This is a genomic window from Candidatus Hydrogenedentota bacterium (assembly GCA_012523015.1).
Classification (GTDB): Bacteria; Hydrogenedentota; Hydrogenedentia; order Hydrogenedentales; family CAITNO01; genus JAAYBJ01.
This window is the reverse complement of sequence record JAAYJI010000317.1, coordinates 1-49,003: the sequence shown is the minus strand read 5'-3', so window position 1 is coordinate 49,003 and position 49,003 is coordinate 1. Positions and strand designations below refer to the sequence as shown.

Here is a 49,003-nt window from a genome sequence, read left to right as displayed (position 1 = left end):
CCTGTGTAGGGGGGCGTTCCAAGGTCGCTAATTTGTATCTGCGCGAAGTGGACGGGCAAGTGCGCAGACTCACGAATGATCAAGATCATAACTGGTGCCCCACGGTGCTCAATAATGGGCGTATCCTCTATTTGCGTTGGGAATACGCCGATATCGCCCATGCCTTCTATCGGCTCTTGTTTCATTGCGGCCCCGATGGCAGCGCACAAATGGAATATTATGGGAGCAACTCCTTTTGGCCTGCCTCCTTATTTTATGCGCGGCCCATCCCCAATCATCCGACCAAAGTTGTTGCCGTCGCCGGCGGACATCATGACGCGCCGCGCCAAGGGGAATTGCTTATATTGGATCCTGCCTTGGGCCGCCATGAAGCGGAAGGTGTCGTCCGACGTATTCCTGATGATGGTAAAGAAGTGAAACCCGTTATTTTGGACGGGCTGGTTTCAGCGATTTGGCCGCGCTTTCTCCACCCATGGCCCCTGAATGAACACTATTTTCTTGTCTCTTGTAAGCCAAGCATAGACGCTCTTTGGGGGATTTATTTGGTAGATGTTTTCAATAATTTTGTTCTGATTCATGAAGAAGCGGATTGGGCGTTTTTAGAACCTGTGCCGTGGCGGGAAATACCGCGACAACCGGTGGTTCCCGACAAAGTGGATTTCAACGGGACAGAAGCAAGGGTCATGCTCACCGACGTTTATCAGGGGCCGGGACTTGCAGGAGTTCCCCGAGGAACGGTCAAAGCCTTGCGGCTCATAGGCTATACCTATACCTTCCATGAATTGGGCTGTGAACCGGATCGGGTGGGATTGGACGGACCTTGGGATGTGAAACGAATCATCGGAACCGTTCCGGTCGATGAAGACGGCTCTGCCCATTTCACGGTGCCCGCCCACACGCCTATCGCCCTGCAGCCGCTGGATGAAGACGGCAAGGCTGTGGCGTTGATGCGCAGTTGGCTTACTGCCATGCCCGGCGAAACGCTTTCCTGCACAGGATGCCATGAAGCCCAAAATACACTGGGCGATTACGACGGGATCCGTCAGGCTTTTCAACGAGAACCCTCCACCATACGGCCTTGGTACGGCGCGGCGCGGGGCTTTTCTTTTGACCGGGAGGTACAGCCCGTGCTGGATGCCTATTGCATTCGTTGTCACGACGGCAAGGATTTTGAGGATGGCACAGTGAACTTTGATCTCACGGCACGGTCTACTAAAAAGATTCCTTCCGCCTTTCAAATGTATTTTTCGCCTTCTTATATGGCGCTGCGCCCTTGGGTAAATGCGCCCACCCTCGAAAGTGACGCACACATGTTGACCCCTCGTGATTTTCATGCCGATACGAGCACGCTGGTGCAGCTGCTCCGAGATGATCATTATGGTGTTCAATTGAGTGATGAGGCGTGGGATCGGATTATTACGTGGATAGACCTGAACGCGCCCTTCCACGGCACATGGCAGGAAGTTGCGGAAGCCGGTCAAAATGCAACGAAAATAGCAGCTGCAAAACACGGCGCACAGCGGCGTCGTGAACTCCATCACCGTTATGCGGGCATGGATGTGGATGAAGAGGAGATCCCGCCCACGGCCGAGATAGCGGCTCCCGAAGATCTCGCCGATCGGCTGCACTGTGTGCCCCGTGATTTCGCGGAAGATACGGAGCGTGCGCTAAAAGACACGGCAAAAGAAACACTGATAGAACGGGTGAATCTGGCGGAAGGGGTCGATTTGGAACTGGTCTTTGTAGACGCCGGTGAATTTCAAATGGGCGCTGATCGCGGCTATACCAATGAAGGTCCCGCGCTAAGCGTGTCTATCGAAGAACCTTTCCTGATGGGAAAATTCGAGATTACCAATGAACAATACCGTTGCTTTGACCCGGGGCACGACAGCGGCTTGGAGACAGGGGAGGCTTATCAGTTCGGCGACGACGAAAGAGGGCACACACTCAACCGTCCGGAACAGCCGGTGGTCCGTGTATCTTGGGAACAGGCTATGCGCTTTTGCGAATGGCTCACGGCACATACGGGCAGATCGTTCCGTCTACCCACTGAAGAAGAATGGGAATATACCTGTCGTGCCGGCACGACAACGCCCCTCTGGTACGGAACCTTGGACTCCGAATTTTCGACGTCAGCGAACTTCTCCGACGCCACCCACCACACCGTCTATTATCCCCATGTACCCACCGCCATACCGCCTTGGCGCCCCGCAGACACGCGCTTTGATGATACGTGGCGTGTTTCCGCTGCAGTCGGAAGTTTCCGGCCCAACCCCTGGGGCTTCCATGACATGCATGGTAACGTAGCGGAATGGACCGCTTCTTCGTACGGATCAGATCAGGCTAAGGTGGTGCGCGGCGGTTCTTGGCGGGACTGTCCGAAGCGGGGCCGTTCAGCTTTCCGCAATCACTTCGACGCTAGCCAATGCGTCCATGATGTAGGGTTCCGCGTTGTGTGTGCGCCATGATTGCTGATGGAGCGATTTTTAAAGGTTCCTATTCATGTAAAGAATTTAAGAAATTGCGAAGACGCGAAAAGCGGGAGCCATGCTGCCCCTTTCTCTTTCGCGGTTCTCCACCGTCGTAGATGGTCGTTCGCTAGGACAGGTCGTATTTCGACCTTGAATCCGTCCAGTGCTAAAATAGGGCATATCGCAACAAGATTATTCGTATTGAAATATTTTTACTTTGGGAATCGCAGACATGAGTATATGGCATCATCGGTATGGGACCTTTATTTTTCTTTCCCTCTTTCTTTTTGCTTTTCTTTGCATGAGCGTTGACGCCGCTGAAAAGGGAATCCATCTTGCAGACCTTGAATCGGAATTGACGGTTCAGCAGGGCTGGGGAAACTTAGGTAAGGACAGAGCAGCCTATCCGACCGATGGACAAGGCATGACGTTATGTATTGGTGAAAAAGAATACGGCCACGGACTCGGTCACCACGCGCCCGGAGAAATCGTGCTGCCTATAGACGGACGCTTTCTTTCTTTCACAGCGGAAGTGGGCGTTCAATGGCAGGGCGGAGGTAAAGGAAGTGTTTCTTTTGAGGTGTGGGTCGATGACAAAAAATGTTTTGAATCGGGATGCATGAGCGACAGTGACGCGGCAAAGCCCGTTGAAGTGGATCTCGTCGATGCGAAGATCTTGCGGCTCGTTGCTTCAGACTGTGGGGATGGTATTGCCAATGATATGGCGAACTGGGCGCATGCGCTGTTGATGGAGGATAGGTTTTTTGTTGAAATTGGCGCAGCGCGTTTTTCTCCAGCAACATCCCAACAACGGATGGAAGGGAGTTATGCCCTTTTGGGGAAGAGCGAGGGCGCGCAACTTGCCTTTTCAAGACCCCTTCATTGCTGCACACTTATGGCCGCTGCTCATGAAGAGGCACGCATTGATGTGCCCTTAGGTAAAAGCGAAGAGCCTATGACTGCCGTTGCCGTCGTGTCCCATGCGGGCGGTGCACCCGCTTCCCTTTCCTTAAGCTTTGCCGGCGGGCTCAGCGAAGAGATCGCTTTAAAAGGAGGCGAAAGTGTCCTGTGTGTTTCCTCGGAAAGTTGGGATAGCGATCGTCTGCTGTCTTTTGTGGTGGACGGAGGGGGTGCAGATGCTGCAGTTCGCCTGACCCAACTCTATCTCGTCAGCGGCGACCGCAAAATAGACATAGATTTTTTTCCCGAGAAAGCGGCGGTGTCCGAACTCACCACACCGACGGATATACTTGCCCATCCTCTGATCCTTCAGGAAATGCTCGAGTGGGATTGGCGCATGCAAGATGGTATCGGTGCCGGCGCGGTCCGCTGCAGCTATCGGGAAGGGGCGGAGAGCTGTTTGGAAAAGGGGAATCGGCTCGCCGCTCAATTAGAGGCGCAGCAGCTGCCCGTATCGGATGATGTGCTTCGTTCTTGGTTTCAATTGAAGGCTGATTTTGAAGCCCTGCGCCTAGAGGAATGGGAAGGCGACAGTGCTCCCTGGCAAGAACTGTGGCGGGAAGTGCATCAGCGGCGGCGTGCGCTGCTTTTCGCGCATCCGTTGGCGGACACGGGGGCGTTGCTCTTTGTGAAACAGGCGCCCGGTATGTTCAGCCACCAGCTGACCCAAGTATATGGCCGTTATGCCCGCCCCGGCGGCGGGCTCTATGTCTTGGATGATCCTCTCCATGATATGGGCGTGCGCCGGTTAGCGGAAGACATGCCCACAGGCAGTTTTATGCAGCCTGAAGTGGACCATGCCGGCGAAAGGATTATCGTTGCTTTTTGTCGGACAGAAGGCGTGCCGCAAGATAGTTTCAACGGTACAGCAGGGCAGTTTTACCATCTCTATGAAATTTCTAATGGGGATGGGTCGTGGCGGCCCTTGACCGAAGGAGCGTACGATGACTTTTCGCCTAAGGAATTGCCGAATGGGCAAATTATTTTTATATCCACGCGCAGGGGAGGATGGCATCGCTGCGGGACACCGGGCTGTGAAGTCTATACGCTGACCCTGATGAATGCCGATGGCGGTGATGTGCGGGTCTTATCTTTTCATGAAACGCAAGAGTGGGATCCCGCTGTGCTCAATGACGGCAGGGTCATCTATACCCGTTGGGATTATGTGGATCGAGACGCCGTTCATTACCAACATTTATGGATCACACGGCCGGACGGCACCGCGCCCGCTGCTTTTTACGGCAACAACACCTTTAATCCCGTCGGCTTGTGGGAGGCTCGGTCTGTTCCCGGGTCGCACCGCGTTATGGCAACTGCTGCGCCCCATCATGGCATGACGGCAGGGTCCATTGTGCTTGTAGATCCCACGGTTGCCATTGACGGTCTTGATGCGCTGGAACGGCTTACGCCCCATGTCCCCTTTCCGGAGAGTGAGTCACTGTTGCTGCCCCACTGGCGCTCTGCCCTTGCCCCGGATCCTCCTGCAGTATTCCCGGAGACCGAACGCTGGCCGGGTCAATGCTTCCGCAGCCCTTGGCCTCTTGCCGAAGATCTGTTTTTAGCCGCTTATAGCTTTGATCCGCTCATTGGCGAACCCAAGCATAATGACGCCAATATTTTTGGTCTTTACCTCGTTGATGCCTATGGAAATCAAGAGTTGTTGTATCGCGATTTGAATATTGCAAGCCTATGGCCCATGCCGCTCAAGGCACGGGAAAAAGCGCCTGTGCTGCCCTCTTTGCTTGAAGACGACGCTCCTCAAGAAGGCAGCTATTATGTGCAGAATGTCTATGAAAGTGATCCTGCGCTGCCCGAGGATACGCCCGTAACCCACTTGCGCATTGTGCAGGTCTTGCCCAAATCCACCTCCGGCGCGAACAATCCAACCGTTGGTGCCGCCAACGCCTCGCCGGGGAAACAGGTGCTCGGCACCGTTCCTGTGGAAGAAGATGGCTCTGCCTACTTCATCGCGCCTTCCGGCAAGGCGCTTTCCTTCCAAGCTTTGGATGCATCCGGTCAGGCGGTGCAGGTCATGCGCAGTGTTTCGTATTTGCAGCCCGGCGAAAGATTGTCTTGTGTGGGATGCCACGAAAACCGAATGGACGCGCCGTCAAAGTCGGAAATCAGAACGCTTGCTCAGCGTCGTGCGCCTTCCCGTATCAGTGAGGCTCCCGATGGAGCCCTGCCGCTGAGTTATCCCATATTGGTGCAGCCTGTTTTGGATAAGCATTGCGTCCACTGTCATGGTGAAAAAGACGCACAAGGACCCGATGGAAAAGCTATCCATCTCACGGGCCGGCCCGAGGGGCGCTATACCCAATCCTACAATGCTCTCATCTCGCGCGTCTCTTATGCCGCATGGGGGCACGGCGGTCCTTTTCCCGACGGCAATTGCGAGCCCCTCGCGGAGCCGGGTTTCTTCGGTGCCAAGGGAAGTGCCCTGACCAAACTTCTTGAAAAAGGGCATCACAACGTAGAATTGGACGATGACGATTGGGAACGGTTGGTCACGTGGATGGACGCCAACGCACTGTTCTATGGTTCCTTCGAATTCGACGATCAGGAGCGGCAACAGCGCGGGGAACGCATCAGCGCCCCCGGATTAGAGTAATGCTGCCGGCGTGCCGATAGCCGATCTTTTGGCGGACAGCTGTCCATGCCGGATTGAAGTGTCTGGGCACACCGGAACAAAGCCTGTACCTCGACTGTTTCTTTAGGTGTAAAGAGGCGCGCAAACAAGCTTCTAGCTGATCCTTGTTTGGGATCGCGTCAACGGTGTCTTTTAAACGGAATGATCGCGGCGGTGTCCCATGGCTGTTTCCAACAACATATGGCTGATTTATAATGAAGCCTGTCCTTTCTGCCGCGCCTCTTTAGTATGGATTCTACAACGCGCCAAAGAGGATTGTTTTTCACCCTTACCTGTGCAGACGGCACGGGAGCAGCTGGCCTTAACAGAAGAACAATTTCAATTCTGTGAACGGGCTGTGTGTGTGTTCTATCCTGACCGACTATTTTTCCATGGCGTGGACGCCCTCGCGCGGATTTTACGGAAGCTGCGGGGCTGGACGTGGTTGGGGCTGTTGTTGACCCTTCCCGGTATACATGGTGCAGGGCGTATCGTCTATGGGCTCATTGCGAGACATCGCTATGTTGTCTCCCGCCTTTTAGGAATCCAAGCGGAAGATCGCTGCGACACGGGGCATTGCGGACGCTAAAGTCGGCACCTTTGGGTCCTATAATTTCCTATTGATACAGACTGTCTATTGGTGTATTCTATAGCAATAGTAGGTGTATTTTGCGGGAAGAACAGCGGCTTTGTTTCTTCCTGCTTTTTGTTTTTAAGCTTCTGTTGAGATATCGGGATAAGCATATTCGTTTTAAAATAGATGTGCTTAGGATGCGCCGGTGCTCAATACAAATACTTGTCAAAGGTTAACACGGTATGGAAATGGAAAAGAATGGTTATAAAACGCTTCCCCGCTCTCACAGTTGTTTTGTCTGTGGTATCGATAATAGCGCTGGGCTAAAAGCCCGGTTTTATGTCAAAGAAGATAGGGTGTGTATGCCCTTGGAAGTGCAACCTCATCATTGCGGTTATCCTGAGGTGGTCCATGGCGGTGTCGTCGCCGCTGCCTTGGATGAGTGTATGGCGTGGGCAGCTAACCGTGTGTTGGGATTGATGTGTGTTACCGGTCGTCTCAGCATTCGTTATATGCACCAGACGCCGCCGAACGCAGGGCTTGAGGTACAGGCGAAAGTGAAGAAATCAAATCGTTTGCTCGCCTATACGGAAGCCGTATTGGTTGATGGAGCCGGGAAAATTTACGCCAAGGCGGAGGCATCTTTTATGCCCCTGTCCGCGGAACAAACGCTCTATGTGGATGACAACATGATCTATACGGGCGATGAAGAACGGGTCTTCGACCACTTACGCGAAAATAAGGCTTCCTCCCAAAGCACTGCAGATTGAAGGCATGGACAGGGCCGCAGCTAAGGACGTTTTCTTGCGCCCCGCTTTTTACGAAGGTAAGATGCTTTCCGGTGTGTGAAATACCCGTACTCGATCCACCTCAAAGGCGGAAGGGAAGGGGGTTGTTTCATCGGGGTATCCATCCATGACGCCTATGGCCAAGGTGAGAATGAGATGCATATCCACTGTTGGAATATGACGCCCTCGGATGAATCTCGTCCATAGGGATTGTTCCACCCGCTTTCCGTCTAAATACCATTCCAAACGATTGGGTTCCCAGAGCAGCCCGAAGGTATGCCATCCCTCTGCAAAAGAAGGGGTGTTACACACGATATGTTTGGGCCATTGCCGTGTTCCCACGAGAGGATCTCTGTTTTTCCAATGGAGCGTCATCTGTGCGTCAGCGGGATTACTTCCGAGAATTTCGAAGACATCGATTTCAGAGTCCTCTTCGCCATAGAGCCAAAATGCCGCGTTAAAAGATTTGCCCCGCGGCACCTTAAAGCGACATTCGAAATAGCCATAGCGGAAAGCCTGACGGCTGTAAAACATTCCGGATGTGTATGGGAAATCGGCGTAATAGGGCGTAAAATTACCTGCCTCGTCCCAGTCAAAACAAAAGCCGGTGACCACTTCAGAGCGGGCGATTAACTGCAAGATGCCTTCGTTAATTTCAATATTTCCGGTCTTCGTATAGTAGAGGGGCGGCCAGCAGCGCCCCCACGGAAATCCTGTGTCCCACCGTGTTTCATCCACCTGCTGTCCGTCAAAAGATTCATCCATCCAAAGGCTCCACCCCGGCTCTGTTTCCGGGTCAATCGTTTTCGGAGCTTTTTCTAAATGACAAGCGAAACAAGAAAAGATCATTGTAAGAGCGGCGGCAGACAAGACCGCTCTCCATGCGGCGTGTAAAAGGAAGGCAATAGACTGTTTTTTTGGGCAGATTTGCATGCTTCTTTACCTTCGATTTGTTTCAGGCCTGATCGGAATTATTCGAGCAAAGTCATATCAGGCATTTGATCTTTATAGAATTCCCAGTCGATCAAATGGTCGTAACGCTTAAGCTGCATGTTGACAATGGTTTTCCATCTTTCTTTGGTAAAGAGGGGCGCTTGGGTTAACAGGTACAGTTTGTCGTAAAACGCCGCTAACTGCGGATCTTTCAAAAGATTTTTGCCGGTGAAGCGCGTCTCCAAATAGCCGTCAGGAATATGACGTTCCATGTGGCCGATACGCAGTTCTTGCGTCTTTATGGCGGGCAATCGCGATAACAGCGGATCGCTCAGTGCGAGGGGATCAATAAGAATGGTTTTGGGCCCGCTAAAGTACCCCTGAAAACCGATCATGGGATACATTCGAATTAGGGGGACATCCAGCATGGCGTATTGGATAATGCTCATACCCCAATTCTCGCGCGGCATGATTTTTTCCGGACGCCAATGGAGAAGTCCCGTGCAATTATAATAATATTGGCGTTCATTACAGATGCCATAGCGGCTGATCGGACTTTCCCATTTACTGCCAAAGGCAGCGTCGGAGAAGAGGGGGACGTGGGGCATATAAGAACTAATCAATATAATGCCGCATACAACAGGAACCCATGTGTAGCTGCGAAAGCGTTTCGCCATCCGCATAAGAATTAACACAGCCAAAAAACAGGGAGCCGCAAAAAAACGATTTCCCATGAAGTCGCCGCCGATGCGCACAATATAGATCAAATACAAAATAATTCCGATGGAAAGGATGGCGTATTTTTCTTTTCGTAGGATGAAAGGAGTGACAGCGCCTAAAACAATCACGATCAAAGTGCCCGGGTCTTTGCTCCAGCAATGCATGTAATAGCGAATTGATTGCTGCATCAATAATTTGTGGTCGACGCCGGAGCCAAGTTTGGCATAGGCCGTATTCGGGAATGGAAATCCATAATAAATGAGGGAGAAAAGGATCCATAACACGACGGGCATACCGGCGAGGATGAGGAGTGCCGTTGATTTTTTATCGCGCAAACTCAGCCACATCCACAACACAGCAGGCGCTGCTAATAGGGAAAGATCCATGCGCGTCAGTACAATGAGCGAGGCGACGAGCGTCGAAAAGAACAATAGTGCCGGTGTCCATTGTATACGCAAATAGAGAATCATAAAGACTGCAAGAAGTAAATGGGCAAGCGGATTTTCAAGACCTGAGGAAGAAAAATCGGTGAAGGCTCGGGAAAACATCAGTATCAATAAGCCGGCGATGGCAATGCCTGAGCGCGGTGCTACCCACCACGCTGCCATACAAAGAGCAATGAGGGAAGTAACCATGCTGAGCACGATCAAGGTGAGATAGAGATCTTGAGAGAAATAATAGACAGCGGAAACAAGAAACATCCACAACGGGTGGGTGTATGCTTGGACCCGTTCGCCAATATTCCATGTGAGACCAAGACCATTGGTGAAGTTGTGGACAGTACGCATGGAGATGCACGCGTCATCACAGACCCAAGCCGTTCGGTAGAGGACGACAAAGAATAGGAGCACGACCCAAGGCAGAAGTTTTTCTGATACGTGCAATGGCGTACGGCGTCTTAATGCGTAGCTTATCCAAATGCCTGCGCCCAAAAGGAGCCAGGGCAAGAAACCGAAGCGCGCATGGGTATAACGTCGTGCGTAGTGTGCTGCCGACCGATTCGTATTGCTGAAGACAATCTGATCAACAAGAATGAATCCCCGTTTGCCCGTGGCGAGATCTTTGATTTCGATTTGTGCTTCCCGACCCAGCCATTGCGATACTTGCCACGATTCAGGCAACAAAATATTGCTGCTCTTCGGCGTCTTGCTCAGAACTGCCTCGCCGTCGACGAGCAGGCTTATGACGGTTTCATGAGGATGAAATCCGCCGCCCAGAAGAAACTGAATATAATTGTGGCTGATCACAAAGCTGTTGGACAGGGCGATGCCCGTTGATTGCACGTTGCCATCCAGCGTATTGATCAGTCGTTCCCCTGTGTAGCCTTGCAGAGGCCGCTGTCCGGGGAGCGTGCCGATAACGGGGCTGTTGCCGAAACAGTCGCCTTCAATCTTCCAGTTCTCGTAGCTGCCCGATTCAAAATCATCAAAGAGGAGATCTTCCTCCTCTCTGAGAAAGGGGGAGTCTTCGCGTACATAGAGGAAGAGCGGACTGCCATCGCTCATTTCAAATTCTTTTAAACGATAGTCTTTTTTGAAGGCGGGATCTCTGAAAATTTCTTGATCGCCGATAAATTCAATAGAGGGGCGTTCACTGCCGCTGGAAGACGAAAATTGAATGAGATCTGGCTTGAGGCTTAATACGTATGCGCCATCTCCTTTTTCATGTCCGGCATAGCCCTGACCCATGGTTCCGATGGTTTTACGCGCAATATGAGCATCGTTTAAGCCCAGCATGTCCACGGTCTTTAATCGCGAATAATAGGGAATGGTTCCTGCAGTATTCGTGGCGAGGGTGATGCCTTCGGGCGCGTGGTCGCGCAGCCATTGCCCCACAAGCGTCCCCTTGGTATGCACATAATCGCCCTGCTTAACATGGTTATAGCATTCAGGATGACTAAAGGCTTGATAGAGATTGGTCATTAAAAGAAAGGCAAGGAGGCATACCGTAACGGGACGATAAGGAATGATTCTTCGAATGCCAAGGGCGGCAAGCAGACACAAGGGCGCGGCGAGGGGCGCAAAAAAACGGAAAGCGGGAAGACCGTCACCGCCTACACGGATGATATAGACCGTATATAAAAGCAGCAGCAGCGGGAGCAGATAATAGCGCGCCAGCCGGCGCAGCCATACCCACGGCACTAAGACAGCGGCCATAGCGGCCATGATCAAAAACCGTGCCGGCTTGTACATGCGCCAAAAATATTGCCAGCCCCGGCGAGTCTGCGCTTCAGACACGCCTACCTTCGCGTAAAAAGTATTGGGAAGAAGGGCGCCATAGTAAGACCAGCGCCAAAAGAACCAAGGCAGAAAGAACAGCAAGAAGGCGAGGCACACAAAAAAGACCTGCCAGCGTTTTTTTAAGAGACTCTCTAAAGTCTGATCAGCGAGCACTAAGGCGGCTACCAAGAAACCTTCGGGCCGCGTCATTGCCGTAAGGGCAAGGATCATGCCCAAAAGCAATAATCGTTTTCGAGAAGGCCGCTCTCCGAGGGTGGAAAAGTGAAGCAACAAAGACAAGCTCAGCAAGAGCCCGAAGAGCGTCGTTTCCATACCGCTTAAAGGCCAAGGCAGAAATAGGCAGCAGGTGGCGAGTAAGAGCGCCGCTATAACAGACACGCTGCGATCCAATCCGCGGATGAGACGATGCGAATAATAGAGCAGTAACAAGGTTAATAGCCCGGCAGCGCCTCCCAGCAGCCGAGCCAGTGACACAGGATCGCCGCACAGGCGGGCTCCCAATGCGAGCAATGCCAACCACATGAAATTGGTGTATCCTTCCACCGGGGCGGCGCCGGGATTATAGACGGGGCCAAATCCGGCGGCCCAATTCGCCGCATAGCGAAAAGAGATAAAGGCATCGTCTACCATCCAATGTGAAACTACTGCGCCGCTGTAACAGATAAAGAACAAAGCCGCCGCGATAAAGGCGGTCACGGCAATTGGACTGCTTCTTTTAGGGTGTCTTTCCGTCGTTAATTGTTGAAACATTGCGTCTCGTTAGGCTCCTCCTCCTTACGAGTTTGTTGTTCAATACGTTCACGCAAATTATTACAAATCTCTTCTAAAGATACCAAGCCTTGCGCCCGTTCATGGGCTTGTTCATAATAATCCAAGGCTAGGGGATAGTTATAATTCATTTCGCAGGCGCTGCCCATATTAAAATAATCATTCCATCGGATGAGCATGGTATCTGTGGGACTGCGCAACGCGAAAGCCAACAAGACCCACAGAAGGGGAACAGCCAAACCGGGCGCGATAAAGGAGCGCGCCGACTTGGTGCGTATGCCCTTCCAAAGCCCTTCGAGGCTCAGGGCGAAAGCGTATCCTGCAAAGATGAGTAGGATGGCGAATGCGGGCATGCGTAAACGTCCCGGCACAAACACAAGAATCACGCTGGCGGCATAAAGAAGTAAATAGGCGGCAAGGATGAATCTTCCATCCTCTATTCGCGCATAGGCTTTTTTGAAAAAAGCCAGGATCAATCCGATTATGCCGAGAGGCGCAATAAAGGCCCAGCGGAAGGGGGAATGATAAAAGATGGAAAAGGGACGTCGTAAATAAAAGTTCACGTCGCAGGGCAGTTCACCGCTTTGGAAAAATAGAAGCGTTTTCAACGCCAGCTTTCGCGGCAGCAGCAAGGGATCTTTCTTCCACGCGTCGAGGAGATAGCCGCGCCAGTTAATATCAATGTCTTCCTTTTCCTCTGCCTCACGAATCTCTTTCATCGACGGCGGCGTAAAAAATACGCCGATGGCATCGGGTGCATTGCCTATATAGAGGTTGTAAGCTCCGCTGTAGGTGACCAGGAAAAAACGTTTGCCCACGAGGGCTGTTGTTAGCGTAACGGGAGCGATAACTGCCGCGGTCATGATCAGGAAAAGCAAGGCGGAGAAGATGCGTCGTTTCCAATTGCCTTGATCCAAGGCGATAATCCAAAGGAAGATAAAAGGGACTAGGAGCAGCGTGTTGGGCCGACCCACACAGCTGATGCCGAGGATAAGGCCCGCGAAGAGCCACCACTTGAATCGCTTTTGCTTCGCTGCCTCCACTAAAATACACAAGGTGGATAGGTGTACGAAAAGCATAAGCGTTTCCACGAGCAACTCCCCTTCGTAAAAGAGGGACAAGGGAGACAGGGCTGCGGCACTACCTGCAAACCAGCCTGCTTTTTTACCAAAAATGCGGCGTGCAAGATAAAAGATTAGTACGACCGTTATGGAGCCGACAAGGCGTTGTGCCCATGCGGCGGGGTCATGTTTATGGCCGAAGCGCAAATAGATGAGGCTGAGAAAGTAGGGATATAAGGGGCCGTGAAAAAAAGGGATGCGATCCCATCCCAGCCAAAATTGCTGAGCGATTTCATTTGCCCATCGGTCGTAAGTGTAGTTATCGCCGCCTTGTAATAAGAATCCGTACATGGGATCTGATTGGCTGATCAGCGTCTGGTGCAGTATACGAACCGTCAACGCAAAGAAAAACAGCGCCCAATACGGCAGCGCCTTTGAGCCGAAGCATTGAGCGATTTTAGATTCTTTTGTCTCGTGTTGCGTGTTTGATAAGGGGCACATGATCTTGATTATACCCAAATCGAATACAAAAATTTAACGACCGTAAATGACGGATAGACCGGCCATTCTTCGGAGCCGCTCATAGAGAGCATAACTTATTTCTTTCGGCGGCGAACAAAAAGACGTTCCGATTTGTTCTTATAAAGTACAGGTGTAGATACCATCCTTGGTTGAGGGGTCTTTTTATCTTCATTTTAACTATTGACCCTTGATCCCGGAGACCGGCAACGCACAGTGATTTGAATGTCACAGAGGCTGGTCGTATACTTTACAGACGATGTACACTGTTGAAGTGTTCTTTCCTCGCAATTCTAAATAATCAGATCTTATAGGAGATTCATTGATGGGCAGCACGATTATGAAAGATGGTTTTGAACGCGCTCCGCACCGTTCTTTGTTATATGCAACCGGACAGGTAAAGGCTAAAGAAGATTTTAAGAAACCCTTTATCGCTATTTGTAACAGTTTCACTGAAATTGTTCCCGGTCATGTTCACTTGGCAGAATTTGGCAGAATCGCCAAGGCGGCGATTGAAGAGGCGGGCGGCATCGCTTTTGAATTCAATACCATCGGTATTTGCGACGGCATCGCCATGGGCCACAGCGGCATGAAATATAGCTTGCCGTCGCGAGAGCTAATCGCGGACAGTGTTGAATCCATGATCAAAGCCCATCAGTTTGACGCCATGTTGTGCATCCCCAATTGTGACAAAATCACGCCCGGCATGCTCATGGGCGCCATGCGCTGCAATATCCCCACGGTCTTCGTTTCAGGCGGACCCATGCGTGCGGGGAAACTCGACGATGGAAACGCCGCCGACCTGATCACCGTCTTTGAAGGGGTGGGCAAGCACAAACACGGTCAAATGACTGATGCCGAACTGGAAGAATTGGAATGCAAAGCCTGTCCAGGATGCGGGTCTTGTTCCGGTATGTTCACTGCAAACTCCATGAATTGCCTCTGTGAGGCGTTGGGAATCGCCTTGCCCGGTAACGGCACCATTCTTGCCGACAGTGACGAACGCCGTGATCTCGTACGCCGTGCTGCCAAACAGCTGCTGGAGGTTCTCAAGGCTGATTTGCGGCCCAGAGACGTGGTCACTCCTGAATCCATCGATAACGCTTTTGCCTTGGACATGGCCATGGGCGGTTCCACGAATACCGTTTTGCATACCCTCGCCATTGCCCAGGAAGCGGGCGTATCCTATCCTTTGGCGCGGCTCAACGAAGTCAGCGCGCGGGTTCCCAACGTCTGTAAGGTGTCCCCTTCCTATAAATGGCATATTGAGGATGTCGGACGTGCGGGAGGCATCATGGCGATTTTGGGTGAGCTGATGCAGCGTGACGGCATCATCCATCCTAATTGTAAAACCGTAACCCTAAAGACCATTGCGGAAAATGTAGGCGACATCCGTTCCACCGATTTAGAAGTGATTAAGACCATTAATGAGCCTTACAGCCCCACAGGCGGCCTTGCTGTACTTTACGGTAATCTTGCGCCGGAAGGCGCTGTGGTCAAGGAAGCCGGCGTGGATCCTGCTATTTTAAAACACACCGGTCCCGCAGTAATCTTCGAGAACGAAGAAGACGCCATGCATGCCGTTTTGGAAGGCGGCGTTAAGGCGGGCGATGTGATTATCATTCGCTTTGAAGGTCCCCAAGGCGGACCGGGGATGCGCGAAATGCTCGCGCCAACCTCGGCGGTTATGGGCGCCGGACTCGGTACGAGCGTGAGCTTGATCACGGACGGGCGTTTTTCCGGCGGAACACGGGGCGCATGCATCGGTCATGTCAGTCCGGAAGCGAGCGCCGGCGGACCTATCGGCCTTTTGAAAAATGGAGATACCATTGAGATCGATATTCCGGCGCGTACGCTGAATGTGAAACTGAGCGATGACGAATTGGCGGCTCGCGAAAAGGATCGCCCTGCCGCGCCGGATCGCCAATTGAGTGGATGGCTCAAGCGATACCAACAGTTTGTAACGAGCGCGAATACAGGCGCTGTATTAAAATAACCTATCAACAATTCCATCTGTGTCCTTAGGTGAACGTCGAGAGATCGGATGTTTCGCAGGCGCCGGTTTTGTTGTCATAGACACGCGTTCTCCTGTGCACGTCGAGCGCTGCACAGGGGATGCGGTCTTTTATCAAGATGAGTACAATCATCAACACAGAAGCTAATGTGTGTGGCGAGGAGCCCAAAGAAGCATCAATCGGAATGGACGCGGCCGAACCGCGATAATCTAGTGCCAGCAAAAAAACAACACCATATACAATTGAAAGAGCGGCGATTGGCAGGAACACCGATCAGCGACGGCATTGTCTGCCGTCCGGTTCGAGTAATTGTCCGAGATAATGAGAGCTATACGCCGCGGTACACGGTGAAAAAAAGCGAGATGCCTCAGGAATTGGCACGCTTGCGCAAACATCTGGATTTAGCCGCTGAAGCCTTGGATGAAGTCATTGATCTCGCGCAAAAGCGGGTGGGACCTGTTCACGCGACCATTTTCCAAGCGCAAAAGATGATCATCCTTGATGAGATGCTTTACGACGAAACCTCCAAAATCATACACACGAAAGCGATCAATGCGGAAGCGGCATGTGTGGAGGTGCTCGATTCTTTCGAAGCGCGATTCCTCGCCATGGAAGATACCTATCTCAAGGATCGGGCTTCAGATATTGGCGAGGTGCGCCGCCGTATTTTGACGATGTTCTTTAAAAGCCGTGGGGAAAAGACCGAAGCGGCCATGCAAGAAAAAGATGGGGATCAAGAGCCCACCATTGTTGTGATTGAAGAGCTCCTTCCCGGCGAGACCCTATCTTTAAATCTTTCGAGTACGGCGGGATTCGTTACGGAACATGGCGGTCCCAATTCACATGTTGCCATTCTCGCGCGCAGCTTGGGTATTCCTGCCGTCTGTGGCGTGCAAAATCTTTTGCACCATATCAAGTCCGGCGATACGGTTCTGATGAATGGTGCCACAGGGGAGATCATTATCAATCCTCAGGCTTCCACCTTGAAACTCTATCCGACCCTGAAAAAGAAGGCCGATGTGCGGTTCAAGACCGTCGCGCCTGTTGACGGATTTAAAGTGTTGGCCAATATCAATTCTGTCGATGAAGCACGATTCGCCGATGAAATGGGAGCGGAGGGTATCGGCTTGTATCGCACCGAATTTGAGTTCATCGTACACGACCGCATCCTTACGGAGGACGAACAGTATGAGCGTTACGCGGCCGTGATCAAAGCAATGAACGGACGGCCTATCTCCTTGCGTCTTGCCGATCTCGGAGGCGATAAGGCGGCGCGCTTCTTAAGTTTGCCCCGTGAGGAAAATCCTGCCTTGGGCTATCGCGGCGCCCGTGTTTTGTTGGGACACCCCGAACTCTTGGCTGTGCAAGCGCGCGCCATTGCACGCGCCTCTGTCCATGGACCGGTTCAGGTGATGTATCCCATGATAATTAGTGAGCAGCAGTTTTTGCGGCTCCGTGCCTTTTTCCTGCAGAGCATCGCCCATCTCGAATGCGGTGAAATTCGGAATGGTGTCATGTGTGAAGTGCCTGCCGCTTGCATATGCGCTGACAGCATTTTAAAAGTTGCTGATTTTGGCAGTATCGGTTCCAATGATCTTATCCAATATCTCTTGGCAGTGGATCGAGACAATAGTCTGGTTGCCGATGATTATGACGCCAAACACCCCGCCTTTTGGCACACCATTTCCCATGTAGTTGCCGCCGCTCAAGCGACGGGAAAAGAGCTTTCCATTTGCGGTGAAGTTGCGGGACAGCCCCGCCACTTAGCCAAGCTTATTGATTGCGGTATACGCAGCGTCAGCGTCAGTCCCCGACGAATCGGCTTAGCCCGTATTATCGCCAAACGCAGCCTGCCCGCCTTAGCGTCGGAACTATAAGTCGCAGCAGAGGTCCCTCCCTTTTGAATCAGCTCACGCCCCCATCTGAGACGGTGATATCATTGCGTCGCGTAGCGATTCCCTTGACATAATGAGATGAAAGTTGTTTTTTTTCGAGCGCTGTAACAAAATTATTTGTCTTTTCGTTTTAACCTATAGATTTGAACAAGATCGATATAAATCATCCTTAGAAGCCGCTTTTGAGTACCGGCACAAAAAAAATACTGGACTTTTTAGACAAATAAAGGTATGATAGAGGGTGCTGGATAAATGACGGTTGCCTGCAGGACTCTTTGGGTATGGTTGACTGCATCCTATGCAAGGAGGAAAATATGGCAATGAACTTAGAGAGACGCAAAGAACTTCGTCATGGTATTCCCATGCGTGTGGAAGTGCGTTTGGACAGCGGCGTTTTGTTGGAAGGCAACACGGAAAACATCAGTTCGACCGGTTTGTTTTTTGAAACCGAGCGATTCCTTCCGTTAGGTCTCCGTGTGCGCGTTTACCTCATTCCCCTTTGTTTGGGTCATCAAGCGGTTATGTGTAGAGGAGAGGTTTCCCGCTTTGATGACTTGGGTTTCGCCATTGCTTTCGACGCTTCACAAACGAAACGGATCGAAACGCTGTTGAAACAAATTGAGTACTCTGTTACGAATGGAACTGTGGCGTAATAGGCTTTGCCCGACATTAATGTACCGGTTTATAGCCGTACAGGTGATGGAAAGACAGGAGTAAAACGCCTGAAATGAAGGAGTGGTACTGACGTGATTAAGGCGGTGTACTGATGGCTGCTTCCATTGCGCTGCAGGTGACCAAGTGGCTTCTCGATCTTGCGTCAAAATTGATCAAGGCAAATGTACGCCTTCATAATATTGACGTTATCGATCCGGACATGGCGGTCATATTCGTCGCCAACCATTTTACACGCCTTGAGACCTTATTACTTCCTTACGTTCTTCATCAGCATATGGGGGTCACCCCTTGGTCTCTGGCTTCAGGGGAACTTTTTCAAGGGCGCATTGGTCAGTATTTGAAAGCGACCGGCTCCCTATCCACCGAAGACCCCGACCGCGATAAGATCATTATTCGGTCGCTCTTGCGCGGTGATCATCCGTGGATCATTTTCCCCGAAGGGGCTATGATCAAAAATAAAGAGGTCATCTCTAAAAATGGCGGTTTGGAAATATTTGATGGTCACCGGTTCCGCCCGCCCCGTACCGGCGCCGCTGCGCTGGCCCTGCGCAGTGCTTTCTATCGTGCGAAATTTCAGTGCCTTGAAGAACGCGGTCAAAAAGAGGATATTGAACGAGCTCTGGCACTCTTCGATCTCAAATCCGTAGACGAAGTGAGCGCTGTTCGAACGGTCATTGTGCCGGTGAACATTACCTATTATCCAATCCGTGCCCGAGACAATATCTTTTTGCGCGCTGCAAGACATCTGAATGCTGATTTAAGCGATCGGAGCCTTGCCGAATTATCGGTTGAAGGCACCGTGCTCGCCGAGGACACCGATATTGATATTACCTTTGGAGAGCCTTTGGATGTGAGCGCCCTTTTGGAAGCCCCTGAATATGCCTCCATGATGGCGTGTGGACTTAATGATCTTGAGGCTTTGGAATCCAATCCACGGGAAAAATTTCAGCTTGCTGCACGCATGATAACCGATCAGTTCATGCGCACGATCTACGGCGGCGTGACCATTAACCTTGATCATCTTTTTGCCGGCATTGTCCATCATCAATTAGAAGGGCGCGTGATCACGGAGCGCAGCTATCGTGAGCGTATTTTCCTAAGCTTCCTTCAAGTGCACCGGCGCGCCCTCCATTTGCATCCTGATTTGGAGCATCAATGTGAAACGCTGCTTTATGATGAGCCGCATCCCGCCTTTCAAAGCTTTTTAGACATGGCGGTAAGTCAGGGTTATTTGGAGTCTTTGGAATGGGGGTATCGAAAGACAAAGAATCGATTCCGGCCGCCGCCGGGATTTCATGTTATGCCTGAAGAGGCGACGCCCGAAGTCATTGTCAACGAATATGAGGCGGCACAAATCCAAGCGAACCTGTTGCGCTATGTTGCGTGGGCGCCTAATTTTGTGGTCAAAGCTTTTTTACGACGCTATTTGTGGAAGCAGGAGCTCCAAAAATTCGAGCAAGATTACGCACGCTTTTATATTCCTCAAGAATGTAAACCGCCGTGGGTGGGCCGCCCCTTTTTGTTATGTCCCTGGCGGATCAAAGGAGGCGTGGTTCTTACCCATGGCTATATGGCAGCACCTTTGGAGGTACGTGCCCTCGCGGATCATCTCTACCGCTGCGGCTTTGCCGTTTTCGGCGTGCGCCTAAGCGGTCACGGTACAGCGCCCGAAGACCTCGCCGGCAAGCAATGGGACGATTGGTACAATTCCGTGAATCGGGGTTATGCAATTCTGAGAACCATTACGTCCAATGTGTCGGTGGCAGGTTTCTCAACGGGCGGATGCCTCGCCCTCATTGCTGCGGCCCGAAAACAAAATGCTTTGGGCGCCGTGGTAGCCATCTGCGCACCCCTTTACGTGCGGAACTATTCCATCCGTCTGGTTCCTTCGATTCTATCTATCAACTCCATCTTAAAGCGTTTGGGGCAAAGTCATTATGCTTGGGACTTTGTGGATAATGATCCTGAGAATAAGCACATCAATTACACCCGAAATCCGCTTACCGGTGTGCAGCAATTGACGGCGGTCATGAATGTAACAGCAGAATCATTGCTGCAGATTGAAATCCCGTCTTTGGTCATTCAGGCATCTAAAGATCCGACCGTGAATCCTTCAAGCGGTCCAGATATTTTCGCGGGCATAGGTACCGCGGAAAAACAATTGACTCTTTTCGAACGTATTCGACATGGAATTATCAACGGTGACGGGAGCATGGAAGTCTTCGAACAGGTTGAAAATTTCCTTATGAAAAATGCACGGCAGGCACATTCTCGCCGCTATTGGCTCATGGGCCGGCGTCTTGGTACCATCATTTCCCAATATCTAAAGCTCGGTGTGCGCTTGCTTTTGGGAAGTGCTCCGCCAAAAACAGAGCCTGAAAATGACTCTGCAGTAAAAAACAGTTGACACTTTGGTGTATTTTGTGTTATTTTCTCTACTAGTAATAGTATGTACTTGTAATGTGTACAGGAGTCCTATTTCCTGATTTAGATAAGGTGAATATAATTATACTCATAGGAAGAGCAATACCGGCTTTCGCTGCGGCGGCCTGATTGGGAAGTGGATTGAAACCTTACCAGCGCGCGAGTCGCGTCATGAGGAACATTTGTCATGCGTAAACATGGCCTTTTTCACGTAATTCTGGTGTTTTTGTTGATTTTGAGCGTTCAAGCCTCCAACGCACATGCTTGGGGACCGCGAGCGATGCGCAGTATCGCCGCCATGTCATTACAAGTTATCAAGGACAGTTTCCCGTCCACCTTCCGTCCGGGCGGAATTGTGGGACCCAACTTTGAACGGGATCTGATGGCAGGAGTCAGCGCAGGCTGGCAGCATCTTGCATCGGAAGTTCCGCTATCTAATGAAGCGGAGGTGATGGATGCCATTGCCACGCAAATCCAATTACTTCGGGAAGTGCAGCACTATGTGCCCACCGCCTATTTTGCCTATCGCATGGGGATGCTTGCTTCCCTGACGGCAAACCTGATGCTGCCTTATGGCTTTGTCTGGACAGATGCGGATAAAGAATTACGGCGTCAGATTATCGCGGACATTGAAGCGAATGTAGACCGTTACGGATTTGAATCCATTCAAGAGAAGCGGATTTTCATACGGGAGATGAAGCCCTATTTCGCGCAGAAAAGAAGTTATATGACGGAAGACATGCGCTTGATCGCCCACGACTATAACCGTACGCATTTGAACTACAACGGCTTTTTGAAACAAGGCGGACGTGCTTATTATTTGCGTGCTGTTGTTGCTGTTGCTGACGTCTGGTACACGGTGTTGCAGATGGACACCAGTGTCAAAGACTTTGTGTTGCCCCAACCGTCTGAGCGTGCTTTGACCATGTACTTTATCAATGAAATGGACTATCTGCTCAACGAAAAAAATAATATGCCTCAAGTTGAAAAAGTTTACCTCAATTTTGAAAAAGTGAATCCCCATCTCACCAGTGCCTACGAACGGCTTGGCGATATCTTTTATGCCAATGATGACGAAACCATTAAGCTGAGAGGTGTGGCAGAATGGAAAAAAGCATATGACTTTGGCGATGTAGATCGGCGTCGTATTGGCGGAAAACTTTCCCGCCATTATATGGAGGAAGGAAAGTTTTATCTCAACCGCTTTGAACTGCCCACTGCTGAAGAAACCGATTTAAACAGCGCCTTGGAAGCCTTTACCAACGCTTTGAATTACGACCGCGCCAACGAAGATGCCGCTTCTTATATTCAAAGCACAAACGTGGCGATTCGAGACCGCAATGCACGCTTGGAAGTGGCGTTGAGTATTATCGCCACAGGTGAACGTGTTCATGAAGAAGCGAACCGATTCCGTGAAGCCAGCGATTTCGCCAACGCCATCAGCACCTATCGTCAAGCAATTGGTTTCTTTGAAGCCATCGATGATGAATTTAAGGCGCAATATGAGAAGGCGAACGAGAACAAACGGCGGCTTACACGTGAGATATCCGACGTGATCAACGAAGTGCTGGATGCCGCCAGCCAAGCCATTGATGAAGGTGATCGCGCCCGCGATTCCAAACAATTCGACGTTGCCATTGGAAGCTATCAGCACGTGCCTAGCATCGTTGCCGTCATTCCTGTGAGCGAATCTCCGAATGTGGCAAAAGATGTAGACGCAGTTATCGCCCTGTCCGAGAAGAAGGTCGAAGAGGCTCAGGTCGAAAAACTTCGTTATGAACAGGCGCTCCAAGCTGCAGCTGAAGCCCAAGGGCAAGGCGGCGCTCCCGGTCAATAAACGTCCATAGGCGATTAACCCCAGTATGGTAAGCCCATGCCTGCGCATAGGCTGTCCGTGACGAATTGTCGTTTGGAGATGCCCATGATTCCATTTCTTCTTAGCGTGTTGGCAGTGGTAACTCCGACGAATTATACCCTTCATTATGAGTGGGATTTCGCCAAGCCGGACGCCTGTGAAGGGTGGCACGCCAATGGACATTTCACTGACGTATCCTGTGACGAAGGCAGTTTGAAAGCCCGAGCCGTAGATTGGGATCCCTTCTTTACCTGTACAAAGCTCGCGATCCCGGCGAAAGCCGCTCAGTGTGTGCTCGTACAAATACGCGCCGATAAAGGGGGGGCAGGGCAATTGTATTGGACCGCAGACACCTCGGGAGTACATGGCGGTTTTGATGCTAAAAAAGTAACGGATTTCACAATACGAGGCGGGGAGCAAGAAGAAGTATATATCTTTCCCTTCTGGCACAAAGAAGAGCAGATCCGCCAATTACGATTGGATCTCTACGAGGGTGCCGCCTTTGAAATCACATCCATTGCTATCTTAGACGCCGAGGAATCGCAGCCCACCCAAGATACGCTCACATGGGAATTCAATAGTACTTCAACGGCGCCCTGCTGGCATGCTTTCAACGATGGGCACACATGGATGGCGCCGCCGCTGCATGTGCCTGTTCAAGATGCCGCGTGGCTTATTCTTGAAGCGGAAAGCACAGCCCATACGACCCTTAACCTGTGTTGGTCCACAACCGCCATGACGGGATGCCGCAAAGAAACGCTGTATATTTCCGATGATAACCGCTCCTCGCTGTATCTTTTAGAGTTACAAGGAAATCCGCAGTGGAGCGGTCATTTAGTGGGGCTTTGTCTTGAAGTGCCGGAGCCGGAAAATATTCATTTACAAGGGATCCGTCTTAGCGCTGAACCGGAAGGGCCTCCGGATTTACGCGTTAGGTATTTTGGATTTGAGAACGCTTTAAATCGTGCTGCGCGCGCGGAAACGCTCATGGCGCGTTTTGTCAATCACGGTGCCGGCTGCGTAATGCCGAGTGCGCTGCAGTTAATACTTCCTGAGCAACTCCGCCTCATAGATGGGCCGAAATACGAGGAAATAAAAGGATTGTCCCATGGAGAATCCTTGGATTTTCGTTGGACGCTGGAAAGCGCTGAGACCGGCTCATTTCCTGTTGCTTTAAAGGAGGGCGGTTCCCCGGCAGCAGAAACGGTACTCAGCTTTGAAACGCCTTTTTTCGGTTCCGCTCCCTATGTTCCTGAGCCGCAGCCCATAAAAACGAGTCGGCGCATTTTAGCGTATTATTTTCCGGGTTGGGATAATGTCGCGAAATGGGACTGTATACGAGACACGGCGCCGCAGCGCAAACCTCTATTAGGCTATTATGATGAAGGAAAGCCTGCCTGTGTAGATTGGCAAATCAAATGGGCGGTAGAGAATGGCATTTCCTGTTTCCTTGTGGATTGGTATTGGTGTGAAGGGAAACAATATCTCCTGCACTGGTTCGATGCCTATCGTAAGGCACGCTACCGAGATCAATTGCAAGTGGCGATCATGTGGGCGAATCATAATCCGCCACACACGCATTCCCGGGAAGACTGGCGTGCCGTTGTACGCGAATGGATCGACAACTATTTCTCACTGCCCGGGTACTATCAGACAGACGGCAAGCCTGCTGTCTACATCTGGGATGCAGTCGCGATTCGCAGCGATCTGGGCGGAAGCGAGGCTGCAGCCGACGCTTTAACGGAAGCACAGGTGATGGCGCAAGAGGCGGGGTATAAGGGGATCTCTTTCGTCTCCTTACAACATTCCATGAATAAAGAAGAGATCGCCGCTCTTAGCCGAGAAGGCTATTACGGGCAAACCAGCTATCATGAGTGGGGTGATGCGGACAAAGTCGCGCTTACACCGGCACAGGGCCGATTTGAGGATGTTGTAGCCACGGCTCCCGGGGCATTGGAAAAAAGACGCGCCATATCCGGGAACTTGTCTTATATTCCTGTGGTTGATACGGGCTGGGATTCGCGGCCTTGGCATGGCTCCAGCGCGCGGGTCTTACAGGGGCGCAGTGTGGAAGGCTTTAAAGCGCTGCTCCAAGAAGCAAAGGCCTATTGTGACACCTACGATCAAGACGAGATTATTCTCGGTCCGTTAAATGAATGGGGCGAAGGCAGCTATATTGAAGCCAATCTCGAATTTGGATTTGGTATGCTGGAAGCTGTTCGTGAAGTATTTTCTCTTGAACAATCAGAAAGTTTCCCACAAAATCTCGGTCCGAGAGATTTGGGTTTAGGCCCCTATGATTTTCCGCTGCGGTCGATGACCTATGTTTGGGATTTTAACACGGGCCAAGACGATTGGGCAGTACTCATGGGGATTCACGCGCTCCGTACAGATTCGGGGATGCTTTGCTTTGAGTCCTCCACAAATGATCCTGCCCTGACGATTTCTTTAAACAAGTTGCAGGCGCAACGCTTCAACAAGTTACATATCCGAATGAACGTTGAGGGATCCGTGCCGGAAAATGCGACGGCACAGGTCTTTTGGACTTTCGGTGACGGCGGCTTTTCCGAAGCACAAAGTATATCCTTCGCCTTATTCCGTGATGAGGAGTTTCACGACTATGTCTTAGACCTAGCCCGTCATCCGCGATGGCACGGCAAGCTGGGTACCTTTCGTTTTGATCCTTGCAACTTTAAGGATGCACGAATAAGGATTGACGAAATCGCTTTCCGGCAAGAAGCATTGGCTGACTGAGTAGCTTCACTCAGGCGAGGGGTGTGGGGGAACCCGATCCATGGCGGCCTCTATGAATCCTTCAGTCTTCTGCCGATTCCAAAATTGCTCGGTCGAAGCGGCCCTGTTCCAGAAAAGAGACGCAGAGGCTTGCCACGATTTTGCTGTTCATAATGAAATTATGGGATTGTTCTACGGCGATCCAATCCGTCATGCCCTCAAGTTTTGTTTGTTCACAGCGGATCACCCCGTCATTAGGTTCATCTAATCTCAAGTCTTGCCCTTGCGTACCGGCAATAATTCCAAAGGCCACGTCGGGTATAGGTAATTGACTATAAAATTCTTCGGAGGCGAGTTGTTGGCCGCTTTCTCCCGTAAACCACTGGTAGATTTTATTTTCCCGTAAGGCGCGGACAAGATCAGCGGGCTGGTTGGGCGGCGCGAGCATGACAATGCGTTTCAATCCTTCGGGTAGTCCTTCGCGAAAGGCGGCGCGAATAATAATATTGCCGAGGGAGTGGGCGATTAAATGGTAGGGCGCGCCGTGGAGTTCTGTTTCCAAGAAACTGCACAACTGAGAAGCAAGTTCGTCAATAGAGTCATTGCGCGCTATATAGGGAAAGGTCACTGTATTAAAGCCTTCTTTGCGCAGGCGCGTATCGAGCACCCATAGAGAAGCGCGGCCGCGACCCATACCCTGAAGCAATACTACAGTCTCTTTTAAAGGTTCCTGCGCCTGTTCTGTGACGGTCTCTCTCCCTTCCGTAACGGTAAGCTGCTCTTCGGCAACCAGAAGAAAGGGGCTGAAGAGCGCAATGAGAAAGGACAGCAGGTAGGCTGAGCTATTTCTACGTTTTGATTTCATAGAGAATATTGTTGCCGATAAAGAATTTGTTACCACATAGCGCGTGTATCTACAGAAACAACGTCCGGTATCGTCTTAATTCGATGCATCTTTGAGATTGCATTAAAGTTACAGCGTGAAATCCAAATAGGCGGATTTCTTTTTATCGCTCAATTCGAAGGTTTTGGTTTGTTTGTCCATAAGCCCCCGAGCCGTCTCGAAATCGGAGGCGTTCTGGCGTTGTGATGCGGCATAAATAGTCAAAGAACCGGAACCATAGTTGATGTCTGTCAACTGGAAACTGCCGGGACCGCTCAGATTGTAATAAATGCTGTCAGTACCTTCTTCATGATTGAGGCTGACTTCCGCATATACCACGCGATTCGAAGTGTTTGACAGATTAATGTTTCCATTTAAAACAGCGCTGCCGCTGTTAAAATTAAAATCAAGCCATGTTACTGCGCTTGCATTAATCGTGACATGTTTTTTCATGGACCAAGAGAACCATTGGGCCGGACCGGAAGGCGTTACCGTTCCGCAGATAAAGACAGGCTCCGGCGTCAAGGTAATTTCGTATTGACCGGGAGCGTTATAATTCAGATTCTTACTCAGATCCAGCATACTTCCGGTAGCCTGCCTTCGGAAATCATTGAATTTTGTAGGTCGGCCAAATAAGGTAATGTCTCCGGTCAACGCGCCTTTTCGCGGGAATTCTACGACGATTTCTTGTATTTTTCCCGGCTCTAAATCGACAATGGCGCGGGCTGTTTCTTCTTGATGGGCAATATAAAACGATTGAATGCCCACAGGCAGCGTGTACAATTCCAGTCGCCCCATAGAGTTGGTACGGCCATAATCCACCTTGTCCATGGCAACACCCCGTTGAGTTCCATAACGGGGGATAAAATAGGCTCCTTCCAAGGACAGTTCATTAGAGCCGTAAACCACCGCTTTCAAACCGGTCGCACGGTACAGAGGGAAGTCGTAAATTTGTTGACCGTCCCATTTTTCATCAATGGAAAATTCTACCGGTAAGGGGGCATAGCCTCGGGCGCGAACATAGACCGTATAATCGCCCAGTGCCACAAAGCGTTCATGGATCATTCCTTCCGATTGTTTTTGCGGTATGAATAACTTTTCGATCACATAAGGCTGCAGCATTTCAGGGAAGTCTTTACATGCGGCCACTTCAAATTCAGTCAGTGCGCGACCCGTTTGACGATCAAAGGCGCGCCCATGGAAATGGAAACGAGCAGGGATATTATCATCCAGACGGATATCGATCGGCGCATTCTCTTTTTCCGTATTGAGCCGCACATCCTTTTTAACAACACGGTCACCGACACGCAAGGTAACAGCATGCTCACCCCGCGCAATACCTCGGATTTCGAAAGCGCCGTAAAAGTCGGTCTCCGCTTTTTGCCCGGAGGTTTCAACCGTGATACCTGCGATTCCGTCGGTAGAAAAACGTTCATCAACGACACGGCCCTTTATCGCATAATTGGAAGGGGGCGGAGCCGGTGTTTTGCGTCCCTCATCTGCCGGCGCTGCTTCAGCTCCTTCAGATTCCTGTTGTACGACGGCTTGCTGTACGTCACCTGTCGTGCCCGGCATTCGCTGAACAACCTGATAAATAAATAGGCCTGAGATTCCCACTACAAACAGGGCGACAACCGTCAAAAAGAGGGGCAGCAGTTTAACTTTGGCTTTGCCGAGCTTGGTCTTGTCAGCCATCTGAGCGGCTACTTCAGGGCCGCCAATTCGACCGGCTATGCTCAATAGACGCTCTTTGTTGTTGACTTCGTGTTTCAGCGCCTTGACCACTTCTTTTAACAGCGCCTTTTCCACATTCTCACGGGTCCGAGCAAGATCTTCCGCAGCCTCTTTCTTGTCTATTTTTAAAACTTGGGCAATTTGAGCCGCGTTGAGCCCGCAAAAGGCGTTAAGTAAAATACCTTGTTTCTCTTGGGAAGTGAAAGAGCCCAATTCTTCGTTTAAGGGTTCGATGAGTTCCGTTTGAACCCATGACAAGTCCACTGCGTTTTCTGAGCTTTCACGAAAACGGGGTTTGTTCCAATTGGGAATACGTTTGAAGGTAAATTGTTCCGCATATTTTTCTGCAATGGAACACAAAAGGAACCCCAGCTTGCCCGGTTCTGTCAAGGCGACGAGCCGACCGTACCCTTCTTCAAAGGTTTCCACCACTACCTTGTCAGTCATATCCAGATTTCCGGTGCACGCCAGTGCAACCGCGTAAACCAAAGGTTGATATCGCTCAATGATGACTCGGTATGCTTCCGGTTCTCCCTGAAAAATCCGACGAATTGCCGCTGCTTCTGATTTTGATTGTGAAACGAAACCCAATTGTTGATCCCTTAATTGTCGCAGCACAACAATTTAAGATGCCCAAGTGCCGCGCTTGTATTACATTATGACCCTGATTAGCTCCTTCAGCACAAACAGCTACGGGTAAAGTGTACCTATTTTATCCTTTCAAATACAAAGTCACTTGGCAGCCTCTTGAAATGTGCCGCAAAATTCATGAAGATACTGTAGAAATTCGTCGATCTTTCGTTGATCCATGGCTACGGTATGCACCTTATTCGCTTCAGCATACCAGAGCAGCCCTTCCTTCGGAGTCTGCCCCTGTAAGGCATTCAATGCGGCGCCATACAAATACAGTTGGTTTTCATAAGAGCTTTCAAGGGCGCCGCCTGCCTTACCTGTTTTATAATCCACAATAATGTTACCGTCGATCACCGCATCCACTACGCCTCGGATCATGATCGGACCTATATCAAAAAGAAAAGGCACTTCCCGTTCAATGCGTCGAGCACGGGTATATAGTGACCATAACGGTGAGTTACGAAAGGAATGTATAATGTGTTCCAAACTTTGGTACAGGTTATCAAATTGAGATAGGCCCAGCCCTGCTTCCATGATTAATTGACGAAGATCAGGGACTTGATCCTTTTTAAAATCCCACCTTTCAAAAAGTGTATGCACCAGCGTGCCTCGTGCCATGGCGAATTCACGATTGCGGGGAGACTGTGCCGAGAGGTCTTCGCCTTCTTCTGAAAGCGTATCCCTTTCACATTCAAATAGGCTGCTTTCCGCATGGGTCAGGAACGCCAACAAATGCGACACAGAAAAGACGCGCTTTTCTGTTTTTGTAATACCTAGGGGCTGTAATTGCCGATCAAGCCTTTTCGGGTCAAGCTGCAGTTCCATGGCCTTGTCTTTAATTGGTTTGCTCTGATCAGGCTGGTCGTTTTTTATCAAGACGCTCCAACCGTCCCCTTGAGCAACGTCGTTGTGCTCCCATTGGTGTAAGTTGAGTACTTTGTTGAACATGCCGGCCCAGCTGTTTAATCGCGCATCAGATCTGCCACACAAGACCAAATAATCACGGGCACGGGTCATCGCCACATAGAGAATACGGGCGTTCTCCATCATATTCTCATGGTCATCAAAGCGACTCATCAACGCGCCAAAAGCGCCGTTTTTCGTTTCGCCCTCTTCATCCGGCGCTTTGATACTCAATCCGAATTCTTTGCGATATTGGAAGAAATTCCTGCCGGACTTCCTGTTTTCTGCATGTGTCTCCGGTAAAAAAACAATGGGATATTCAAGCCCTTTGGCTTTATGGACGGTGATCAAAGTGACGGCGCCCATTCCTTTCGTTTGAAGGGAAGACTCCCCTTCTTTCAGTTCCATGAGCGTGACTTCTTCCAAGTAGCGCTTAAATTCATGGAGCATAGCCGATCGTGACCTGCCCAAATTATCGGCAAGTTGAATGACTTTACGAAGATTGGCGGCACGCTGCAATCCCAGATGTGAATTCAGCAAGATAGCTTCATAGTTGCTCTTTGCTAAGACAGATCGAATAAAAGAGCCCGGCTCTTCTTCGCGTTTTTCATAAAGCTCTTTAAAAAGACGTCGACCCCGCGTCAAAGCAGGCACATCATCACAATTGTCAGGAATACGGTCGGTATGGAAGGTGGATGCCACGCCTCCCGCCAAAGCCATGCGCATCAAAGTCTCATCGGATACGCCCACCATGGGACTGCGCAATACGGTTAACAACGCTTCCTCGTCCCAAGGATCTACAATCAATTGGAGAAGGGCAAGAATATCTTGAATTTCTCGGCGTTGAAAAAATCCGACCCCTGCGACGCGATTGAAGGGGATGTTCCACGCGCGAAAGGCAGTTTCATAGGCAACCATGTAAGTGCTGCGTCTAAAAAGCAACACAATATCATCAAAGATGGGGCGTCGATAGGCATTCAACGCCGTATCAAAAATTTCTGTACTTGAATTGTCGGCACAGAATTCAAGGATTCGCGCCGCAATGAACTGCGCTTCCAGTTCATGTTTTTTATCTTCACTAAGCTTTTCATCTTCCAAGGTTTTAGGAAAAAAGTATTCAACGCGGGGACCCGTAAGCGCTTTGCGGGGAGCTTGCGTAGGCCTGTACACTTCTACAGCGGCCAGCATTTTTGAAGCGCCAAAGAAGGTATTGACAAAATTCATCACATTAGGAAGAGAACGGAAGTTTTCCTTGAGTCGTATGGGATCCGGATCTTCGTTGATGAAGGTATTGAATAAATCCACTTCTGCTCCACGGAAATAATAGATCGATTGTTTAGCATCTCCCACCACAAATAAACGCGGACCCTTATCTACTGCGCTCAATAGTTTTGCGATTTCCAATTGAACCAGATCGGTGTCTTGGAATTCGTCTATAAAAAGAAATTCTATTTCGGAAGCGACCTGTTCTTTTAATTCTTTATCTTCTCGTAATAAGGCGAGTGTCTCGTTGATGATATCGTCGAAATCAAGGCTGTTATAGGCCTTTCGTGCATTGCGATACGCATCCATTACCCGGCAGCCCACTTGAAAAAAATCACAGGTGGCACGTGCCGCTGCCCGTTCTAAAGTCTCATTCCAAGTGGGCAGCAAACAATCTTCTTTCAAAAAACTATTTGCCTCTTTAATCGCTTCACCAACCCGTTTAAAATCTTCTTCCGCCCACGCCTTTTTAGAGATACTCATTCGCGGAAATTCGGACTTATAATGGTCGATACGATCGCCCAAATCGGTAGCGCCGTCGGCAATAGCCCTCAGCACGCGTATACAAGCAATACGCTGCATTTCCCGCCTATCATCATTTGAGGAGCACAATCCATCCAAATCCTGTAAATTTTTCAGGAGAAAGGGCAATTTTCGGTTGAACTGGCAATTTTGAAGAAAAGATTCTTTAGCACGGCCCCACTGATCATCCCAAAATGCATACAACCTATCGGGATTGTCGTAACGGCTCCTATTCTCTGTATCCAGCCATTCATTTCTTTTGTTAAACATTTCTTTGAAGGCGGATTTTAATTGTTGCAGTCCCCACTCAATAGAAAGGCGTATTGTTGCAGGATCCTTCTTTTTCAACAACTCCTCAATCGTATCGGACAGCGTATCTTCCATTAATTGGTTCGCGTCGGCATCATCAAGGACACCCCATTCAGGATCCATGCCGATGCGCAAGGCATGGGCGCGAAGAATGGAAGCACAAAAGGAATGGATGGTACTAATCCTTGCGCCGTCAACTTCCCGTTCTAATTCGCGCCAGTCGACATCCTCGAAAAGCTCCGCCTTGCGTTGTCCCTCGCGGAAACGCTGACGCAATCGCGCTTTCATTTCATCGGCTGCCTTATCCGTGAAGGTAATAGCCACGATACGATCCAAAGCGGGGCCTTTGTTTCGCCAGTACCGAGGATTACACAGCAAATGAGCAATGCGCTCAACCAATATGGCGGTCTTACCGGAGCCCGCTCCCGCGGACACGCTGATGCGCGGACTGTCTTTTGTGATTGCTTTTATTTGATCATCCGTAAATCTCATACCTATTCCCCTCGTTAATTCTTTTTCACTTGATCTTCCCCCTTACCTAAGGCAGGGTCAAAACTATGAATCAAGGCGCGTTGCTCTTTGGGCGCTATACGCCACTCCTCATAACGCGCTGCTGTATGGGGAGGGATGCGTCCGGAAGTATCTGTCGGCGCAGGTGGAAAATAGCCGGATCGAATACTCGCCACAGCGGACACAATCTGCGACGCTGCTTTTAATCTACGGGCATCACTATCCTCCGCCTTCTTCAGCAGCGCATCGCGTTTATCCCCTTTCAATACAGAAAGATAATAGGCTGAATCAACCTCACAGTCAGGAAACAAAAGTTCTTTTGCTGCATTAGTGTATAGCGTGAGTTGGAGAGAAAGTCCGTCCTTGATTTCTTTCGCTGCCGGCGTGGCGGAGAGTTTATAGTCAATAAGTCGGATCCGGTTTTCACAACGGTCGATACGATCAATGATCCCTGAAAATCGGTATTCTTGTCCGTATAAGTTAAGGACAAAAGGATCGGGAACAGAAGGGGGTTGTATTTCTTTTTTATACACCTCTCCAAAAGAACACTCGAAATAAGAAGGCGAAAAACCATCATCTTCGAAAAAATCTTGTTTCAAAAATCGTTTTAATAAATAAAGGAGACGTTGTTGCTCAATGTCGATGATCGCTTTAGGGAGGATCACCATTTCTGAACGGTGGTCTTGAAAGACCTCTTCGATAATCGTTTTCAAAGTATCGAAAGCCGCTTCTTCGCCCTTTTCAAAAATCTTATGTACCGCAAGCCCTGTGTAGTGTTCATGGAAGCGTCTCAAAATTTCGTGGAGCAAGGTGCCGCTGAGCATAGGCCCCAATTCGTTGTCGGGCTCCTTCAGGCTTCGGATACCTAAGACATTGTTTATAAAGAAATCGAAAGGAAAGCGCAGATACCGTTCCAGACTGCTGACGCTGAAGAGATGGTCTTTACTGTACTGGTCGGCTAAATGTTCCAAGAGATCGGGCGCCAGAATGATACCGTCGTATTTAGAAATACTTTTTTTGCTTTGCCGTTCTTCCTCAATGGCGGCGCAAGCGTCAATGTCGAATAGCCGCGTTGAAACACTTTGTGGTTTAGTCTTGATGCGGTGAAGATAGGCTACATTCGCCAAGTCATGGAAGGAGGCGATTTCTTCAGGTATGGGCACGAAACAATCGGGTAAAGGATCGGGGCGCAGCACAGGCGACTTTTTGTCCAATCGATTTGTTAATTCAACGATGAAGGGACTTGGCAACGAATCACGGCCTGATTTATCTTGTTTGCGCCACGTTAAAAAGAGCTTGGTTTGAGCTGCAGATAGGGCATGATAAAAAATCAGACGTTCACGGTAGGTATGTTCACCACGCCCGCTCAACATAAGATTGTTTTTGCGCAATCGACTCAGATCAATTTCTGAGTACAAAGCATTCCTCGGCGCAGGCCGCGGCATGAGCCCTTCGTTTAACCCGCCCAAAAAAATGTGGGGGAAGCTTTCACAGCGCAAGCGGTCAATGGTACAGCAATACACGCTTTCCCCTTGGGGAGGATCTGTGTGTACCACCACTTCCGCCATGCTGTCCCGCAAAAGTTCCGAAAACTTGGTCCAATCCATGGGAGCCTTGGTGGTGGAATCGTTTGAAAATTCCTGAAGCAGCGCGCGCAATCCTGCCATGGATGGGCCGTGTTGTTGATGTCCTTCGCAGGACCGGATCATTCCCGAATCATTTAAAAAGGCCTCCCACAAACGCGCGTATGCTCCCAAGCTTCCCTGATCCGGTATGGAATCTTCAAAGTCGGTGAGCTTTTGAAAGCGTTGTTGGAAGAGCGCTAAGGCTTGTGGGTTTCGCATCAAGGGAAGGGGCATGCGCCTCTTTAGGGCTGCCTCCGGATCCATCGGCTGCGTTAAGAGTGCCACGGTACGTTCCCAGCCGCGGCGGCCTATGCGAACTTTACAGGCTCTTATAATCGTGGGAAAAGTCATGCAAGCCCCATGATATTCTTCGAAATTATCCCAAAGAGAGGTGGACAGCACCGCTAAAAGCGTTTCTCTTTTCCACTTGCTGAAAAGCTGGATGATACGGGTAACCATGACTCCTGCAAGCGTATCGGAAAGCCGAGGTGCCGGGAAACGGCAGGGAATGCCGAATTCTTCAAAAGTGGCACGAATCATGTAGTGGCTCTCTTGCATATCGGTCAATGCAACGGCAATGGACGAAGGTGACACAGACTCATTCAGAATCATGGTTTTGATCTTCCTGCCGATCCACTCTATTTCATGTTGTCCGTCGGCGCAGGCTTGCAGCTGCAAGTTCGTTTCTTCCTCAAGGGGAATGGTGCATTCGCTTCCACGAAACAGGGTATAAGCCGCGTGTTGAATGGTATTTTTAGGCGGATCCGTGAGATAGTCGATTCGTTTAGCCTTCACCTTCTTCTGAAAATTATCAACCCACGTTTTCTGCAGATGGAAGAGGCCCTCCTGATCGGGATCGGGATCCATATTGATACCAATCACCATCTTGGATACATGCTTTGACAGACACTCAAGGAAACGTTCTTGGGAAGGTGTGAAATCGTCAAAGCCGTCAAGCAAAAGGATTTCTGTATTATTGGGAAGGGTAATGGTCTCTTGGTCGCAATATTCTCGCGCCGCCCAATACAGGCCGGGAACATCATAATAGGCTTTTTGATGCAGGATCTTTTGGTATGCTTTATAGACCGTTGCCGTGAAGATATCCATAGGATTTTGTTGGTCATGAGCGGTAATTGTTTTTTCAAATTGGTCCGGGTCAATAGCGGCTTGTTTCAATTGTGTGATGAGCCGCAAGAGATGTTTAATCAATCCGGGACTTTGTCCGAAAGAGGGCAGCTCGCGGTCTCGTGCCATTTCTTCGAGAATGGTTCTTACGATCAGCCGCCGTTCGAGGCGTGACACCATGCGAATGGGAATGTACTGATTTTCCAACAGGCTGGCTGCAAAGGCAGTTAATTCAAAAGAACCTGCGCCCCAAATTCCGGGCAATCGATGGCTTCGAATAAACTGTTCCAGGCGCTGTCGAGCCAGTCGGCGTGTTGGTGTCAGCAGCAGCGCCCGGCCCCAATGGTTTTCCCAATAGATATCGATATCTTTACTTCGGTCGCTCTGATAGCCTCCGCAAATCAGCGTGATAGTCCCCATATCGTGTATAGCTCCTTTTTCCTCAGTTATTAGCTCCAAGGGTTTATCTTACCCTCCTTAGAAGATAAATGCAACAGACCCCATACTACAAGAGGAATGGACGCGCCGAGGACTATACAGGTGGAAACAGCTTCCCAAATTAAATAACCCCTTTTTACAGCGTTGACACTGCAGAAAGGGGAAGATTCAAGATTGATAAGGCCGCAAATGGGGAGAAGCGTTAGGGCAGCGCTTTGGGGACGACTGCATCATAATTGGGTTCAGCGTTCAAGGCACCTTGACCGGAAACCCATAACAGATGTTCTTTCAGCATTAGCTTGAAGGAGGCGTGCTCCCAAACATCTTCACGGTGACCCATACCGTTATACAGGATACGGCCCTTATCCATTCCGCGGCACCAGATCATGGGATAATCCGGAATATCATATTTGTCTTGTTTGCTTCGTTCTCCGCCAATCTCAAGCAATGCCAGCACGTGCATATTTGTTTTGTCGAACTTATGAAACAAATACCATTCATCTTGCAGGCTCCAAGCGCTTGGCAAAGAAGTGATTGACGGGTGGGTATTGTCGACCTTTTTGACAGTCCCCACGAACTGTTGACCATGGGTTGTAAATTCTGCGCCGATCATGCCGATATAAGGGGTCGGTTCGGGATCATCGGAGCGGAAGGTATCTGTTGCGGAATGAAAGCCCAGAAAGCCGCCGCCCCCTTTAATCCATGCGATCAGCTCTTCTACGCCTGATTCAGCCATGACGCCCTGGTCATCGCCGCCCGATTCCGTTAAATTGCCGGAGGTATAAAAGATCACCACGTCGTATTGTTCCAACGTTTGGGCATTGATTTTTCCCGCGTCCTTGGTACAGTCCATGGTGCCCTTTAATTCTTCGACGATGGGTTGCAAGATGCGTTCCACGTGGCTGGTACCGCTTTTATCATGGCTGATGACGCTGTGTTCGAAACCGGCTGACCGGGTCAACAACAGAATTTTAGGACCCTTATCCTGTGCGCCGGCGAATCCAGCGAAGAGTAGGGCAACAGCCAACACAATAAAACTTAGGCGGAGAGCGTGTTTCATGATCGATATCCTTATGTCATAGGGGATTCAAAAGAAGGGCCGCATCCATGCGGCCTTATATTAGGGTTAGTTTCGACGCAGATAAATGCTGCCCACAGACCAGTTACCGCGTTGTTCATTAATACAGCGGAATTCATTAAATAATTCTATACCTCGTGTCAGGGGAAAGTTGACAGATTCCGGGATCTTTAATCTGGAGACAGCGATAAGGGGCATAAGAAGATTGGTGTATAAACCGGATCGGACGACGATGGTCTGATACGAAGCGGTGTCTGCCGACAGCGGCGGCTCAAAGGTATTAAAATAACCGTGGTCTTGATTGTCCTTGACTTGGTCAATGAAGGCATGGAGTATGGAATCATTATTGGACATGAGGAGTGCGCCGTCCACATAGGCAAAGTAAATGGGGATGAAAAAGGGTATTTCCAAGATCTTCAGCTGCACGCCGCGGTAGGGCGTTTCATAGTCCGATTGCGGCACGATACGCAACACGATTTCTGCATCTTCAGAGTCTTCCAATTCGAAAGCGGAAAAAATGGACGGAAGACCATAGGTTGACAGGCCGCCGATGCCCAAGGCCGCTTCTCCGCTCATGAGGTTCAAGAGGCTGCGCCCGAGAGTGATCCCTTGAGAGACGCCCGGCAGAACCCGCACCGATTCCGGAATGGAGTCAAGAAAGATCTCGGAAAAGTCGGTTTTGGATTGGGTGTTCACATGAATACTCAAAAAAGCTTCCGTGTCAACGGGAAAGCGAGAGCTCCATCGAAGGGCGCCGGGAGGGCCCATGTATTCGAATAAAGCGTTGCGTTTTTCGGTGTTCACTTTCCAATCCACAGCCATATGATCTGGGGCTAGATTGTAACTAAGGATTGTCGGCTCGGCCGCCGGATCTTCCGGATAGAGACGGTTCAAGCGTTCAAACAAGGTTTTGTACATTATTTGAGAAATCAAATCATGTTCGTCTATAAAATTCAAAAAGGGCGCGATAAAGGGGATTAATCGTTCGCAATAAACCAACATCACCAATTCGTGAATATCTTGAATGGGACAGCCTGCACAGCCGTATTGAAGGGGAGCAGGCGCGCCGCTCCGTTGGGCGCTTTCCCGTAACATGGACAGATCATTGCTGATCGCGAGCACGTCGTCATTCACAAAGTAGCAGCCGTATCCGGGATAGTTGTGGAGTGTGATGCCGCCCTCCTCGGACTGGGTATGATCCAGTCGGGTCAACAAATTACCCAAAAGTCCCTTGAAGGACGTGTCTGCTTTTGCCGCATCCGTCACGGGCAGTGCCAAAAGCGCTTTGACGTCGGGCAGATGCGCGAGTAATCCGATCAACCCTTGTTTATCAGATGTTTTCAATGCGGCGGCAGCGTCCGCCAAATCTAAAAATACGGATAGTCCCGATTGGCTGTCAAAGCCCATGGTTGTGAGCACACCGGGCAGGCCGCCTTCTGCGGAAATGCCCAATTGCACAGCAATATCAGAGGCGAAAAGATCAATTTCTGCCATGATATTTGTTTCTTCGTAAAATAGTTGGAGGAAGGGAACCAAGCGATCCAGAAGACTTTCCGCGCCGGGAATGCCCACAGCGAGTTGAAGCGCTTCGGGCTTATAGTGGAGCGTTTTCAAGGTTAAGGGCAACGCTGCGGCTTGTTCCTCAACAACACGGGCAGTGCTGTCCTGTGTGGGTGGTTGATCCGAACTCGGCGCTTCCGATACATCGCCAAAAGACGATGTGCCCATAACAAGGGCAAGCAGTGATACGGTGAGCAGGCGCGAAAAAGGGGATACAAACATGTGTACAGCCATCTTTTTTAACCTCCCGATAACTTTTGTGTGTGATCACTACGTCGGTCTTTACACGTGCAGACCGCAACAATTGAAATCAGCCTTACTTTATAGTTTGATTGGTTATATATCCATGCTCAGTATAATAAGGGCAATGCGCTTGAGGCAAGTTGTTATGGATATTTTGAAATTAGGGGCTTTTGCATCCGAAGCGGCCCTATGTAGTAAAGACTGTTTTAGATAAAAAAGAGTTTCTACAAAAGAGAAAAATAGGCTGTGTTTTGAGATCTTTTCTCGGGGGGTGGGGGTGGGGGTACAAGACCGGTATGATACCGCAAAAAGAAAAGCCGCACCGTTGGTTGGTGTCGGTGCGGCTTGAAAACAACAGGGATATTTTTATCAGCCCACGAAAAGCGGTGCCAATACAAGCGAAATGATGCACATCAGTTTGATGAGGATATTGATGGAAGGTCCGACTGTATCTTTGAGCGGGTCACCGACTGTGTCGCCAACAACAGCCGCCTTGTGCGCTTCAGAACCTTTGCCGCCGAAATTACCTTCTTCAATATACTTCTTGGCATTGTCCATGGCGCCGCCGGAGTTCGCGGTCTGGATACCAAGCATAACGCCTGTGGCAATAGCGCCGACAAGCATACCGGCAAGACCTTCAACACCGAGCGGAGAAAATCCAATCACTACGGGGAAGACAATGGCAAGGCTGCCGGGCAGCAACATGCCTTTAATCGCGCCCTGAGTGGCAATCTTCACGCAGGTTGTGCTGTCGGGGACAACGCCTTCTTTGCCTTCTTTCAGCCCGGGAATTTCACGGAACTGACGGCGCACTTCCTGAATCATGGTGTCTGCACAACGGCCGACTGCGCCAAAGAGTAAAGAAGAGAAGAAGAAGGGCATCATGGCTCCAATGAGCAGTCCCGCCAAAATCAGAGGATTGGCGATACTGACTTCAGTGACATTGGCTGCCAACATAAAGGCACTGAGCAGTCCGATAGCCGCAAAAGCAGCGGAACCAATAGCAAAGCCTTTACCAATCGCGGCGGTGGTGTTGCCGACAGCGTCAAGGTTATCGGTGATTTTGCGAACTTCGGGATCCATGTGCGCCATCTCGGCGATACCGCCCGCATTGTCAGCGATAGGACCATAAGCGTCCACAGCAACGACCATACCGGTCGTAGCAAGCATACCGAGCGCGGCAATCGCCACGCCGTAAACACCGGCAAAATGCGCGGCAACTGCCACGGCAATGGCAAGAACGATCACAGGGCCCAAGGTGCTCTGCATGCCCACAGCGGTACCGCTGGTGACTGCAATGGCAGGACCGGTCTGACAGCCTTCCGCCAGTTTCTTCACGGGACGGTAGCTGCTGGAGGTAAAGTATTCACTGGCAAAACCGACGGCCATACCGCCCACAATACCTACGAGACAAGCAATGGCGGGACCAAACTTACCATAGGTAATGGCGTCAAGCGTAAAGGCTTCTCCGCGAACTGCCGTATAGGCAAAGACGCCGATAATCGCTAGAACAGCACTGACATAGGTACCGGTCATCAACGCGCTCTGCGGATTATTCTTAGCGAAAACTTTCACATACAGAACGCCAACAATGGAAGCAACAATACCAATGGCAGCCACAAAGAAGGGGAAGCTGCGCACAATTTCGGTCGTGTCGGGGTTGGCAATGAACATGACCGACGCAACAGCGAGAGACGCAATGATCGCTTCCACATAGGATTCGAGCAGGTCAGCGCCCAGCCCGGCGACGTCGCCCACATTGTCGCCGACGTTGTCAGCGATTACGGCGGGATTGCGCGGATCATCTTCGGGGATGCCCGCTTCCACTTTACCGACCAAGTCAGCGCCCATATCGGCGCCCTTGGTGAAGATGCCGCCGCCGGAACGTCCAAAGAGCGCCAATAAGGATGCGCCCATGGCATAGCCATTTACAATAACCGGGTCGCCATTAAAAATCTTATACACAATAACCAAACCCAAGAGGGCAACGCCGACCACGGTCATCCCCATGACGGCACCGCCGCTGATGGCTACATCCAGCGCGCTTTTCACACCGCCTTCAGAGGCAGCATGCGCGGTGCGTGCATTGGCTCGGGTGGCGATCCACATTCCGATAATTCCGGCGATAGCACTGGCAATGGCTCCGGCAATAAAGGAGGCGGAAGTCTTCCAGTTCAAGCCAAGATCCGGCCGTTTCAGCCCGATAAGGGCAATGAGAACGGCAATGACAACAACGAAGCCGCTCACCCAAATGTATTCACGTTTGAGGAAAGCGGCGGCGCCTTCTTGGATCGCCCGGGACAAGGCAACCATTCGGTCAGTTCCCTGCGGCTTTGACAGCACATATCGGGCAAGATAGGCTACAAAGAGCAAGGCAAGTACGGCGGATGCACCCGCCACAATGAGGAATCTATCCAGCATTATAGAGATCTCCTTCCTATGGGGTTGGTTGTATGTTAGAGATAGGCGCGAAATGCAAGGATACGCCCCGTTCGATCCTATCTCTTTATTTTTTATCCTGTATCATGTGCAGCGCTTGTTGTGCCGCACGCTGTTCAGCTTCTTTTTTACTCGAACCACGACCGCTGCCCAAGTGTTGATCTTGAACAAAAACATCCACGAAGAAAACTTTCTTATGGTCGGGACCTTCGTCTTTCGTAACAAAATGGGGCAAGGCGATATGTTGTGCCTGACAATAATGTTGCAATTTCGATTTATAATCCCAAACAGGCGCTTCCATGCGAACCTGATTAAGTTCCGATGCAAAGGCGTCGCAGATAAACGCATGAGCCGCTGCCCAACCCAAGGTCTGGTAGACAGCGCCGATGACTGCTTCCAACGAATCAGCAAGTAACGACAGACGATTGCGACCGTTCAAGACTTCTTCGCCCTTGCTCAAGCGAATGTACGCACCTATACCCAAACGGCGCGCCACTTCGGCAACGCTGTTGCGGTTTACTATGGTTGCACGCATCTCAGTAAATCTGCCCGGATTACCGTCAGGAAAGCGATTGAAAAGAAAATCAGAGACGGCTAAATCCAAGACTGCATCGCCTAAAAACTCCAAACTCTCATAACAGCGCAATTCTTCTGAATCGGGCTCACATAAGCAGGAAGCATGGGTAAGCGCCTCATCAAGCGCTTCATAGGACGGCAACTTAAGACCAAGTGCTTCAGTCAATTCACGCAGCGCCGCCAAACGTTCTTCATCCATCAGGCTATCACTTATAAGTTTGGAAGACCAGCGTTGCATTGTGCCCGCCAAATCCTAACGAGTTTGATAGGGCAATGTCAACTAAGACCTCCCGCGCCGTGTTACCCACCACGTTAATGGGACATTCCGGATCCGGATAATCATAATTTATATTAGGATGAATGGTATTATACCGAATAGTAAGTATACATGCAATGGACTCGACAACACCTGCCGCGCCAAGCAAATGACCCATAATCGATTTTGTCGAACTCACGAAGGGGGTGTCAGTCCCGAAAACATCCAAAAAAGCGAGAGATTCCGCTACATCATTCAAGCGCGTACTTGTGCCGTGGGCGTTGCAATAATCAACCTGATCCGGCGCGATACCGGCCTGCTGTAATGCTAAGCGCATGGAGGCTGCGGCACCTGATCCGTCGGGACGGGGCGCCACAGGATGATAGGCATCACTTGTTTCTGCCGTGCCGGCAAGAGTCGCCAATATCTCCGCGCCGCGGCTGCGCGCATGGGCTTCTGATTCCAAGACCAACACGCCGGCTCCTTCTGATAGGACGAAACCGTCACGGTCGCGGTCAAAAGGTCGGCTCGCTTGTTCCGGCGCATCATTACGCGTAGACAGGGCGCGCAACGAACTGAAAGCAGCGAGACCATAGGGTATCACAGTGGCTTCTGTACCGCCGCAGAGCATTACATCGGCTTGTCCCAAACGGATTGCGTTGGCAGCGGCGATAATGCTTTGCGCGCCGGTGGCGCAGGCGGTCACCACACAGGCATTGGGTCCTTGCAATCCAAATTGCATGGCAACAGTGCCTGCCGCCATATTGGATAAGCCTTTGATCATTAACAAGGGCGACACGCGGCGAGGCCCCGATTCGTGGAGTTTAAGAGCGTTCTCTTCGATATCTTGGATACCGCCGATACCTGTGCCAAGGTAAACGCCGCAGCGATAGGGATCTTCGTGGTTCATATCGAGCCCGGATTGCGCCCATGCCTGATTCGCCGCTTCCAGGGCAAACAAAATAAATCGGCTTTGCCGTTTCAGCTCTTTCGGGGACATCGTATCCGGGACAACATCTTCCGCCATGCCGGCAATTCGCGAAGCAGTTCGTTCATCCACAAAATCAGCGGCGCGAATGCCCGAACGGCCTTCGACAAGGTTGTCCCAAAATGTTGTGCAGTTGTTTCCTACGGGCGACACTACACCTAAGCCCGTCACGACAACACGATTTTTGTCCATAGTCATTTCCAGAGAGTTGCATCATATGTCCCCCCTCACGGCAATGCTGCTATACCTGCGCTGATAGGCAGACGGCGATGGGAAGCCGCCTCTCAATGGGCGGCAGAAAGCGTCTTGAAAGCAACACACAGCAATGCCACGACAAAGTCGGTGTTTGCGCCCCCTCAGACGGTATCGCCTTGGTCAGTCGTTCTTCGATTCGTTCAGCTGTTTTTCAATAAAATTGATAGCATCGGCTACCGTATCAATGGAATCGGAAAGGTCATCAACGAGGATATCAAATTCTTCTTCCAAAGCCATCATCAGTTCGGTAAGGTCCAAGGAGTCAGCGCCCAAGTCTTCGACAAAACGCGCATCATCGGTAATTTCGTTTAGGTTTCGGTCAAAGCGGTCGGCAATTAATTGTTTAATTTTGAGGGAAAGATCTTGGTCCATAACAAATCGTCCTTATTTTTTTTCTGAAATGGATAACTGCTTCTGTGGCTGCATGATCGGCTCGCCGCAGCATCCGGTGCGCCGCGCCGGGAAATCTCCCAACCATACATGGGCGATGTAAAGAAGTTGTCTTACATCGGCTTCTGTCGGTATTATGGCACATTCATAAAGTTAACGACAAATTGTTTACCAACTAACAGTTTAACAAGGGAGCAAAGAAAAAGGGTGTGAAAGATTATCCGAAAAAAAGAAGGCTGCCCTATGGGATATTCACCGTTGCGCTGATCGCCCTGATACTGAGCGGCGCATCACTGCGCGATCCCACGACCACCGCCCCCCTCCTGCAGGGGTTCCTGCGCAGCATCCTGCTATTCTTGAGTCTGCTATGCTTTTGTCGGTGGCTGCCGCGCCGCTTTTCATTGCCGGGCCAAATTCTCGCCGCCATGGTGGCAGGTATTGTTGCCGGCGCTTTACTCCCCCTTCTGGGCGAGGCAGATTTTGTCCGTGATTATATCGGGATTTTCGGGCGTCTCTTTATTCTGCTGCTCACCTTCACGATCCTGCCCCTTATTTTTGTGTCCGTATTAACGGGAACAGCAGGCATAGGCGATCCGTCAAAACTGGGTTCTGTCGGCACAAAAAGCCTCGTCTACTATTGTACGACCACGGGACTCGCCGTGTTGTTGGGGCTCTTCCTCGTCAATACAATTCGCCCGGGCGTCGGCCGCACCGCCCTAATACCGGAACAGAGCTCAGCTGCAGCCTTATCCGAAACAGATGGGGCCCCGGCGGCGGATGGTGCCGCTGAAACTGAAGATACGGTTCCTTCACTCGGGCGCCGTCTTCAGGATGAGATCCTTCCATCCCTCATCCGTAACCCGGTCATGGTCGGCGAAAATCCTCTCGTCGTCATTTTTTTCGCGTTGATTTTAGGCGCTGCCCTTGCGACTTTGGGCACAGCAGGACAGCCGGCGCTGCAGGTCTTTCAAAGCCTGGATAAGGCGCTGATCCGCATCATTATTTGGGTCATGTTTTTGGCGCCTATGGGCGTATTCGCACTCATGACCTGCGCCATCTCAGATTTGGGACTAGGCTATATGCTCACCTTGACCAAATACTTCTTCACGGTGATGCTCGGCTTAAGCCTTCATTTTTGTGTCTTGTGTTTTGTGATTTGCCCGCTTTTGGGGCGGGTCTCGCCGCGCTTTTTTTTGAAGAAGATGATCCCCGTTTTTCAAGTAGCCTTCAGTACCTCGTCAAGCCTTGCTACACTGCCGGTTTCCATAGAATCTGTGGAAAAAGGGGTGGGTGCCGATCGCAGCATTACAAATTTTATGCTGCCTTTGGGCGCTACCATTAATATGGACGGTACCGCTCTTTATTTAAGTGTGGCAGCGCTTTTTGTGGCGCAAGTCTATGGCATGCAGCTTGGTTTTCAACAGCAGTTCATGATTTTTATGACGGCTATACTGGCGTCTATCGGCACAGCGGGTATCCCGGGCGCGAGCATTGGGCTCATGGGCATTATTTTCAGCACTGCCGGCATTCCGATGGAAGGTATCGCCATCGTCTTGGGCGTGGACAGACTCCTCGACATGAGCCGCACTGTCGTGAACGTGACCGGCGATTGTGTCGGTGCCGTGGTGGTGTCACGGGGCGAAGGCAAGATCTTTGCGCCCGCTGCGCCCGCCGTTCTTAGAGCAGATCCGTGATGACTGAATGGAGCGAGGCCTCGCTCATGCCGCCCACATTCACACGGGCCACTTTGCCTTCTTTGTCGATGAAAACCATGGTCGGGATGCTGGTGATATGATAGAGTTCGCTGGCAATTTCCGAATCATCCAAAGCAACGGGCACATCTACCGATGCACTTTTCAAAAAGGCTTCGATCCCTTCCACGGAATCGCCCAAGTTCACGGTCAAGATGATGACGTCTTGATCTGCGAAAGAGCTGCGGGTCGACGCCACTTTCGGGATGGCAGCGCGGCAAGGGGGACACCATACTGCCCAGAAATCCAAGACCACGGGCCGTTTCCCTAAATGCTCGGACAGATCAAACGTACCGCCATCCATCAATTTCAGGGAGAAACTAGGCGCCTCTTTGCCTTCGACGGGATTGGGTACGGCGCTGCATTGCGGTCCGACAACTGCCGCCAGCACGAGGGCGGTCAAAAACAGTCCACGCGGCACTTGGTGGTAAACACGTTGTATATGTTTTGTAATTTGATATTGTAGTTTCATGGAGTTACCTCATCTCATCATTTGTGTAGTCGCACACTATATATCTTAGAAAAACACGTGTTAAAAAGCTTTCATTCCGAAGAAATTTCATAATAGGGAAGTGTTGGCGGCAGCATGGCTTGGCAGCGGGTTAAAATCAGGATTCTTTGTCCACTTCCTATATGAATCTCTTCGCAGGATAATCCCGCTTTTGATGCCGATTGAACATCACGGTCTACATGATTATTCCGTTGGCTCCGCTTTTCTTTGAATCCTGAGGGCGGCTGTGTCATAATAACCTACTCATTTTTTTTGTACGAATCTCCCCGTATGTTTCGGGGACTGTCTTTTATGGAAGGGCGGTTATGCAGGAAATCATTGGTTTACACAATATAGATATTGCCATTATCACCACGTATATGCTGGGAACCCTCGCATTGGGATTCTTTTGCACACGTTATGTGGGCAATGCGGAAGACTTTTTTGTGTCCGGCAAGGCTTTACCTTTTTGGGCCATCGGTTTTTCCATTGTAGTCAGCGATATTGGCGCTATGGACTTTGTGGCAGTCGCCGGCGCAACTTTCCGCCACGGTGTTTCGGCGGCCAACTTTGACTGGATGGGCTCCATGCCTGCCATGGTCTTTGCCGCTTTCGTCTTTGTACCCTATTTTTGGCGCACCGGCGTGTTCACCATTCCTGAATTTTTAGGCAGACGCTACAATTCTGCTGTGCAGTTCCTCAATGCCATCATTTGGGCCATCGTTCTGTTCCTCAGCTTGAGCATTATGTTGTGGGTAACTGCAGACAAACTGATGTACACCGTATTGGGCTGGGATGCCATGTGGTCCTTGTGGCTTATGGCGATTGTGACGGGTCTCTACACCTTTTCCGGTGGTTTAACCGCTGTTGTCTTCACGGATGTGGTGCAGCTGATTGTCATGTTTGTGGGCGGCTTCGGTCTGCTTATCTTGTCGCTGTGGGAAGTGGGCGGCTGGTCGGCATTGCGCGAACAAGTCTTGGCAAAAGGCCCGGAATTCCAAGAACATTTCACGATCCTTTTACCTCACGACACGACCGGACCATTCCCTTGGACAGGCATCGTCTTCGGACTAGGTATCGTCCTTGCCATTGCCTACATGAGCGGTAACCAAGTTATTGTACAGCGCACCCTGGGCGCACGGACGGAATGGGACGCCAAAGGCGGTATGTTGGTCGGCGGCTTCCTCAAGTCCATGATCCCGCTCATGGTGGCGCTTCCCGGTCTTTGCGCGTTGATTTTGGTTCCTCAGCTGCCCATCGAAGAGGCTGATCGTGCGGTGCCTGAAATGATTCGGTTGCTGTTGCCGGCGGGGCTGCGCGGGCTCATGTTTGCCGCCTTGTTTGCCGCGCTCATGTCGAGTATATCCGGTACACTTAACTCAGCAAGTACTATGTTTATTACGGATATTCTCGGGGAAATGCGTTCTTGGATCGGGAAAAAGCCGATCACCGAAAGACAAGCTTTGCATCTCGGCCGTGCTTTCACCGCGGTACTCATCATACTGGCAGGTATCTTCGCGAAACCCATCGCCAACCGCGAAAGTATTTACGTGTTTATGCAAACCATCTTGAGTATGTTCCAAGGGCCAACCCTTGCCATATTGCTTTTAGGTATCACATGGCGGCGCGCCACGCGCTGGGGCGGGCTTGCCGGGCTTACCCTCGGCGTGACCTTCTGTTTTATTCTCCAGTATACTCCGGGACTCTTCACTTCTGATTATCCCTTCCTCTTCGTAGCATGGTGGTCCTTCGTGTTCTCCCTGATCGTCACGGTTGTGGTCAGCTTGCTGACCGCGCCGGAATCAGAAGAAAAACTGCGCGGACTGACCTGGGGTTCTGTCATCCAAAGCAATGCTGCGCAAAAGGCGTTACAAGAAAGGAATAACTAAGCATGGAAGCACAATTTGAAGCTTTTTGTACGACCTGGTTTCATCCTGTACTCAGTCGTGTATTTCACCCGATCAATACCCTGCTCAATCCCGTTTATCAACCTTGGGCAACCTTAGTCGCCCTCGTCTTTTTCTTTGGTACCATGCTTTGGGTTTGCGTTATCCTCAAGGAAAGCTATGTCAACTTGGAGCGGCCGAACAATCGATGGTACACCGATTTGCGGTTGTGGACGATCCTGTCCATGTTGCCCCATGTATTCGTTTATTATTACTTTCGTTAAGGAATCAATCCATGTCTCACGAGATCGATATCAATAAAGAATCTGAAATTCAAGCTGCCAAGGATATGAAGAAACGGGACGGCGAAACCAATATGGCTGTCGGGATTTTCCTTTTCGTATTAGGCATTCCCGTCCTCATCGGAACCATGTGGGCGATGGATAAGCCCAAGGCTGCGCTCATCAATGCTGTTTGCGGCATCGTGCTCCTTGCGTTAGGTGCCGGGATTACCGCTTACGGTTGGCGCGGCTTCCGTAAAGCGACCAGACCCTAGCCCATGCCCGCTTTATTCCTGCCGCTGCGCATCAATGCCGACGATGCACGACGCCAATTCGCACTGCGTCGTTTTACCAACCTCTACGGGCTGCGGCGGCGCAGACCGATCAAAAGGACGGCTGACGGAAAAGCTGCGTCCTTGGAGCTTGTCTGGATGCCCGCCTATGCGTTCCGCCTAGAACTAACCCATAAAGAGGTGCGCAGCAGCGCTTGGATTACGGTGGACGCCAGCTTCGGCAGTTGTGCAATTTTCGAAAGGGTTTCCCTCTTATATGAGCGTGAGACGGAGGAAGCGTGCTTCCCGCCCCGTATCTCCGTAGAAGATGCCGAACATCGGGCGCGGCGCGGCATGCTGCGTTATGTGCTGCGGAAACGGGGCACCAAACCGATGATCGAAAATACCTTGGAAATGCGACCCTATTACGCTCCTGTTTGGGTCTATTATTTCTACCGTTTCGGAAAAAAAATCGATATCGCCATTCTGGACGGCTACACCGGCGGTCCGATGGGCGGACAAATGCGCGTCGCCATCATCAACGCCTTTATCGCACAGGGCAAAACAGACGATAGAGCGCCCGATCTCGAATCTGAAGGTCATTAATCCCCTTATGCTACAGGGATATCAATCCTCAGCGACCGCAAGCGGGTCAATGTCGTAGAGTCTCATTTTTCGCCAAAGCGTCGAACGGGACAGGCCCAGCTTTTTCGCCGTTTGACTCTGATTACCCTTAAGCGCCGTCAGCACATGACGAATATGCTGTGCCTCCATTTCCGCCATGGACAGCAATTTTTCTTCCTGTTGATACGCCAGCGCCGGGCGTGGTCGAGATCCCAGCCGTACATATTCTGGAAGATCTTCGCTGACAATCAAATCTCCGTCAGCCATGATAACGGCATGGGCGATGATGCTCTCCAATTCGCGGACATTGCCCGGATAGTCATAATGTCTTAAATAAGAGGCGGCGGCAGCATCCACACCGCTTATGTGTTTATGATGGCGTCGGTTGAATTGAATGAGAAAATGGTTGACTAGGGCGGGAAGGGCGTCCATACGTTCGCGGAGCGGCGGAATTCGGATTTGAATCACATTCAGCCGATAATACAGGTCTTCTCGAAAAGTGAGGGATTGAACACCTTCCAACAAATCACGGTTGGTCGCCGCAATGATGCGCACGTCCACTTTGCGGATTCTTGAATCGCCGACAGCACGGATTTCCCCATTTTGAAGGACGCGCAAAATCTTCGCCTGCGTGATCGCCGACATATCGCCCACCTCGTCAAGGAATAGGGTTCCTCCGTCTGCCGCTTCAAAAAGACCAATCTTATCT

At 50.7% G+C, this 49,003-nt stretch carries 31 protein-coding genes; 15 read left to right on the top strand and 16 right to left on the bottom strand.

Going from position 1 to position 49,003, the window contains the following annotated elements:
- The 4 genes from GX117_13995 to GX117_13980 form a co-directional block, all read left to right on the top strand.
- Positions 1-2,468: formylglycine-generating enzyme family protein (locus GX117_13995; protein NLO34442.1), on the top strand; the 2,468-nt coding region annotated here is incomplete at its 5' end.
- 235 nt (positions 2,469-2,703) lie between these two features.
- Positions 2,704-6,042 (top strand): hypothetical protein, encoded by a 3,339-nt coding sequence (locus tag GX117_13990; GenBank protein NLO34441.1) that lies wholly within the window; start codon positions 2,704-2,706, stop codon positions 6,040-6,042.
- Between the two features lie 199 nt (positions 6,043-6,241).
- The gene (locus tag GX117_13985; protein NLO34440.1) at positions 6,242-6,649 is read left to right on the top strand and encodes a DUF393 domain-containing protein; all 408 of its coding nucleotides are present in this window, start codon (positions 6,242-6,244) and stop codon (positions 6,647-6,649) included.
- Positions 6,650-6,876: 227 nt separating this feature from the next.
- On the top strand, positions 6,877-7,404 hold the full coding sequence (locus GX117_13980; protein ID NLO34439.1) for a PaaI family thioesterase: 528 nt from the start codon (positions 6,877-6,879) through the stop codon (positions 7,402-7,404).
- 48 nt (positions 7,405-7,452) lie between these two features.
- Here GX117_13980 and GX117_13975 read toward each other — a convergent pair whose 3' ends face one another.
- The 3 genes from GX117_13975 to GX117_13965 are packed head-to-tail and all read right to left on the bottom strand — an operon-like array spanning position 7,453 to position 13,645.
- Complete coding sequence (locus tag GX117_13975) at positions 7,453-8,355, bottom strand: glycoside hydrolase family 16 protein (protein NLO34438.1); 903 nt, start codon at positions 8,353-8,355, stop codon at positions 7,453-7,455.
- A 38-nt stretch (positions 8,356-8,393) separates the two neighbouring features.
- Positions 8,394-12,065, bottom strand: coding sequence for a hypothetical protein (locus tag GX117_13970; protein ID NLO34437.1), 3,672 nt, complete (start codon positions 12,063-12,065; stop codon positions 8,394-8,396).
- The gene (locus GX117_13965; protein ID NLO34436.1) at positions 12,050-13,645 is read right to left on the bottom strand and encodes a glycosyltransferase family 39 protein; all 1,596 of its coding nucleotides are present in this window, start codon (positions 13,643-13,645) and stop codon (positions 12,050-12,052) included. Before GX117_13965 ends, GX117_13970 begins: the two co-directional genes overlap by 16 nt.
- A 343-nt stretch (positions 13,646-13,988) precedes the next feature.
- Between GX117_13965 and ilvD the strand changes: the two genes are divergently transcribed.
- The 6 genes from ilvD to GX117_13935 all read left to right on the top strand — a co-directional run bounded on the left by ilvD (position 13,989) and on the right by GX117_13935 (position 25,281).
- A complete protein-coding gene (gene ilvD, locus GX117_13960; GenBank protein ID NLO34435.1) occupies positions 13,989-15,659 on the top strand; it encodes a dihydroxy-acid dehydratase in 1,671 nt (556 codons plus the stop codon).
- 171 nt (positions 15,660-15,830) lie between these two features.
- Positions 15,831-17,555, top strand: a complete 1,725-nt coding sequence (ptsP, locus tag GX117_13955) for a phosphoenolpyruvate--protein phosphotransferase (protein NLO34434.1) — start codon at positions 15,831-15,833, stop codon at positions 17,553-17,555.
- Positions 17,556-17,887: 332 nt separating this feature from the next.
- Positions 17,888-18,226, top strand: coding sequence for a PilZ domain-containing protein (locus GX117_13950; GenBank protein NLO34433.1), 339 nt, complete (start codon positions 17,888-17,890; stop codon positions 18,224-18,226).
- A gap of 113 nt (positions 18,227-18,339) precedes the next feature.
- Positions 18,340-20,655 carry a hypothetical protein gene (locus GX117_13945; GenBank protein NLO34432.1) on the top strand — a complete coding sequence of 772 codons (2,316 nt, stop codon included), beginning with the start codon at positions 18,340-18,342 and terminating at the stop codon, positions 20,653-20,655.
- A 204-nt stretch (positions 20,656-20,859) separates the two neighbouring features.
- The gene (locus GX117_13940) at positions 20,860-22,509 is read left to right on the top strand and encodes a hypothetical protein (GenBank protein NLO34431.1); all 1,650 of its coding nucleotides are present in this window, start codon (positions 20,860-20,862) and stop codon (positions 22,507-22,509) included.
- A gap of 84 nt (positions 22,510-22,593) precedes the next feature.
- Positions 22,594-25,281, top strand: coding sequence for a hypothetical protein (locus tag GX117_13935; protein ID NLO34430.1), 2,688 nt, complete (start codon positions 22,594-22,596; stop codon positions 25,279-25,281).
- A gap of 61 nt (positions 25,282-25,342) precedes the next feature.
- Here GX117_13935 and GX117_13930 read toward each other — a convergent pair whose 3' ends face one another.
- From GX117_13930 to acpP, 10 genes are all read right to left on the bottom strand, one after another.
- On the bottom strand, positions 25,343-26,125 hold the full coding sequence (locus GX117_13930) for a hypothetical protein (protein NLO34429.1): 783 nt from the start codon (positions 26,123-26,125) through the stop codon (positions 25,343-25,345).
- A 108-nt stretch (positions 26,126-26,233) separates the two neighbouring features.
- On the bottom strand, positions 26,234-28,324 hold the full coding sequence (locus GX117_13925) for a carboxypeptidase-like regulatory domain-containing protein (GenBank protein NLO34428.1): 2,091 nt from the start codon (positions 28,322-28,324) through the stop codon (positions 26,234-26,236).
- 285 nt (positions 28,325-28,609) lie between these two features.
- Positions 28,610-31,999, bottom strand: a complete 3,390-nt coding sequence (locus GX117_13920; protein NLO34427.1) for a UvrD-helicase domain-containing protein — start codon at positions 31,997-31,999, stop codon at positions 28,610-28,612.
- A 14-nt stretch (positions 32,000-32,013) separates the two neighbouring features.
- Positions 32,014-35,187, bottom strand: a complete 3,174-nt coding sequence (locus tag GX117_13915; protein NLO34426.1) for a hypothetical protein — start codon at positions 35,185-35,187, stop codon at positions 32,014-32,016.
- Between the two features lie 220 nt (positions 35,188-35,407).
- A complete protein-coding gene (locus GX117_13910; GenBank protein NLO34425.1) occupies positions 35,408-36,265 on the bottom strand; it encodes a ThuA domain-containing protein in 858 nt (285 codons plus the stop codon).
- A gap of 66 nt (positions 36,266-36,331) precedes the next feature.
- On the bottom strand, positions 36,332-38,077 hold the full coding sequence (locus GX117_13905; GenBank protein ID NLO34424.1) for a hypothetical protein: 1,746 nt from the start codon (positions 38,075-38,077) through the stop codon (positions 36,332-36,334).
- 378 nt (positions 38,078-38,455) lie between these two features.
- The gene (locus GX117_13900; GenBank protein ID NLO34423.1) at positions 38,456-40,504 is read right to left on the bottom strand and encodes a sodium-translocating pyrophosphatase; all 2,049 of its coding nucleotides are present in this window, start codon (positions 40,502-40,504) and stop codon (positions 38,456-38,458) included.
- 88 nt (positions 40,505-40,592) lie between these two features.
- Complete coding sequence (gene rnc / locus GX117_13895) at positions 40,593-41,300, bottom strand: ribonuclease III (protein NLO34422.1); 708 nt, start codon at positions 41,298-41,300, stop codon at positions 40,593-40,595.
- A gap of 7 nt (positions 41,301-41,307) precedes the next feature.
- Entirely contained in the window at positions 41,308-42,543 is a 1,236-nt protein-coding gene (fabF, locus tag GX117_13890; GenBank protein ID NLO34421.1) for a beta-ketoacyl-ACP synthase II, read from the bottom strand.
- 177 nt (positions 42,544-42,720) lie between these two features.
- Positions 42,721-42,972: an acyl carrier protein gene (gene acpP, locus GX117_13885; GenBank protein ID NLO34420.1), complete on the bottom strand. Its 252-nt coding sequence runs from the start codon at positions 42,970-42,972 to the stop codon at positions 42,721-42,723.
- A gap of 227 nt (positions 42,973-43,199) precedes the next feature.
- Here acpP and GX117_13880 point away from each other — a divergent pair, with 227 nt between their 5' ends.
- Positions 43,200-44,684, top strand: a complete 1,485-nt coding sequence (locus GX117_13880) for a dicarboxylate/amino acid:cation symporter (GenBank protein ID NLO34419.1) — start codon at positions 43,200-43,202, stop codon at positions 44,682-44,684.
- Here the strand turns inward: GX117_13880 and GX117_13875 are convergent.
- The gene (locus tag GX117_13875; GenBank protein ID NLO34418.1) at positions 44,668-45,213 is read right to left on the bottom strand and encodes a TlpA family protein disulfide reductase; all 546 of its coding nucleotides are present in this window, start codon (positions 45,211-45,213) and stop codon (positions 44,668-44,670) included. The genes GX117_13880 and GX117_13875 overlap by 17 nt on opposite strands.
- A 71-nt stretch (positions 45,214-45,284) precedes the next feature.
- Positions 45,285-45,485 (bottom strand): hypothetical protein, encoded by a 201-nt coding sequence (locus GX117_13870; GenBank protein ID NLO34417.1) that lies wholly within the window; start codon positions 45,483-45,485, stop codon positions 45,285-45,287.
- Between the two features lie 72 nt (positions 45,486-45,557).
- On the opposite strand from GX117_13870, the gene GX117_13865 reads away from it, so the two are divergent.
- From GX117_13865 to GX117_13850, 4 genes are read left to right on the top strand one after another with little or no spacing between them, the layout of a single operon-like run.
- Positions 45,558-47,120 carry a sodium/solute symporter gene (locus GX117_13865; protein NLO34416.1) on the top strand — a complete coding sequence of 521 codons (1,563 nt, stop codon included), beginning with the start codon at positions 45,558-45,560 and terminating at the stop codon, positions 47,118-47,120.
- Positions 47,121-47,122: 2 nt separating this feature from the next.
- The gene (locus tag GX117_13860) at positions 47,123-47,401 is read left to right on the top strand and encodes a hypothetical protein (GenBank protein ID NLO34415.1); all 279 of its coding nucleotides are present in this window, start codon (positions 47,123-47,125) and stop codon (positions 47,399-47,401) included.
- An 11-nt stretch (positions 47,402-47,412) separates the two neighbouring features.
- Complete coding sequence (locus tag GX117_13855; GenBank protein NLO34414.1) at positions 47,413-47,673, top strand: hypothetical protein; 261 nt, start codon at positions 47,413-47,415, stop codon at positions 47,671-47,673.
- A gap of 3 nt (positions 47,674-47,676) precedes the next feature.
- Positions 47,677-48,276 carry a hypothetical protein gene (locus GX117_13850; GenBank protein NLO34413.1) on the top strand — a complete coding sequence of 200 codons (600 nt, stop codon included), beginning with the start codon at positions 47,677-47,679 and terminating at the stop codon, positions 48,274-48,276.
- Positions 48,277-48,297: 21 nt separating this feature from the next.
- On the opposite strand, the gene GX117_13845 is transcribed toward GX117_13850, so the two are convergent.
- Positions 48,298-49,003, bottom strand: a 706-nt coding sequence (locus tag GX117_13845) for a sigma 54-interacting transcriptional regulator (GenBank protein ID NLO34412.1), incomplete at its 5' end; no start/stop codon positions are given.

Coding starts and splice junctions, on each gene's coding strand:
- GX117_13990 (NLO34441.1), top strand. CDS start 2,704: ATGAGTATATGGCATCATCGGTATGGGACCTTTATTTTTCTTTCCCTC.
- GX117_13985 (NLO34440.1), top strand. CDS start 6,242: ATGGCTGTTTCCAACAACATATGGCTGATTTATAATGAAGCCTGTCCT.
- GX117_13980 (NLO34439.1), top strand. CDS start 6,877: ATGGAAATGGAAAAGAATGGTTATAAAACGCTTCCCCGCTCTCACAGT.
- GX117_13975 (NLO34438.1), bottom strand. CDS start 8,355: ATGCAAATCTGCCCAAAAAAACAGTCTATTGCCTTCCTTTTACACGCC.
- GX117_13970 (NLO34437.1), bottom strand. CDS start 12,065: ATGTTTCAACAATTAACGACGGAAAGACACCCTAAAAGAAGCAGTCCA.
- GX117_13965 (NLO34436.1), bottom strand. CDS start 13,645: ATGTGCCCCTTATCAAACACGCAACACGAGACAAAAGAATCTAAAATC.
- ilvD (NLO34435.1), top strand. CDS start 13,989: ATGGGCAGCACGATTATGAAAGATGGTTTTGAACGCGCTCCGCACCGT.
- GX117_13950 (NLO34433.1), top strand. CDS start 17,888: ATGGCAATGAACTTAGAGAGACGCAAAGAACTTCGTCATGGTATTCCC.
- GX117_13945 (NLO34432.1), top strand. CDS start 18,340: ATGGCTGCTTCCATTGCGCTGCAGGTGACCAAGTGGCTTCTCGATCTT.
- GX117_13940 (NLO34431.1), top strand. CDS start 20,860: ATGCGTAAACATGGCCTTTTTCACGTAATTCTGGTGTTTTTGTTGATT.
- GX117_13935 (NLO34430.1), top strand. CDS start 22,594: ATGATTCCATTTCTTCTTAGCGTGTTGGCAGTGGTAACTCCGACGAAT.
- GX117_13930 (NLO34429.1), bottom strand. CDS start 26,125: ATGAAATCAAAACGTAGAAATAGCTCAGCCTACCTGCTGTCCTTTCTC.
- GX117_13925 (NLO34428.1), bottom strand. CDS start 28,324: ATGACTGACAAGGTAGTGGTGGAAACCTTTGAAGAAGGGTACGGTCGG.
- GX117_13920 (NLO34427.1), bottom strand. CDS start 31,999: ATGAGATTTACGGATGATCAAATAAAAGCAATCACAAAAGACAGTCCG.
- GX117_13915 (NLO34426.1), bottom strand. CDS start 35,187: ATGGGGACTATCACGCTGATTTGCGGAGGCTATCAGAGCGACCGAAGT.
- GX117_13910 (NLO34425.1), bottom strand. CDS start 36,265: ATGAAACACGCTCTCCGCCTAAGTTTTATTGTGTTGGCTGTTGCCCTA.
- GX117_13905 (NLO34424.1), bottom strand. CDS start 38,077: ATGGCTGTACACATGTTTGTATCCCCTTTTTCGCGCCTGCTCACCGTA.
- rnc (NLO34422.1), bottom strand. CDS start 41,300: ATGGATGAAGAACGTTTGGCGGCGCTGCGTGAATTGACTGAAGCACTT.
- fabF (NLO34421.1), bottom strand. CDS start 42,543: ATGACTATGGACAAAAATCGTGTTGTCGTGACGGGCTTAGGTGTAGTG.
- acpP (NLO34420.1), bottom strand. CDS start 42,972: ATGGACCAAGATCTTTCCCTCAAAATTAAACAATTAATTGCCGACCGC.
- GX117_13875 (NLO34418.1), bottom strand. CDS start 45,213: ATGAAACTACAATATCAAATTACAAAACATATACAACGTGTTTACCAC.
- GX117_13870 (NLO34417.1), bottom strand. CDS start 45,485: ATGACACAGCCGCCCTCAGGATTCAAAGAAAAGCGGAGCCAACGGAAT.
- GX117_13865 (NLO34416.1), top strand. CDS start 45,558: ATGCAGGAAATCATTGGTTTACACAATATAGATATTGCCATTATCACC.
- GX117_13860 (NLO34415.1), top strand. CDS start 47,123: ATGGAAGCACAATTTGAAGCTTTTTGTACGACCTGGTTTCATCCTGTA.
- GX117_13855 (NLO34414.1), top strand. CDS start 47,413: ATGTCTCACGAGATCGATATCAATAAAGAATCTGAAATTCAAGCTGCC.
- GX117_13850 (NLO34413.1), top strand. CDS start 47,677: ATGCCCGCTTTATTCCTGCCGCTGCGCATCAATGCCGACGATGCACGA.